50 protein-coding genes (1 of these 50 running past the window's edge) are annotated in these 57671 nt (G+C 67.2%); 41 read left to right on the top strand and 9 right to left on the bottom strand.

The window, feature by feature from the left end:
* Positions 1–139 precede the first annotated feature (139 nt).
* A complete protein-coding gene (locus MF270_RS19390; RefSeq protein WP_238367434.1) occupies positions 140–637 on the bottom strand; it encodes a MarR family winged helix-turn-helix transcriptional regulator in 498 nt (165 codons plus the stop codon).
* Between the two features lie 108 nt (positions 638–745).
* Here MF270_RS19390 and MF270_RS19395 point away from each other — a divergent pair, with 108 nt between their 5' ends.
* The 12 genes from MF270_RS19395 (at position 746) to MF270_RS19445 (ending at position 12954) form a co-directional block, all read left to right on the top strand.
* Positions 746–1696: a hypothetical protein gene (locus MF270_RS19395; protein WP_238367435.1), complete on the top strand. Its 951-nt coding sequence runs from the start codon at positions 746–748 to the stop codon at positions 1694–1696.
* The gene (locus tag MF270_RS19400) at positions 1693–2955 is read left to right on the top strand and encodes a 2-hydroxyacyl-CoA dehydratase family protein (protein WP_238367436.1); all 1263 of its coding nucleotides are present in this window, start codon (positions 1693–1695) and stop codon (positions 2953–2955) included. The genes MF270_RS19395 and MF270_RS19400 overlap by 4 nt, the downstream gene beginning before the upstream one ends.
* A gap of 59 nt (positions 2956–3014) precedes the next feature.
* Positions 3015–4163: a CaiB/BaiF CoA transferase family protein gene (locus MF270_RS19405; protein ID WP_238367437.1), complete on the top strand. Its 1149-nt coding sequence runs from the start codon at positions 3015–3017 to the stop codon at positions 4161–4163.
* A gap of 24 nt (positions 4164–4187) precedes the next feature.
* On the top strand, positions 4188–5198 hold the full coding sequence (dctP, locus tag MF270_RS19410; RefSeq protein ID WP_238367438.1) for a TRAP transporter substrate-binding protein DctP: 1011 nt from the start codon (positions 4188–4190) through the stop codon (positions 5196–5198).
* Positions 5199–5255: 57 nt separating this feature from the next.
* The gene (locus tag MF270_RS19415) at positions 5256–5771 is read left to right on the top strand and encodes a TRAP transporter small permease (RefSeq protein ID WP_238367439.1); all 516 of its coding nucleotides are present in this window, start codon (positions 5256–5258) and stop codon (positions 5769–5771) included.
* A gap of 5 nt (positions 5772–5776) precedes the next feature.
* On the top strand, positions 5777–7054 hold the full coding sequence (locus MF270_RS19420; RefSeq protein ID WP_238367440.1) for a TRAP transporter large permease: 1278 nt from the start codon (positions 5777–5779) through the stop codon (positions 7052–7054).
* On the top strand, positions 7027–8232 hold the full coding sequence (locus MF270_RS19425) for a cytochrome P450 (RefSeq protein WP_238367441.1): 1206 nt from the start codon (positions 7027–7029) through the stop codon (positions 8230–8232). The genes MF270_RS19420 and MF270_RS19425 overlap by 28 nt, the downstream gene beginning before the upstream one ends.
* The gene (locus MF270_RS19430; protein WP_238367442.1) at positions 8229–9407 is read left to right on the top strand and encodes a cytochrome P450; all 1179 of its coding nucleotides are present in this window, start codon (positions 8229–8231) and stop codon (positions 9405–9407) included. The genes MF270_RS19425 and MF270_RS19430 overlap by 4 nt, the downstream gene beginning before the upstream one ends.
* Positions 9408–9420: 13 nt before the next feature.
* On the top strand, positions 9421–11592 hold the full coding sequence (locus MF270_RS19435; protein ID WP_238367443.1) for a cytochrome P450: 2172 nt from the start codon (positions 9421–9423) through the stop codon (positions 11590–11592).
* A gap of 25 nt (positions 11593–11617) precedes the next feature.
* Complete coding sequence (locus MF270_RS28245; RefSeq protein WP_272490823.1) at positions 11618–11752, top strand: hypothetical protein; 135 nt, start codon at positions 11618–11620, stop codon at positions 11750–11752.
* Positions 11753–11916: 164 nt separating this feature from the next.
* Positions 11917–12072, top strand: coding sequence for a hypothetical protein (locus MF270_RS19440; protein ID WP_238367444.1), 156 nt, complete (start codon positions 11917–11919; stop codon positions 12070–12072).
* Between the two features lie 105 nt (positions 12073–12177).
* Positions 12178–12954: a transglutaminase-like domain-containing protein gene (locus MF270_RS19445; protein WP_238367445.1), complete on the top strand. Its 777-nt coding sequence runs from the start codon at positions 12178–12180 to the stop codon at positions 12952–12954.
* Positions 12955–12967: 13 nt separating this feature from the next.
* On the opposite strand, the gene MF270_RS19450 is transcribed toward MF270_RS19445, so the two are convergent.
* The gene (locus tag MF270_RS19450) at positions 12968–13852 is read right to left on the bottom strand and encodes a phytanoyl-CoA dioxygenase family protein (RefSeq protein ID WP_238367446.1); all 885 of its coding nucleotides are present in this window, start codon (positions 13850–13852) and stop codon (positions 12968–12970) included.
* A gap of 74 nt (positions 13853–13926) precedes the next feature.
* Between MF270_RS19450 and MF270_RS19455 the strand changes: the two genes are divergently transcribed.
* The 14 genes from MF270_RS19455 (at position 13927) to MF270_RS19520 (ending at position 34492) form a co-directional block, all read left to right on the top strand.
* Positions 13927–14499, top strand: a complete 573-nt coding sequence (locus MF270_RS19455; RefSeq protein WP_238367447.1) for a TetR/AcrR family transcriptional regulator — start codon at positions 13927–13929, stop codon at positions 14497–14499.
* A 207-nt stretch (positions 14500–14706) separates the two neighbouring features.
* Positions 14707–15117: an aldo/keto reductase gene (locus MF270_RS19460; RefSeq protein WP_238367448.1), complete on the top strand. Its 411-nt coding sequence runs from the start codon at positions 14707–14709 to the stop codon at positions 15115–15117.
* A gap of 27 nt (positions 15118–15144) precedes the next feature.
* Positions 15145–16476: a cyclophilin-like fold protein gene (locus tag MF270_RS19465; RefSeq protein ID WP_238367449.1), complete on the top strand. Its 1332-nt coding sequence runs from the start codon at positions 15145–15147 to the stop codon at positions 16474–16476.
* Positions 16477–16611: 135 nt separating this feature from the next.
* A complete protein-coding gene (locus MF270_RS19470; RefSeq protein WP_238367450.1) occupies positions 16612–18282 on the top strand; it encodes a sulfatase-like hydrolase/transferase in 1671 nt (556 codons plus the stop codon).
* 63 nt (positions 18283–18345) lie between these two features.
* A complete protein-coding gene (locus MF270_RS19475) occupies positions 18346–19401 on the top strand; it encodes a TAXI family TRAP transporter solute-binding subunit (RefSeq protein ID WP_238367451.1) in 1056 nt (351 codons plus the stop codon).
* 99 nt (positions 19402–19500) lie between these two features.
* Positions 19501–21843 carry a TRAP transporter permease gene (locus MF270_RS19480; protein ID WP_238367452.1) on the top strand — a complete coding sequence of 781 codons (2343 nt, stop codon included), beginning with the start codon at positions 19501–19503 and terminating at the stop codon, positions 21841–21843.
* A gap of 465 nt (positions 21844–22308) precedes the next feature.
* On the top strand, positions 22309–24324 hold the full coding sequence (locus MF270_RS19485) for a dynamin family protein (RefSeq protein ID WP_238367453.1): 2016 nt from the start codon (positions 22309–22311) through the stop codon (positions 24322–24324).
* Positions 24321–25412 (top strand): P-loop NTPase family protein, encoded by a 1092-nt coding sequence (locus MF270_RS19490; RefSeq protein WP_238367454.1) that lies wholly within the window; start codon positions 24321–24323, stop codon positions 25410–25412. The genes MF270_RS19485 and MF270_RS19490 overlap by 4 nt, the downstream gene beginning before the upstream one ends.
* Positions 25413–25420: 8 nt before the next feature.
* Entirely contained in the window at positions 25421–27544 is a 2124-nt protein-coding gene (locus MF270_RS19495) for a dynamin family protein (protein ID WP_238367455.1), read from the top strand.
* A 10-nt stretch (positions 27545–27554) separates the two neighbouring features.
* Positions 27555–28421 carry a dynamin family protein gene (locus MF270_RS19500; protein WP_238367456.1) on the top strand — a complete coding sequence of 289 codons (867 nt, stop codon included), beginning with the start codon at positions 27555–27557 and terminating at the stop codon, positions 28419–28421.
* Between the two features lie 140 nt (positions 28422–28561).
* The gene (locus MF270_RS19505) at positions 28562–30631 is read left to right on the top strand and encodes a dynamin family protein (RefSeq protein ID WP_238367457.1); all 2070 of its coding nucleotides are present in this window, start codon (positions 28562–28564) and stop codon (positions 30629–30631) included.
* Positions 30628–32208 (top strand): dynamin family protein, encoded by a 1581-nt coding sequence (locus MF270_RS19510; protein ID WP_238367458.1) that lies wholly within the window; start codon positions 30628–30630, stop codon positions 32206–32208. The genes MF270_RS19505 and MF270_RS19510 overlap by 4 nt, the downstream gene beginning before the upstream one ends.
* 286 nt (positions 32209–32494) lie before the next feature.
* Entirely contained in the window at positions 32495–34075 is a 1581-nt protein-coding gene (locus MF270_RS19515) for an FAD-binding oxidoreductase (protein WP_238367459.1), read from the top strand.
* A gap of 36 nt (positions 34076–34111) precedes the next feature.
* Positions 34112–34492: a hypothetical protein gene (locus MF270_RS19520; protein ID WP_238367460.1), complete on the top strand. Its 381-nt coding sequence runs from the start codon at positions 34112–34114 to the stop codon at positions 34490–34492.
* 70 nt (positions 34493–34562) lie between these two features.
* On the opposite strand, the gene MF270_RS19525 is transcribed toward MF270_RS19520, so the two are convergent.
* Complete coding sequence (locus tag MF270_RS19525) at positions 34563–35936, bottom strand: aminomethyl transferase family protein (RefSeq protein WP_238367461.1); 1374 nt, start codon at positions 35934–35936, stop codon at positions 34563–34565.
* 102 nt (positions 35937–36038) lie between these two features.
* Here MF270_RS19525 and MF270_RS19530 point away from each other — a divergent pair, with 102 nt between their 5' ends.
* Genes MF270_RS19530 through MF270_RS19540 form a run of 3 tightly spaced genes read left to right on the top strand, consistent with a single transcriptional unit; the run spans position 36039 to position 39271 of the window.
* Positions 36039–37241 carry a LysR family transcriptional regulator gene (locus MF270_RS19530; protein ID WP_238367462.1) on the top strand — a complete coding sequence of 401 codons (1203 nt, stop codon included), beginning with the start codon at positions 36039–36041 and terminating at the stop codon, positions 37239–37241.
* A gap of 36 nt (positions 37242–37277) precedes the next feature.
* On the top strand, positions 37278–37592 hold the full coding sequence (locus MF270_RS19535; protein WP_238367463.1) for a hypothetical protein: 315 nt from the start codon (positions 37278–37280) through the stop codon (positions 37590–37592).
* Entirely contained in the window at positions 37589–39271 is a 1683-nt protein-coding gene (locus tag MF270_RS19540; protein ID WP_238367464.1) for a methyl-accepting chemotaxis protein, read from the top strand. Before MF270_RS19535 ends, MF270_RS19540 begins: the two co-directional genes overlap by 4 nt.
* A 91-nt stretch (positions 39272–39362) precedes the next feature.
* On the opposite strand, the gene MF270_RS19545 is transcribed toward MF270_RS19540, so the two are convergent.
* Complete coding sequence (locus tag MF270_RS19545; RefSeq protein ID WP_238367465.1) at positions 39363–40703, bottom strand: NAD(P)H-dependent oxidoreductase; 1341 nt, start codon at positions 40701–40703, stop codon at positions 39363–39365.
* 206 nt (positions 40704–40909) lie between these two features.
* Here MF270_RS19545 and MF270_RS19550 point away from each other — a divergent pair, with 206 nt between their 5' ends.
* The 3 genes from MF270_RS19550 to MF270_RS19560 are packed head-to-tail and all read left to right on the top strand — an operon-like array spanning position 40910 to position 43538.
* On the top strand, positions 40910–41728 hold the full coding sequence (locus MF270_RS19550; RefSeq protein ID WP_238367531.1) for a transketolase: 819 nt from the start codon (positions 40910–40912) through the stop codon (positions 41726–41728).
* Positions 41725–42771, top strand: a complete 1047-nt coding sequence (locus MF270_RS19555) for a transketolase family protein (protein WP_238367466.1) — start codon at positions 41725–41727, stop codon at positions 42769–42771. The genes MF270_RS19550 and MF270_RS19555 overlap by 4 nt, the downstream gene beginning before the upstream one ends.
* A gap of 11 nt (positions 42772–42782) precedes the next feature.
* Positions 42783–43538 carry an SDR family NAD(P)-dependent oxidoreductase gene (locus tag MF270_RS19560; protein WP_238367467.1) on the top strand — a complete coding sequence of 252 codons (756 nt, stop codon included), beginning with the start codon at positions 42783–42785 and terminating at the stop codon, positions 43536–43538.
* Positions 43539–43682: 144 nt separating this feature from the next.
* Here the strand turns inward: MF270_RS19560 and MF270_RS19565 are convergent, their stop codons facing one another.
* Together MF270_RS19565 and MF270_RS19570 are read right to left on the bottom strand one after the other, a co-directional pair.
* Positions 43683–44528, bottom strand: coding sequence for a fumarylacetoacetate hydrolase family protein (locus MF270_RS19565; RefSeq protein ID WP_238367468.1), 846 nt, complete (start codon positions 44526–44528; stop codon positions 43683–43685).
* On the bottom strand, positions 44525–45214 hold the full coding sequence (locus tag MF270_RS19570; RefSeq protein WP_238367469.1) for a GntR family transcriptional regulator: 690 nt from the start codon (positions 45212–45214) through the stop codon (positions 44525–44527). Before MF270_RS19570 ends, MF270_RS19565 begins: the two co-directional genes overlap by 4 nt.
* Positions 45215–45451: 237 nt before the next feature.
* Between MF270_RS19570 and MF270_RS19575 the strand changes: the two genes are divergently transcribed.
* The 8 genes from MF270_RS19575 (at position 45452) to MF270_RS19610 (ending at position 54056) form a co-directional block, all read left to right on the top strand.
* Positions 45452–46465 (top strand): TRAP transporter substrate-binding protein, encoded by a 1014-nt coding sequence (locus MF270_RS19575; protein ID WP_238367470.1) that lies wholly within the window; start codon positions 45452–45454, stop codon positions 46463–46465.
* Between the two features lie 113 nt (positions 46466–46578).
* The gene (locus MF270_RS19580) at positions 46579–47382 is read left to right on the top strand and encodes a TRAP transporter small permease subunit (protein ID WP_238367471.1); all 804 of its coding nucleotides are present in this window, start codon (positions 46579–46581) and stop codon (positions 47380–47382) included.
* 1 nt (position 47383) lies between these two features.
* Positions 47384–49012 (top strand): TRAP transporter large permease, encoded by a 1629-nt coding sequence (locus MF270_RS19585; protein WP_238367472.1) that lies wholly within the window; start codon positions 47384–47386, stop codon positions 49010–49012.
* Positions 49013–49064: 52 nt separating this feature from the next.
* Entirely contained in the window at positions 49065–50006 is a 942-nt protein-coding gene (locus MF270_RS19590; RefSeq protein ID WP_238367473.1) for a phytanoyl-CoA dioxygenase family protein, read from the top strand.
* A gap of 8 nt (positions 50007–50014) precedes the next feature.
* On the top strand, positions 50015–51505 hold the full coding sequence (locus MF270_RS19595) for a UxaA family hydrolase (RefSeq protein ID WP_238367474.1): 1491 nt from the start codon (positions 50015–50017) through the stop codon (positions 51503–51505).
* Positions 51506–51548: 43 nt separating this feature from the next.
* The gene (locus tag MF270_RS19600; RefSeq protein WP_238367475.1) at positions 51549–52442 is read left to right on the top strand and encodes an NAD(P)-dependent oxidoreductase; all 894 of its coding nucleotides are present in this window, start codon (positions 51549–51551) and stop codon (positions 52440–52442) included.
* Positions 52439–53161: an SDR family oxidoreductase gene (locus MF270_RS19605; RefSeq protein ID WP_238367476.1), complete on the top strand. Its 723-nt coding sequence runs from the start codon at positions 52439–52441 to the stop codon at positions 53159–53161. The genes MF270_RS19600 and MF270_RS19605 overlap by 4 nt, the downstream gene beginning before the upstream one ends.
* A 4-nt stretch (positions 53162–53165) precedes the next feature.
* Complete coding sequence (locus MF270_RS19610; protein ID WP_238367477.1) at positions 53166–54056, top strand: DMT family transporter; 891 nt, start codon at positions 53166–53168, stop codon at positions 54054–54056.
* 75 nt (positions 54057–54131) lie between these two features.
* Here the strand turns inward: MF270_RS19610 and MF270_RS19615 are convergent, their stop codons facing one another.
* The 3 genes from MF270_RS19615 to MF270_RS19625 are packed head-to-tail and all read right to left on the bottom strand — an operon-like array spanning position 54132 to position 57475.
* Complete coding sequence (locus MF270_RS19615) at positions 54132–54932, bottom strand: NAD-dependent epimerase/dehydratase family protein (RefSeq protein WP_238367478.1); 801 nt, start codon at positions 54930–54932, stop codon at positions 54132–54134.
* Between the two features lie 4 nt (positions 54933–54936).
* Positions 54937–55671 (bottom strand): SDR family oxidoreductase, encoded by a 735-nt coding sequence (locus MF270_RS19620; RefSeq protein WP_238367479.1) that lies wholly within the window; start codon positions 55669–55671, stop codon positions 54937–54939.
* A 22-nt stretch (positions 55672–55693) separates the two neighbouring features.
* A complete protein-coding gene (locus MF270_RS19625) occupies positions 55694–57475 on the bottom strand; it encodes an IlvD/Edd family dehydratase (RefSeq protein WP_238367480.1) in 1782 nt (593 codons plus the stop codon).
* 123 nt (positions 57476–57598) lie between these two features.
* Here MF270_RS19625 and MF270_RS19630 point away from each other — a divergent pair, with 123 nt between their 5' ends.
* On the top strand, positions 57599–57671 hold the 5' portion of the coding sequence (locus tag MF270_RS19630; protein WP_238367481.1) for a hypothetical protein. Its footprint extends 380 nt past the window's final position; the window shows 73 of its 453 coding nt (coding positions 1–73); it begins with the start codon at positions 57599–57601; its stop codon lies off the right edge, out of view.

Below are 57671 nucleotides of genomic sequence, written 5' to 3' on the forward strand. Positions count from 1 at the left end.
GCGTCGCCGACATCGGCATCACGCGGGTGGGCGACGGCGACAGCCTGGTCACGCATCTTCACGGCACGGTGCTGTTCGAGGGGGTCGCCGACCTGGTGTTCTCCGACCTTGAGATCGTCGAGATCGCCTAGGCTGAAGGTCAGTCCAGCGCGCCGGGCGCGTGCATCGACACGCGCTCGGCCAACCCGGCATGCAGCTTGCCGAGGACGCGGAAGAACACCTCGCGCTCTTCCTCGGCGATCCCGTCCAGCAGCGCCTGGTTCAGTGGCACCGACAGCTCGCGGATCGACGCCACCATCTTGTGCCCGTCCGAGGTCAGCGTGATCGAGTTCATGCGACGGTCGCCCGACACCCGCTGGCGTTCGATCAGCCCCTGCGCCTCGAGCGATTTGACCAGCTTGGCGATGGCGGATTTCTTCATCGCCAGGTTCTCGGCCAGGTCGTTCTGCGAGATGCCGGGGTTCACCCAGACCAGGCTGAGGATGCCGATGGACCCCGATTCCAGCGACAGGGGCCCCCGGATCGCCGCCCCGAAGGACCGCAGCATCGCGTTCAGGTTCCGCACCATGAACGGCAGGTCCGACACCAGCGGACCAAGGATGATCCGGGTCTTCCCGGTCTGATGGCTGTCGGACACGTCCTTTCCTCCCCTTTCGGCCAACGTCCACCGAAACCGTGGGCGAATGCAAGCCTTGACCTGCGAATTCAGTTCACTTAGTGAACGAATGAGAGAGGGAGGACAAGCGTGCGGATAGCGATATTCGGCCACGGGGCGCCGATTGGCGTGCTCGGGGCGATCGGAGTGACGGCCCATGACGTGACGCTGTGCGAGGCGCCGGCGGGAACGGCGGCCGACCGCTACATCGAACCCTTCATGGACCCCTTCGCGACCTCGGTGCTGCGCGGGATGGCCGCGGGCGCGCTGGATGAGTTCGCCGCGATCCTGTTCCTGCGGGAAAGCCCGGGGGCGATGCACGCCTGTCTCTACGCGCATGAACTGGCGCGGCGCGGGGTCATGCCGAACGCCGCGCCCAATGCGATCATGCTGAACATCCTGCCGGCCGATGACCCGGCGGCGGGCCGCTTCAACCGGGCCGAACTGGACCGGCTGACCCGGACGCTGACCGGTCTTGGTTGGCAAGCGGGCGCGGCGCGCCCGCTGTCGCCACAGCTCGACGACCTGCTGGCGCGCCAGTCGGCAGGGCAGATAACTGGCGCCGCTGCCTTCGACGCGCGGGCGCGACTGGCCGCGGGCGGGGTGGTGGACGTGGCGGATGCACCGACGGCCGGCCCTCGGCTTGCGATTCTGGGCGCGCCGCTTGGCAATGCCGCGCTGCATGCCGCGTTGGACCGGATCGGCACGCTGGCGCTGGACCAGCAGGCGCTGGACCAGGCCCATGCGGCGCGGGGCGTGACACTGGATGCGGCCCTGTCCGCCCAGGCCGCCAACCCCTTTGCCGCGCGCCAGCCGAAGGCGGTCTTTGTCCCGGCCCTCGCCGAGGCGCTCAAGACCCACCAGATCGACCGCGTGATCTGGCAGCGCGATCCGAACGACGACCTCTGGGGCTGGCTCGCCCCGCAGGTCCGGGACCTTTGCGCCGCCAGAGGCATCGGCTGGACCGACCTTGGCGCCCTGCCACGCTGGCCAACGGCGGCGGATATCGCCGCGCTGACCCTCGGGGAGGCCGTCGCATGACCTACCAGCCGCTGCCCATCTCGGCCGAGGCGATGGCGCATCAGCGCGACTGGGCCAAGTCCCTGCGGGCGCAGATCGCCGGCGGGGCCAAGTTCGCCTTTGTCAACGCGGACACCCCGCACGAGATCTTTCACGCGATGGACATGCCCGTCGTCGTGAACCAGTGGTGGTCCTCGGTCATCGCCGCCAAGCAGCTGTCGACCTGGACGCTGGATCGCGGGGCCGAGATGGGGTTCCACGACAGCCTTGCCAAGTACTCCGCCATGGGGGTGATCTCGGCCCTCGACGGCGACCCCGGCAAGCAGCCCTGGGGCGGGCTGCCTGACCCGGCGATCTTGTGTGCGCGGCAAAGTTCCGACGACCAGCAGCGGCTGTTCCAGCTTTACGCCGACAAGGCGGGGGCGCCGCTTGCCCTGTTACATGCGCCGGCCCCGGCCGAGAACCTGCCGCGCTGGTGGGAACGGGCCCGCGACGATTGGGAGGCGCTCTACGGCACCGCCCGGCTCGACCTCATGCAGGCGCAGATCGAAGAGCTGATTGCGCAGGTCGAGGGGATCACCGGCCGTGCCTTCGACCGCGATGGCTTCGGCGCTTACATGGAGCGGATCGAACAGCAGGAGCTGATCTTCGAAGAGGCCAGCCAGATGATCGCCGCGGCCGAGCGGATGCCGGTGCGGATCGGAGAGCAGATCCCCAACGTGATGATCCCGCAATGGCACCGCGGCTCGGACTGGGCCGTCGCCCATGCGGAACGCTTCCGCGACGCGGTGGCGGACCGAATCGCCCAGGGCGGCGCGGTGGTGGAAAACGAGCGCGTGCGCATGATGTGGATTGGCGCGGGCCTGTGGTTCGACACGAAATTCTACACCGCCTTCGAGGAAGAGTTCGGCGCCGTCTTCGCCTGGTCCATGTACCTGCCCTTTGCCGCCGACGGCTACATCCGACGCAGCAAGGGCGATTACCTGCGCGCCCTCGCGGCCCGGGTCGTGACCATGAACGAACAGCTGCACCAGGCGCCCTGGGCCAACGAATGGCTGGTGAAACAGGCCCGCGACTACCGCATCGACCTGGCCGTGGTGCTGGTGCCCGAGGCCGATCGCCCCTCGGGCTACTGCACCAATTTCATCACCGAGGACCTGCGCGCGGCGGGCGTCGAGGTGGTCGAGATCCATGCCGACATGGTCGATGCGCGCAAGTGGGACGGCCCGGCCGCCAAGTCCGCCGTGACGGATGGCATCCGGAAAGTGCTGGACGCGTGACAAGCTTGTTGACAGCTCGATAATAGTTCACAAAGATACATATTAGGGAGGCACAGGACATGGCGCGCGCGCTGACAGGTTACACCGTCGTCGATTTCAGCCATGTCGTGGCCGGCCCCCTGGCGACGCATTTCCTGGCCCTGAACGGCGCGCGGGTCATCAAGGTCGAGACGCCGACCGGGGACCTGCTGCGCAATTACTCTCCGAACCGGGACGAGTGGGGCATGGCCCCGGCCTTTCGCGGCATCAACATCGGCAAGGAAAGCGTGTCGCTGGACCTCAAGTCCGACGAAGGGCTGGCCGCCGCCAAGCGCCTGATCGCCGAGGCCGACATCGTGGTCGAGAACTTCCGCCCCGGCGTGATGGACCGCCTCGGGCTGGGCTACGAGGCCGCCAGGGCGCTGAACCCGCGCATCATCTACTGCTCGGTCTCGGGCTTCGGCCAGACGGGCGAGATGCGCAACGTCGCCGCCATCGACCAGATCGTGCAAAGCATGTCCGGCCTCATGCGGCTGTCGGGCGAAGAGGGCGACCCGCCCATGCGCATCGGTTTTCCCGTCGTGGACACCTACACCGGGCTGCTGGCCGCCTTCGCGATCCAGACGGCCGTGGTGCAGAAGGAACGCGGGCTGGTCGACAGCCAGAACGTCGACGTGGCCATGCTGGACGCGACGATGGTCATGCTGTCGTCGGTCATCAACCCGCTCTTGATGGTCGGGCAAGAGCACCGGCGCACCGGCAACCGCGGGTTCAGCCGCGCGCCGACCGCCGACACGTTCGCCTGCAAGACGGGCGAGCTGACCGTCGGCGCGGTCGAGGATCACCATGTCGCAAAGATGCTGGCGGTGCTGGGTGTCAGCGCGTTGCTGGACGACCCGCGCTTTGCCACCCGCATCGACCGGCTGACCAACGCCGATGCCATGCGCGACGCACTGGCCGCCGCCTTCGCCACCCGCGATGCCGTGGAATGGGAGACCGCGTTCCGTGACGCGGGCCTGTCGGCCGCGCGGGTCATGGACATCGGCGAGGCCATCGCGATGCCGCATCTTGCCGACCGCGATCTCATCCTGGAGATCGACGGCGAGCGGGTGCTGAACGCGGGCTTCCGGCTGGAGACCGGCAGCCCCGGCACCGGTCGCGGCGCGCCGCGCCTCGGCGCCGACACGGACAGGATAACGACCGCACCCGGGATTGCAGCCCGGGGCTGACACGGACCTTCAGGGAGGAGAAACATGAAGGATTTCATCAAGACCACGGCCCTCGCGGCCCTTTTTGCGGGCGCCGCAACGGCCGCCCTTGCGATCGAATTGCGCCTGTCGGTGGAAACCCCGCCGGGCCACGTGCGCAACCTTGCCGCCGAACGCTGGGCCGAGGCGATCGAGGAAGCCTCGGGCGGGGACATCACCGTCGAGGTGTTCCCGGCCGCGCAGCTCTACAAGTCGGCCGACGCGATCCGGGCGCTCGCCTCGGGCGCGCTGGACATGTCGATCCAGGCCAACGTGACCATGAGCCAGTTCGAGCCGAACCTGTCCTTCTCGACGCTGCCGGTGTTCTTCGGCCGCTCGGCCGAAGAGGCCGACAAGATCCTGTCAAGCGAGATCGGCGAAGAGCTGGGCGCGATGCTGGCCAAGAAGGGCATCAACGTGCCCGGACCGGCCTTCCTTTTCGCCCCGTCGCATTCGGCCTTCACGGTCGACAAGCCGATCAACAGTTACGCCGACATGGCCGGGCTCAAGCTGGCCACGCCGCCGTCCCCGGTGTTGGTGACGCTGATGAAATCGATGGGCGCCGCGCCGCAGGCCGCGCGCCGGTCCGAGATCCCGCTGATGCTGTCGCAGGGGCAGCTGGACGGGCTGGCCGCCGTGACCGAGCTGACGATCACCGGCGGCAAGCTGTGGGAGCCGGGCATCAAGCACATCTACGCCGACAATTCCGGCTGGGGCTTCTACATGCCGGTCGTGTCGCAGCGCAGCATGGACAAGCTGACCGACGCGCAGCAGGCGATCATCCGTGACACCTGGGCCGAGGTCGTGGTCTGGGCCGGCGATCATGCCCATCAAGAGCTGATGGAGGCCCGTAGCGTGCTGGCCGACAACGGCGTGACCGTGGTCGATGCCGACCCGGCCGACGTGGCCGCGCAGCGCGAGGCGATGATGGCCGTCCAGGACCAGATCATCGAGGATTCCGGCGTCGATCCCGATTTCATCGCGCGCGTCTCTGCCGCGCTTGACGGCAACATGTGATGCCAGTCCCGCTGCCCCGCCGGGTCTGGCGGGGCAGCGCCACCCACAGGTCTCCCCATGATAACCCGTATCCTCTCGATATGGTCTCGCCTCGAGACCATTCTCATCGGCGTGCTCCTTCTCATCGCGCTGGCGATCTTCCTCTTTGGCGGGGCGCTGCGGCTGGTCTCGCCCACGAACGCGATCGACTGGGCCACCGAGGTCTCGATCTACTTCATCATCTGGGCCACGGTCCTTGCCGGCGCCGCCATCGTGCAGGACAACCGTCACCTGCAGACCGAGGTCTTCGTGCAGATGCTGTCGCCGGGCACGCGCAAGATCATGGCCTGGGCCATGACGATCCTGTCCATCGGGTTCTGCGCCGTGATCCTGGTCTATGGCTGGCAGGCCTATGAATTCGCCAACCTGCTCGACGAACGCTCGGGCTCGTCGCTGCGCACGCCGCAGGGCTTTGCCGTCTTTCTCGCCCTGCCGGTCGGCATGGCGCTGATCCTCATCCGCGTGACGTTGATGCTGCTGAATGGCCAGCGTCCGTTCTCGCACCAATCCGAAATCCCGGACCGGGGAGAATAACCGAAATGGACGCCTTTATCGGCCTTGCGGGGATGCTTGTCCTCATGGCGCTGGGCGCGCCGATCTTCGTCGCCCTTGGCGCCACGGCGATGATCATGATCGCCATCGAGGGCCGCCCCCTCATGGATGCCGCCGCCCATACCGTCTCGGGTCTGAACTCGCCCACCTTCCTGGCCGTGCCGTTCTTCGTGCTGGCGGCGACCTTCATGCAGAAGGGCGGGATCGCCCGCATCATCATCGACGCCGCCGAAACCTGGGTCGGTCATTTCCGCGGTGGCCTTGGCCTTGTCGCGGTGCTGGCCACGACGCTTTTTGCCGCGATCTCGGGCTCGTCGGTCGTGACCGCCATGGCGATGGGCACCTTCCTGATCCCGGCCATGGTGGCGCGCAATTACGACCGGCCCTTCGCGCTGGGCCTCGTCGGCGCCTCGGGCACCATGGGCATCCTGATCCCGCCCTCGCTGTCGATGATCCTTTACGGCCTGATCGCCGAGGAATCGGTGCCCCGCCTCTTTATCGCCGGCGTCGTGCCGGGCCTGATCCAGGCCCTGCTGCTGGGCGCCTGGGTCATGTTCTACTCGCGCCGCAAGGGCTATGCCTCGGGCACCCGCGCCACGCGCGAGGAGTTCATCGCCAAGAACCTGCGCGCCCTGCCGGCCGTGGCGATCCCGCTGTTCGTCTTCGTCGGCATCTACTCGGGCTACACCACCGTCACCGAAAGCGCGGGCGTTGCCGCCATCGCGGCCCTGCTGATCTCGGTCTTCGTCTACAAGGAGGTGCGGATGCGCGACCTGCTGTCGATGACGGCCGAGGGGATGAAGGCCGCCTCGGGCGTGTCGTTCATCGTCATGTTCGCGCTGCTCTTCGCGCACTGGATCACCGGCTCGGGCGTGCCCACGGCGCTGGTCGAGTTTGCCACCGCGGCCGATCTCAAGCCCTGGCAGTTCCTGCTGGCGCTCAACGTCATGATGCTGATCCTCGGCATGTTCCTCGATGCCATCGCGGTCATGCTGATCGTCACGCCGATCGTGCTGCCGGTCCTCGGCCCGCTCGGGATCGACCCGGTGCATTTCGGCATCGTGCTGATCGTGAACATGGAGATCGCATTCCTCACCCCGCCGATCGGGCTGAACCTGTTCGTCCTGTCGTCGATCGCCCGGGCGCCCATGTCCGAGGCCGTGCGCGGCATGATCCCCTTCGTGATCATCATGGCCTGCTTCCTCATCCTCGTCACCTACGTACCGGAGATCACCCTATGGCTGCCGAACAGATTGATGAACTGATCTCGGTCTGGGATCCCCATGACCCGCAAACCATCGACACCTACCCGGACGTCTGGCGCGACCTGCGCGAAAGCCATCCGGTGGCGTATAGCGACAAGTGGGGCGGGTTCTTTACCGTGATGCGCTACGACGACATCGTGACGGTGGAAAAGGACCCCGAGACCTTCACCGCCACCAAGCTGAGCATCGTTCCCGCCTCGCCCAAGCTGGGCCTGCCGCGCCTGCCGCTGCAAAAGGACCCGCCGGAAAGCGAGCGCTACCGCAAGGCGATGAACCCGTCGTTCAAGTCGAACAAGATCCGCACGTTTCTGCCGGGACTGCGCGCGCTGGCCAATGACCTGATCGACACCGCCAAGGCCAGGGACGCGGCGGCGGTGAACTTCCCCGAGGAGATTGGCGAGCCGATGAGCCAGGGGTCTCTGGGGGTTCTCGTGGGCTTCGACACGGCCGAGGCGCTCGAGATCGGGCGGCTTTCGGCCACCTACGTGCACGCGATCCAGACCCGCGACATGGGCACCGCCGCGCGCATGTCCAAGGGGGTCGATCAATTCGCCATCGACCTCGTCGCCAGCCGCATGGCTGACCCGCGCGACCCCGAAAGCGACATGCTGTCGTCGATCATGTCGCAGCCGCTCAAGGGCGAACCCTTCGACGAACGCGAGCTGGCGGGGATGGTGCGCCTTCTGCTGGTCGGCGGGCATATCGCCTCGCGCTGCCTGATGAATTCGCTGGCCTGGCACTTGGCCACCAACCCCGATCACGTAGCGCTGCTGCGCGATGACCCGTCGGTGCACGCGACCTTCCGCGACGAGATCCTGCGCTTTTACCCCGCGAACCAAAGCCTTGCGCGCGTGACGACAAAGGACACGGTGCTGAACGGCACCTTCATCCCCAAGGGCGTGCCGGTGGCGATGAACTACGGCGCGGCCAACCGCGATCCGCGCGTCTTCGACAATCCCGAGACCTTCGATCCGCGCCGCAGCCCGAACCGCCACATCACCTTTGGCACCGGCGCGCATATGTGCATGGGCCAGGCCATGGCCAAGATGCAGGTCGAGGTGATGACCGACGCGTTGATCGCCCAGCCGGGCCTGAAGGTCGTCGGCACCCCGACCTGGGGCCGCTGGACCGAGTTCGGCATCAACACCCTGACGCTTGACATGCGAGGCGACCGATGACCCACAAGGCCGATTTCAAAGTCCCGGAGACCGAGGATTTCGACAGCCCGCACAAGCTTTTTGCCGAGCTGCGCAGCCATTGCCCCGTCGCCTGGGCCGACGAGATGGGCGGCTTCTGGGCGGTGACGAAACATGCCGATGCCCGCGAAGTGCTCGAGAACTGGCAGATGTTCACCACCACCGTGCAGAACGTCGTGCCGCGTGTGGCGACGACCCAGCGGCGGCCCCCGCTGCACCTCGACCCGCCGCACAACACGCCCTATCGCAACGCCATCCAGCGGTTTCTGACGCCACAGCGGCTGGAGGAATGGGAGGAGCGGCTGGTGCCCATGGTGGCCCGCTTTCTCGATCCGTGGATCGCGCAGGGCGGTGGCGACATCTGCAAGGATTTCTCGTTCCTCTTGCCCATCGCGCTGCTTGCCGAGTTCTTCAACCTCTCGCCCGACAAGGCCGAGCTGATCCGCGCCGTCGGGGCCGAGTTCAACATGGCCCTGCAACGGCAGGATTTCGACCTGCTGCGCGCCAAGTCGGACGAGCTTTACGACATCGCCGCCGACCTGATCGCCGACCGCCACGCCAACCCGCGCGACCCCGACACCGACCCGACCGCCAGCCTGCTGGCCGTGCGCGTGGACGGGCAGCCGCTGGCCGATGACCTGATCCTCGGGGCGCTGCGGCAGTTCCTGCTGGTGGGGATCATCGCGCCCACGACCTTCATCGGGTCGATGGCCGTGCACCTGGCCCGCCACCCCGAACATCACGCCGAGCTGGCCGCGAACCCCGCGCTGGTGCCCGACGCGCTGGAAGAGCTTCTGCGCCTCTACACGCCTTATCGCGGCTTTGCCCGCACGGCCCGCGAGGACACCAAGATCGGCGGCTGCCCGATCTCCAAGGGCGACCCGGTGGCCATCGTCTTCACCTCGGCCAACCGTGACGCCGAGGTGTTCGAGGACCCTGACACCTACCGGCTGGACCGCAAGGCGCGCGACCTGCTGACCTTTGGCCGCGGACCGCATATGTGCCCCGGCGCGCCGCTGGCCCGGGTGCTGCTGCGCGAGACGCTGCGCCAGCTCACCGCCAAGACCACTCGGCTGACCCAGGTCGGCGAGATCGAGATGACGAACTGGCCCGAGTATGGCCCGCTCAGCGTGTCCTTCACCCTCGAAACCCCCTGACCCGGAGGCTCCCATGACCACAGAGACCCGCCCGGGGATCGACCGCACCGTCGACTGGGACCCGCTGTCGCCCGAGAACAACGCCGACCCGGTCTGTGTCCACGCCCGGCTGCGGGCCGAATGCCCGGTGGCCTACACGGATCATTTCGGCGGCTTCTGGACGCTTCTCAAGCATGACGACGTGATCGCGGCGGCCGAGGACACGGCGACCTTTGTCAGCGGCCGCAAGGTGACGATCCCCGACACTGTGGGCCCCGACCGTCCGCCGCGCCCGCCGCTCGAGACGGACCCGCCGCTGCATACGGCCTATCGCACGCTGCTCAACCGTTTCTTCACGCCGGCGCGGATCAAGCGGATCGAGCCGGCAATCCGCCGCACCGCGCGCGAACTGCTGGGCGCCTGCATCGCCGATGGCGAGGCCGAGGTGGTCAGCCGCCTGACCTTTCCAATGCCCGCGCAGGTGCTGTGCATCTTCCTGGGCATCTCGGTCGAGGATGCCGCCAATATCAAGGACATGGCGAACCGCGCCCTCAAGGCCGCCATGTCCGGCGACAAGGCGCTGCACAAGGCGGTGAACGATCAGGCCTATGCCTATGTCGACAAGGTGATCGACGCGCGGCGCAAGACGCCCTACGACCCCGATGACGTGGTCAGCGCGCTGATCCACGAAGAGGTGGGCGGACGGCGGCTGGACCACGACGAGATCGCGGCGGTGCTGCGCCTGTTCCTGCAGGCAGGCCACGGCACCACGACCAATGGCATCGGCAGTGTGATCCGCTACTTTGCCAGCCACCCCGAGGACCAGCGCCGCGTCCGCGAAAATCCCGCGCTGATTGCCCCGGCCATCGAGGAAATCCTGCGTCTCTGGACGCCCGCCCGGGCGCTGGGCCGCACCGCCTCGCGCGACGTGACCGTCAGCGGGCGCACGATCCCCGAGGGCGGCAAGCTGCTGCTGATGTGGCATTCGGCCAACCGCGACGCGGACCATTGGGACCGGCCGGACGACTGCGTCATCGACCGCCAGCCGAACCCGCATTACGCATTCGGTCACGGCATCCACACCTGTCTCGGCGCGCCCATCGCCCGGGCCGAGCTGCGCATCGCGCTCGAGGAGCTGCTGGCCCTGACCGAGGATTTCTCGCTTTGCGGCGCGGACGAGGGCGCGACCTATCCGCACCTTGGCCCGTCGAAGCTGGACGTCGCCTTCACCCCCCGCACCGCCGTCGCGCCCGACGATGTCGTGCTGGCCGAAGGCGAGCGGCTGATGAGCGTCTCGGCCGTGACACATGTGGCCGAACAGGTGGTGGAATTGTCGCTGACCCCCGTCGACGGCGCCCCGCTGCCCGACTGGCAGGCCGGTGCCCATATCGACGTGGTGATCGGCGGTTTCGCCCGGTCGTATTCCCTGGCAGGCGACCCGGCCGATCGCGATGCCTGGCGCATCGCCGTGCTGCGCGACGAGAAAAGCCGCGGCGGCTCGGTCGCGATCCATCGGCTCGAGGCTGGCGACCGTATCGTCGTCCGCGCCCCGCGCAACAACTTCCCGCTGCGCGACGCGCCCGCCTATCACTTCGTCGCCAGCGGCATCGGCATCACGCCCATGCTGCCGATGATCCGCGCGGCAAAGGTGGCGGGCCGGCCCTGGCAGCTTGACTACGTCGGGCGGCGCCGCGAGACGCTGGCCTACCTTGCGGACCTCGAGGGACAGGATAACGTCCGCGTCCATCTGACCTCGGAAACCGGCCGCCCGGACCTTGCCGCGCTGCTGGCGCAAAGCGACGGGGCCGAGGTCTATGCCTGCGGTTCGACCGATTTCCTGGCCGCGACCGAAGAGACCTGCAAGGCGCTGGGCCGACCCTTCCACACCGAATGGTTCGCGCCCAAGCCCGGCGCGCGGCAGGCGGGCGAAGGCGCGCTCGAGGCCTTCACCGTCTACCTCGCCAGGTCCGACAAGGAAATCGAGGTCGTGCCCGGCCAGTCCATCATCGACGCCTGCGCCGAGGCCGGGGTGGCCATCCCGACCTCGTGCTTCGAGGGCACCTGCGGGTCCTGCCGCTGCGAAGTGCTCGAGGGCGAGCCCGATCACCGCGATTCCGTGCTGAGCGAGGAAGAGCGCGCGCGGAACGACCAGATGATGCCCTGCGTGTCCAAGTCCAAGACCGGGCGTCTGGTGCTGAATCGCTGACCATGCCCCGACGGGAGATGTCGGAATGACCGTCCGCTTCGCGATCGGTGCGGCGTTGCTGACGGCCCTGCCGCTGACCGCATCGGCGCAGGATGCCGCCAGCCGCTTCCCGAGGACGCGCCCGGGGCATTTCCGGCCGTCCCCGTCCCCGACCCGGTGACCCCGGCCGAAAACGCGGACCTGCCTGCGTTCATCATTTTCGTCCCCGGCGCTATCGGCGGCGGGCCCTCGGACATCGCCCACCCGAACGCCGAATGCGACGCGCAGATCATCGACGGGGCGCCCTTGGTCTAGGCGAACATCCAGACCGGGCACCTGGGGACCTTGGCCCACAAAGGCGGCGGGCGCTTTGCCAACATCGCCGCCGACTGGCTGGCTTGTGCGCTGTATGACGATGCGGCGGCGGTGGCGACGTTCACGTGCCCCGATTGCGGGCTTGGCACCGATCCGGTCTGGACGGTCACGCGCAAGACCCTCTGACGGGGGCGCGCAGCAACCGGTTGAACCGCGCGGGCAGAGCCTGTACCGCGGGCAAAGACGGCGGCCCCCGTGGCCGCCGCACCCCTTTTCCCGACCGGAGTCAGGATGCGCATCCAGATCGATCTTGCCATGCAGTATGCCTTCAACCGCCCGAACACCGTGTTCCTGGCGGTCGAGGCGGCGTTTGTCCCGGGTCAGTCCATCGAATCGCAATGGATCGACCTTGGCATGGCGCAGATCACGCGGATCGCGGGCGACGACGGCGTCGGCCAGCGGATCTGGGCGCAGGTGCCGGACACCACCTTCGGCATGACCTACACCGCCACGGTCGACATCACCCGCCCGCCCGTCGCGCTGGAGCGGCTGGGCGCCGCCCCGCTGCACGCCATCCCGGCCGAGGCGGCGCCCTACCTGCGCCCCTCGCGCTACTGCCAGTCGGACAAGTTCGTGAGTTTCGTGGCCAAGCGGTTCGGCCACCTGTCGGGCGGGCCCAAGGTCGCCGCCATCCGCGACTGGATCGAGACGAACCTCAGCTACGTGCCCGGCAGCTCGGACGCGGACACCAACGTGCTGGAAACCTTCGCAGGCCGGCAGGGGGTCTGCCGCGATTATGCCCACCTGATGTGCGCCATGGTCCGCGCGGCGCAGATCCCGGCCCGCATGGTTGCCGCCTATGGCCCCGACGTGACCCCGCAGGATTTCCATGCGGTGACCGAGGTCTGGCTCGATGGCGCCTGGCATCTCGTGGACGCCACGGGCATGTGCGGCGCGGATGGCATGGCGATCATCGCCGTCGGCCGCGACGCCTATGACATCGCCTTCATGGAGAGCGAGGACATGGCCACCATGCTCTCGCTCTCGGTCAACGTGCGCCGGCTGTGACCCGGCGCAGCCGTCAGGCCGAGGCCGTCGTGCGTTCCCACATCAGCGGATAGGCCGGGTCGACCATCCGCTCGCCCTGCGCGAGCGATGGGTAGGGAAAGCGCGGGTCGTCCTTGTAACGCCTGAAGACATGGGGGCGCGTGTCGTCCCAATAGGCCTCCTCGCCCAGCCAGCGCAGCGCGATGGCCCGCCGTCGGCGATTGTTCGACGCGTTGCCGGCGGCGCCGTGCACGGTCATCGGGTGGTGGATGATGATGTCGCCCGGCGCGACCTCCCATGTGGCATAGGAATAGTTCTCGGGGTGGCGATGCACGTCCGACAGGGTCCTGAGGCCCGGCCCGTCCGGATCGTCGTAGACCGTGTTCTCGGCCTGCGCATCGGCCAGGCTGCTGCCGTTCGGGCTGCCGAAGGATTGCGCCGGAAAGAACCGGTCCCACTTGTGAGACCCGCGCACGTAGGACACGACGCCGTTGTCCGGGCCGGCCGCGTCGATCGGGATCCAGGTGGTCAGGATCTGGTCGCCCGTCACCGGCCAATAGGACCGGTCCTGGTGCCAGGGCGTGCGCGCGTCGGTGCCCGGTTCCTTGACCAGCAGCTGGTCGTAAAAGAACCGCACCGCGTTGGTCCGCATCAACTCGCCCGCGATCCCGGCCAGGCCCACGGTGTCGACGAAGTGCCGGAACTCGGGGTCGTAGGCCGAGGTGTAGACATCGCCAAAGAACCGCCCCCCGCCGGTCTTGCGGTCATGGCCCGAGGTGCCTTCGGCCATCATCCGGTCGATGGCGGTGCCCAGCCGATCCAGCAGCTCAAGGTCGACCACCCCCCGCAGGACGGTCGCGCCGTCCCGCTCGAATTCCTCGATGGCGTCGGCCAGTTGGGCGTCGTCGATGCGTGCCATTGTGGGTTCCTCCGTTCGCAATGTGTGCACCGCTCACATTGCATGCCGCGGGACCGCATGTCAAACACGCAATCATGACCGACAAGCGCCCCTTTCATCATGGCGACCTGCGCGCGGCCCTGATCTCGGCCGCCGCGACCGCCATCGAACGCGACGGGATCGAGAACCTGTCGCTGCGCGGCCTGGCGCAGGACATCGGCGTGGCCCGGTCGGCGCCCTATCGGCATTTCCCGACCAAGCAGGACCTGCTGGATGCGGTGGCGGCGGCGTCGCGGCAGGACTGCCACGCGGCCTATGCCGCCATTCCGTCCGACCTGCCGCCGCGCGTGCGGCTGAAACGGGCCGGGCAATTCTACCTCGACTACGTGCGCGCCCACCCGAACATGGTCGAGCTGATCTTTGCAGATCACGCGGCCGCGCCCGGCCAGGCGGCATCCGAGTCGCCGCTGCTGCTGTTCATCGACATGGTGCGCGATGCCATGCCCGGCGCCGAAGACGGCGAGATCGTGCGGACCGCGATGACCTGCTGGTCGGCGCTGCACGGCTTTTCGCTGCTGGCGCTGTCGGGGCGCACGGCGCGTGCGGGGCTCGTCGACGACACCGACGACGCCGTCCTGGACACCATCTTCCGGATGGTGCCGGGCTGACGCGCCTCGCTTGCGCTCGCGCAGCGTGTCCAGCACCCGTGCGACGTTCACCGCCGGGAATTGCCTGAAAACCGGCGCCAGCTTGGGTCAGAGCAGCGAGTCGATGGTGCAATCCCCCGACCTGAGGCCTGCCGTGCACGTCGAGATCATCGAGAGCCGCGCGCAGATGGGCCCACCGGGGCCCGGAAGGAAAGGCAGAGCACCACGATGCTGCAAGGCAGCTACACCCTGCCCAACGGCGCAGCGATCTCCAAGCTGGGTCTTGGCACCTGGATGATCGAGGATGACGTCGTGGCGAAAGCCGTGAAGGACTCCATCGACCTCGGCTACCGCCACATCGACACCGGGCAGGCCTACCAGAACGAACCTGGCGTGGGCGAAGGCGTCCGCACCAGCGGCGTGGCCCCCGAAGAGATCTTCGTCACCACCAAGCTGGACGCCAGCAACAAGGGTTACGACGGCGCCCAGGTGGCCATCGACGGCTCGCTCGGGCTGATGGGCCTCGACTGCAGCGACCTGATGATCATCCACTCGCCCCCGCCGTGGGGGCATTTCTCGGGCGACGACCGCTTCTTCGGCGGCACCCTCGCGGCCTGGACCGCGCTGGAAGAGCGTTAAGAGGCCGGCAGGCTGCGCGCCATCGGCGTGTCGAACGTCCTCGAGGAAGACCTCGACAACTCGCTGGAAAACGCCAAGGTCAAGCCGATGATCGACCAGGTTCCGGCCCCGCCCCCGTCGGACCGGAGGCATGCCCATGATCCGATCCACGCGCGTCGCGCTGCTGCCGACCCGCCCGACTGCCACGGGGCCGAAACGGTCGCGGACCTGGGCCGCCGGCTTGACACCACCGGGATGCCCGGCGGCTGCCAGCCCAAGGCGAGCGCCATCACCCAGTATGGCCCCCAAAGCGAGCTTGCTATTTTCCTCAAGCCCTTTGCCGCTTCGCGCGGGCTGGTGCGGCCGGGCCAGTTCGACGGCCCCTTTGACGCGCTGGCCGTCAGCGGCGATATAGAGGTGCGGATCGACCGCGCCGACCAGGGGCAGACGGGCAGGGGGGACATGCCGGACAGCCGGATCAGGATGCGCCACCTGCGCTGCTTTCGTGCCATCGCCCGCCACGGGTCGGTTACCCGCGCGGCCGAGGATCTGGGCACCGTGCAGCCGTCGGTCTCGCGCTCGCTGCGCGAACTCGAGGACCTGCTGGGCGCGGTGCTGTTCGACCGGACCCATGGCGGGTTGGTGCTGACCGAGGCAGGGCAGACCTTCCTGTCCTTCGTGTCCAACGGCATGGGCCAGATCGACCGCGGGGTCGAGGCGCTGCGCGGCCAGATGGCCGGCGACCGCGTCGTCGCCTACGTGCTGCCCAACGTGGCGCGGATGATCATGCCGGGGGCGGTGCGCCGCTTCAAGACGCTCTATCCCGAGATCGTCGTCACCTTCCTGGCCGCGCAAAGCAGCGGCTTGCAGCAATACCTCGGGCGCGGAGAGGTCGATTTCGCCTTTGGCCGTCTGCTCGCGGCCGAGCACATGTCGGGGCTGCATTTCGAACATCTCTATTCCGAGTCGCTGCAATTCTTCGTCCGGCCAAAGCATCCGCTGGTGGGGCGTGCGGACCTCACGGTCCATGACCTCGACGCCTTTCCGGTGGTGCTGCCGATCCGGGGCACGATCATCCGGGACGAGATCGACCGCTTTCTCGTCGGCCGGGGCGTCAACCAGTTCAGCAACCTGGTCGAGACGATCTCCTTCGAGTTCGCCCGCAACTACCTGCAACAAAGCGACGCCGTGGTCTGCCATCCGCAGGGCGCCATGCGGCGCGAGCTGGAGGCGGGCCAGGTCGTGCCGCTGGACCTGACCGAGGACGCGATGATGGGCGCCGTCGGCGTCACCACGCCGGCCGGCCACCCCCCGTCCGCCCCCGCGCAGCTGCTGATCGAGATGATCCGGCAGGAGGTGCGCGAGCAGGGCCTGTCATAACGTTCCGGTTATGGTTCATTTGGAAATACTATTTCCGCCGCCCGGACGCAGCCGCTACCCTTTCAGCGAGAATCAAGGGAGGAGGGGCCTCGACCCCGGGCGCAAGACCCGGCAGGCGGGCCCGACGGGGCGCGCATGGCCAAGGCAAAGAATATCCTGTTCATCATGTTCGACCAGCTGCGGTGGGATTACCTCAGCTGCTACGGCCATCCGCATCTGCACACGCCGAACATCGACAGGCTCGCCAGCAAGGGCGTCCGGTTCACCCGGTCCTACATCCAGTCGCCAATCTGCGGCTCGTCCCGGATGAGCACCTATACCGGCCGCTACGTGCATTCGCACGGCGCGACCTGGAACGGCGTGCCGCTCAAGATCGGCGAGATCACGATGGGCGACCACCTGCGCAAGCAGGGGATGGACTGCGTGCTGGTCGGCAAGACCCACATGCGCGCCGATGTCGAGGGGATGATGCGCCTTGGCGTCTCGCCCGACAGCATCATCGGCGCCCGTGTCTCGGAATGCGGGTTCGACGTGTTCGAGCGCGACGACGGGATGCTGCCCGAGGGGCCGGACGGCTCCTACGACCCGGACGGCGCCAAGGAATACAACAAGTACCTGCGCGCCAAGGGCTACGAGAGCGACAACCCCTGGCACGACTTCGCCAACTCGGGCCTCGACGCCGATGGCAACGTGCTTTCGGGCTGGTTCCTCAAGAACTCGCGCGAGGCGGCGAACATCGCCGAAGAGGACAGCGAAACGCCCTATATGACTGGCCGCGGGATGGCCTTCATGGAGCAGGCCGAGGGGCCCTGGTGCTGTCACCTGTCCTACATCAAGCCGCACTGGCCCTATATCGTGCCCGAACCCTATGCGTCGATGTACGGCCCCGAGCACGTGCTGCCGGTGGTCCGGTCGGACAGCGAAAAGCAGAACCCGCACCCGGTCTATCGCATGTTCATGGACAACAAGGTGGGCGAGGCGTTCAGCCGCGACGAGGTGCGCGCGGCGGTGATCCCGGCCTACATGGGCCTGATCAAGCAATGCGACGACCAGATGGGGCGCTTGTTCGATTGGCTCGAGGAAACGGGGCGGATGGAGGACACGATGATCGTGCTGACGTCCGACCACGGGGATTTCCTGGGCGATCACTGGATGGGGGAAAAGACCTTCTTCCACGATACGGCGACCAAGGTGCCGCTGATCATCTACGACCCTTCGCCCGAGGCGGACGCGACCCGCGGCACGGTCTGCGACGCGCTGGTCGAGGCGATCGACCTTGCGCCGACATTCGTCGAGGTGTCGGGGGCCGAGCCCGCCTACCACATCCTCGAAGGGGAAAGCCTGCGCCCGATCCTGCACGGAGAGGCCACCGAGACGACACGCGACTACGTGATCTGCGAATACGATTTCTCGGCCACGCCGATCGCGCATTTCAACGACGTGCCGGTCAAGGATGCCGCCTGTTTCATGGTGGCCGACAAGCGCTGGAAGCTGATCCATTTCGAGGGCGGCCACCGCCCCATGCTGTTCGACCTGGAAACCGACCCGCAGGAGCTGACGGACCTGGGCGACAGCGACGACCATGCCGAGGTGATCGACCGGATGTACGACCGGCTCTTTGCCTGGACCCGCCGCCAGTCGCAGCGCACGACCAAGTCCGTACAGGATCTTGTCGATATGCGCACCAAGACCGGCCGCCGCGGCATCGTGCTGGGCGTCTATGACGAAACCGAGGCCCCGCTGGACCAGACGGTGTGCTACCGTGACCGCAAGGCCGCGAACATGAAATCGGGGCCGGCGGGCTGACCGCCACCCCGTCGCCGGGTCAGGAGGAGGCCCGGCGGCACGAGACATAAAGGGAGGAGACACATGAAACACCTGACCAGGACTTTTGCCGGTGCCTGCCTGGCGGCGACGCTTGTCGCCGGCAGCGCCACCGCCCAGGCCAACCTGACCGCCGAGACCTCGAGCCCCGGCAATTCCCCGCACGTGAGCATCATCCACCTGGCCGAGGCCGCCTCGACCGCCGGTGTGGCGGCGCTGCAGGTGCAGGAAGGCCAGACGCTGACCAACTCGGCGCAGAACGTGGCCGAGGGGCGGACGGACATTTCGGCCATGCCGCTGCTGCTGGGGTTCCTGATGTCCAAGGGACGCGGGCCCTACGCCGCGCTGGGCGAGGAAAAGGGTGCCGCGCTGGCCGGGAACCTGCGCGCGCTGGTGCCCTACAATGCCGGGGCCTACGGGCTGATGGCGCTGGAAAGCGAAGGCATCACCAGCTGGGACGACCTGCGTGGCAAGAACGTCTGGAACGGCCCGCCGCGCGGCGCCGCGCTGGTCAACGCGCGGCAGGCGATCTTTCTGGCCGCCGGCCTGAAGGACGGTGAGGATTACACCGGCCACCAGGACAACTGGGGCCAACTGGCCGGGCGACTCGTCGACGGGTCCATGGATGCCTTCGTCGTTCCGCTGACCTTCCCCTCGGACCGCGTCACGACCATGCAGGCCGCTGGCGATGTTGCCATCGTCTCGACCCCCAAGGACACCTTTGAATCCGAGGCCTTCCGCAAGGTGTTCAACGCGCCGGGCAACGTGCCGATCGAACTGGACTGGTCGGAAGCGGGCTATTCCGGCGACGGGGTGCGCCTGATCTCGGACGACACCCTGTTCCGCGGCATCGGCACCGCCTTTGCCGACGTGGTCAACAAGGACATGGACTTCGATCTCGCCAAGGCGCTGGTCGCCACCTACATCGAGACGATCCCGCAGCTCAAGGAACGCACGCCCTACATGAAGAACGTCAATGTCGGGGTTCTCGACCCGGCGGCCTCGGGCTTCTGCGGGGCCAATCCGCTCAAGTACCACCCCGGCGCCGTCGCCGCCTGGGAAGAGGCCGGCTACACCGTGCCCGACTGCGCCAAGGAGTGACCCCCGGCGACTTGGCCGCCGTCCTTGCCCCGGGCGCACCCCGCGTCGCCCGGGCATTCCACCCCTGACCCTGCGTCGACGACCCCGGGAGGGGAGACCATGTCCTCCGAGCTTCTTCGGCCCCCGAGCCTGTTCAACCGGATTTCGCTGATGCTGGGCTTTGTCCTTGTCACCATCGGCCTCTTGAACACCATGCCGTCGATCCCCGGGCTTGACGCCGCGGCCGAGGGGCTGCTGGGCGACGGGGTCAAGATCCGGCGCTTTACCTTCGAATACCTGGCGCCGCTATGCTTCGTGCTGATGATGTCCGTCGTCGCGATGGACCAGTCGATGGCGCGGATGTTCCGGGACCAGGGCAAGGCGCGCCATGCCTTCGGCCTTTTCATGGACATCGCGCTGGTGGTCATGGCGGTCGTCATGGCGGCGGCGTATCTCATCGAGATCGACAGCGTCTGCCTGATCGACCAGATCACCGGCGAACGGGCGGCGCTGATCGCCCAGGCCCTGCAGGACGAGATCGCCTTTGCCGAATCCATGGGCCTGCCGCCGCCGTCCACGGTGGATGACCCGGCCTGCATCACCACGCTGGGGATGGGGATCTTCCCGCTGATGGCGGTCTCGATCGCGGTGTTCCTGGGCTACAACGTGCGGGTCTGGGGCTTTCCGCTGGTCGCCGTAGCGATCCTGATCGCCGCCTATACCCTGGCGACCGTCTACATCTGGTATGTCTTCGGCGCGGACGACATCAACAAGTACCTCGTGACCAAGCTGGGCGGAGAGCCGCGCCAGTTGCTCGACGGGCGCCCCAACGTGCGCGACATCCTGACGAACAATGCGCAGGGGCTGCTTGGCCGGTTCATGGCCATCCTGATGAGCACGGTGTTCCCCTACATCGTGCTTGGCTCGCTGTTCGGCGTCTCGGCCGGAGGGCGGTCGCTGATCAAGCTCGCCTTCCTTTGGACGCGGCGCCTGCGCGGCGGGCCGGCCCATGCGGCCATCGTCAGCTCGGCCATGTTCGGCACGATCTCGGGCGGGCCGGTGGTCAACGTGCTGTCCACCGGGGTGCTGACCATCCCGATGATGCTGAAACGCAACTTCAGCGCCCGGTTCGCTGGCGGGATCGAGGCGGCGGCGAGTTCCGGCGGGCAGATCATGCCGCCGGTGATGGGCGTCGCGGCCTTCGTGCTGTCGGCCATGACCGTCGTGCCCTACCGCGAGGTCATCATCGCCGCCACCCTGCCGGCGGCGGCGTATTTCGGCTGCCTCTTCCTCACGGTGGTCTTCCAGGCCCGCAAGCAGGGGATCGAGGCGGTCGGCGATGTCACCGACGACATGCGCCTGACACGCGAGGACAAACTGCACTTGGTGATGATCTTCCTGCCGATCCTGCTGATCCTCGTCCTGCTGCTGACCCCGAAAGAGGCGGTGGGCTGCGGCCCGCTGGCCGGGCTCTGGGGCGTCACGCAGATCATCACCGAGGGCAATTGCCGGGCCGAGAACCTGCCCTGGCTGCTCGAGCTGATCCAGAACTCGGCCGGCGACGCGGGTTCGGCCGGGTGGTGGGCGACGGCGCTGCTGGCGGTGCTGTTCTTCCTCGACCGCGAGATCCGGCGGAAACCCGGCATGATCATCGCCGCGCTGGCCGATGCGGGCCTGCTGGTGTCGCGCCTGTACCTGATGTTCCTGGCCGTGTCCGTCATCGACTTCTGCCTGAATTTCACCGGGCTTTCCAACTACATCGCCGTCGATATCGTCGGCTGGCTGCGCCATTCCGGTATGGATGCCGGGTCGAGCCCGCTGTTCATGTTCGTGGCGCTGCTGGCGACCATGGCGATGGCGATCCTGCTGGGCATGGGGATGCCGACGGTGCCCGCCTATATCAACGTGGCGCTCTTGATGGGGCCGATGCTGGTCAGCCTCGGCATCGCGACCTTCACCGCGCATATGTTCGTCTTCTACTTTGCTGTCGCCTCGGCGATCACGCCGCCGGTGGCAGTGGCGGCCTTTGCCGCGGCCTCGATCACCAAGGCCGACCCGATGCAGACCGGCTTTGCCGCCGTGCGGGCGGGGATCGTGATGTTCCTCATCCCGTTCATCTTTGCCTTCTACCCCGAGCTTCTGCTGATCGAGGCCGCCCAGCTGAACCCCGCCGGCGGGGGCGAGCCCTACTTGCCCGGCCTTGACGGGCGGGTGCATCCGCTGCTGCTGGCGGGCCTCGTGCTGCGGCTGGGCTTTGCGCTCTACCTGGTGGCCAGCGTGCTGGCCCGGTTCGAGACGCGGCGCATGGGCGGGGCCGAGATGGTGCTGCGGCTGGCGTTGGCGGTGCTGGTGATGATGAAGTCGCCCTGGCTCTTCGGCATCGGGCTTGTCGCGGGCGCGGCGCTGCTGGTCTGGCACCGCCGCAGTCCCGGCGGCGGGTCCGCGGCGCGCGCCCCGGCCTGAGCGCGGGCGGAGGAATCCCGCCTTTTCGGCGGGATTGTTTCGCCCCGCAGGGGGGATCGCGGGGGTTGCCGCAGGGGATTGTTTCCATCCCGCACACGGCCGAGTCGCGCTGCCGGCGGCGGATCGGCCTCCGCGCCGTGCAACTGCCGGTTTGGCCACATTTGTGCCAAATTCTTGTTGCTTTCCCGCACACTGCGAAAAGCCCTTGCGGGCAAGGCCACTGGCCGCCTTCGGCAGGGACAAAGCCCAAGGTTGTGCCCGCCGCGCGCGCGCCCGGCTGACCCGCGCTTCATGACTTCGGTCCGGTTTGGCCCAAGTCTTGCCCCTATTAACCAATAAACATTGTTAACCAAGTTGGATGTCGAGCCCTTCGCCCATGGCGAATTCGGTTCGGTCTTTCGCCGGAAATGTGTGTGGTTTGGTGCGACGTCAGCCGGGGCGTCGAAATTCTGAAGAGAGGCTCTCATGTCGCAAGGCAAGATCAGGCGGATGCACCGCGAGGGGTTCGAAGAGCTCAACCAGTACTGGGAAAGCCTCGACGCGCTGGAAGGCGCGGTCGAGTCGTTTGCCGAGGACGCGCTGAGTTTCGTCGATGAACCGATCGAGCGGGTGCTTGACCGGATCCGCTCCTTCGAGCCCTCGGTCAGCATCATCGGCCAGATCAAGGCGGGCAAGAGCACGCTGCTGAACGCGCTGGTCGGCGAAACCGACCTGCTGCCCTCGGACGTGAACCCCTGGACCTCGGTCATCACCGGTCTGCACCTGAACAGCCGCCACCGCCCGATGGACACCCGGGCGCTGTTCCGCTTTTTCGACAGCCACGAATGGGACCGCCTCGTCGCGACCGGCGGCCGCCTGGGCGAGATGGCCTCGCGCGCGGGGTTCGAGACCGAGGCGGACGAGGTCCGCGCCCAGGTCAGCGAGATGCGCGAGACGACCGAGGCGCGGCTGGGCGACCAGTTCGACGAGCTGCTGGGCAAAAGCCATGCCTTCCCCGATCTCGACCGGGAAACGATCAACCGCTACATCTGCTACGGCGATCCGTCCGAACTGGCGGGTGGCGCGCAGGAAGGCGTCTATGCCGACCTGACCAAGTCCGCCGATCTCTACCTCGACAACGACGACCTGCCGCGCGGCCTGCTGCTGCGCGACACGCCCGGCGTCAACGACACCTTCATGATGCGCGAACAGATCACGCTGAACGCGATCAGCGACAGCCGCGTCTGCGTGGTCGTGCTGTCGGCGCACCAGGCGCTGTCCACGATGGACGTGGCCCTGCTGCGCATCATCTGCGCCGTCGAGGCGCGCGAGGTGCTGATCTTTGTCAACCGCATCGACGAACTGCCCGACCCTGAGGGCGAGCAGGTGCGCATCCGCTCCTCGATCCAGCGGACGCTGGCGCGGCTGGGCCTGAACCAGGACATCGAGATCCTCTTCGGCAGCGGCTACTGGGCCAACTTTGCCCTGTCGGGCAAGGGGACCATGTCGCGTCGCAGCCAGCAATCGCTTGCGACCATGTTCGAAGGCGAGGATCTGTCGGATATCGACGCCCTGCGCGAGGCGGCCCTGCAGGCCTCGGGCGTGCCCGCCCTGCACCGCGCCATTGCCCGGCGCGTGGTCGAGGGGGTCGGCGCGGCCTTCCTGTCGGATCTCGAGCGCGAGATCGAGACCATCATCGAGATGAGCGAGACGGTCGAGAACGCGACCGAGGTGCTGCGCGACGGCAAGGGCGTGACCCTGACCCGGCCCGACCTCATGCTGCGCGTCGGCGACGTGCTGCAGCAGGTGACCAGCCAGTTCGACCAGGGCGCGGACGAATTGCGCGCCAGCCTGCGCGAACGGCTCGAGCGCAGCCAGGCGACCTACGTGACCTCGGCCGTGGAATCCCTGCAGGCCCATATCGCGATGTACGGCGAGACCGGCAGCTGGGACAACGACCCGATGAGCCTGCGGATGGCGATGAAGACCGCCTTCAACTCGGCCTGCAGCAAGCTGCGGCGCGAGGGCGAGGCGGGGTTCATGACCGTGCTCGACCAGATCCAGGACATCCTGCAGAACGACCTTGGCGTGTTCCGCGACGGCGACAAGATCGAGTTCCCCGAGCAGCCCGTGCACCAGGCGCCGACCGTGCTGGCGCGGACGCTGTCGCTCGACCTCGATGGCGGCTGGTGGCAAAAGATCTGGTCCGTCGCCGGCTCGCGCCGGCTGATGCGGATTGGCGCCGCCAAGAAGGTCGAAAAGAAGTACCGCACGATGATCATCGACGAGACCACGCCGCTGATCGACGACCTGATCACGCAGTTCTACGACCCGGCGGTGGACGCGACCCGCGACATCATCACGACCTTCGCGCTTGACCAGGGCAAGTTTTGCGAGGCGATGCTGGAACGCATCAGCCGCAGCGTCGAAGAGATCGAGGCCGAGTCGCGCTTTGGGGTCGACGACGATGACGCCGCGCTGATCCGGAGGATTTCCGCATGAAACGCAGCAGATGGAGCCGCCCCTCCGCCCAGCAGCAGCCCGCCGGTGGCGGAGAGCCGCGCAAGCCGCGCATTCTCGTGGCCGGTGAGTTCAGCGCCGGCAAGACCCGGCTGATCAACGGCCTCGCCGAGGCGCCCGTGCTGCCCTCGAACGTGACCGCGACCGCGCTGCCGCCGATCTGGCTGGTGGGCGAGGCGCGGGGCCTTGCGCGGGTCGATCACGCCGGCCGGCTGGAGGGCCTGTCGGGCCTGGGCGAGATCAACATCGACAGGACCAGCTATTGCTTCATGGGCCATTCGGCCTCGATCCTCGAGGATCTCGATATCATCGACACGCCCGGCAACTCGGACCCGAACATGGCGGCCGTGACCTGGCAGCGCATGCTTGACTATGCCGACGCGGTGGTCTGGTGCACCAATGGCACCCAGGCCTGGCGGCAAAGCGAAAAGGCCGTGTGGCAGGCGATGCCGCAGCGGCTGCGCAACAACGCCATGCTGATCATCACCCATGCCGACCTGATGCCCGACCAGGCCAATGCCGGGCGCGTGCTGCAACGGGTCGAGCGCGAGGCCGCGGCCTATTTCGACACCTTCCTGATGGCGTCGCTGCTGGACCCCGAGGACCTGGACGGCATCCGCGACCACATCCGCCACATCGCGTCGCGGCTCGAGCCCCTGACCGGCGCCCACAACACCCTGATGGCCGATTTCCTGGCTGGCAAGGCCGCCGTTGCCGGCCAGGCGCCGGCCCGGCCCGAGGCCGAGCGGCAGAGCAGTGCCGCGCGCGCGATGCAGATCATCCGGCCGCGCCGCGTCAAGCGCGCGGTCGAGGAAGAGCCGATCGACGATTTCAAGGTCGTGCAACTGGCCCGCGCCGCGGCCCGCGCCAACGAGACGGGCATGGCCCGCGCCCAGTGGGAAGGCCTATCGCGCGGGCTCGACACCTCGGACCCCGAGGCGATCCTGGCCGCGGTCGAGCGGCTGATCACCTTGATCGACAGCGGTCCCAAGGAAACGCCGGGGGGCGTCGATGGATATTCCGGCAAGGCACGCGGCGGAAGGGCCGTGGGTGCCGATGGCAGCGAGTGAGGGAAGTCATGAAGATTGCACCCGCCCAACGGCAGGAACTCGATTTCCTTCGCGACACGCTGGACAACCTTGAAAAGGCGGCCGGCCGTGACAAGCGCGACATCTTCCGTGGCCTGCGCAGGCGGCTGGACGGCTGGGCCGCCAAGGTCGCCGTCATCGGCCAGGTCAAGGCCGGCAAGTCGACCTTTCTCAACGCCTTCCTCTACAACCACGACTTTCTGCCCTCGGACGTGAACCCCTGGACCTCGGTCGTCACGAACATCCGCATCAACCTGCCGCAGGACCCGATCTCGGGCGGCAGCTTCGAGTTCTTCGCCGAGAGGGACTGGGATGAGATCGTGTCGGGCGAATCGAAGATCCGCAAGCTGACCGAACAGCTGCTGCCGGGCTTTGACACCAAGCTGCTGCGCAAGCAGAGCGAGGAGATGCGCATCCGCGCCGAGGAACGCCTGGGCAAGAGCTTCAAGGACCTTCTGGGCACGGCACATGATTACGACTTCGTCACCTCGGACCTGCTCAAGGCCTATGTCTGCGCCGGCCCCGGCATGAACGGCGGCAAGGTCACCGATGCGACCGGGCAGTATTCGGCCCTGACCAAGGTGGCCCATGTCTACACCCGCCTGCCGGAATTCCAGGTGCCGACGATCATCACCGATACACCCGGCGTGAACGATCCCTTCCTCGTGCGCGACGAATTCACCTGCCGCAGCCTCGACAAGTCGGACGTGTTCATCGTGGTCCTGTCGGCGCACCAGCCGCTGACCGACGTGGACATCGCGCTGATCCGCATCCTGGCCAAGCAGGACAACAAGGACGTGATGATCTTCGTCAACCGGATCGACGAGCTGGACGACTACGACACCGACGTGCCGCGCGTGCTGGACGATGTGTCGCGCCGGCTGAAAGGGGCGATCCCCGACATCGATTTCAGCATCGTGGCCGGGTCCGGCTACATGGCCGACCTGACCCTGCAGGATGGCGAAGAGGCCGAGGAACAGCGCGCCGCTCTGGATGACGCCCGCCTCGCCCGCTATCTCAAGTCGCGCTACGGCCAGGTGCCCGAGGACCGCGACGACCGCCTTCTGCTGGCCTCGGGCATCGGCGCGATCAAGTCCGAGCTGTCCAAGGTGATCGACCGTGGCATCGGCTCGAGCCAGCTGGCCACGATCAAGGGCGACATCCGGGCCGAGCTCGAGGGCGTTCTGTTCGTCAACCGGCGCGCGCGCGACACGCTGCAGACCCAGGTGAGCCACATCAACGGCGACGTGGCGGCCATGGCGATTTCCGACCTCAAGGGCGAGATCGAGACGCTCAAGGCCCTGCACGCCAAGCTCGAAGAGCAGGCCGACAGCACCGAGGTCCAGATCGAGAAGGTCGTCGGCAAGGCCTGGTCGCGGCTGGAAAAGCGCCTGCTGGGCTGCATCGAGACCTTCGTGGACAACCAGAAGACCGCGTTCGAGAGCCACCTGTTCGCAAGCAAGGTGCGCGGCGGCGGGTCGGGCAAGTCCCTGACCATCGACCTGGCACCCCTGCAGCGCGCCATGGAACGCGAGGTCGAGACCGCCTGGACCGCCTCGCGCACTGGCAACGACGTGGTGCTGAACAACTGCCTGACGGCCTGCCGGCAGATCCTCAAGGACAGCTACGGCGACGATACCGCGGCGATCACGCTGGATGACCTGCCGCACCAGGACTTCGTGTCGACCCTGACGCTGGCGCAGCCGGCGCTCAAGGTGAACCTGATCGCCAACCGGTCCTGGGCGTTCTGGAAGAAAAAGACGTTCAACGTGGAAAAGACGCTCGAGGCGCTGCGGACCATCGCCGCCGAAGAGCTGCGGCCGCCGATCGAAAAGATCCTCGCGGCCTTCAACGAGGCCCAGATCGAACGGGCCACGGCCGGCAACGACCGCATCCACGTCATGCTGCGCATGTTCGAATCCTCGTTCAACCAGCGCATGCACGGGATGAAGAAGGAAATGATCGAATACGAGAAGGTCGCGAGCGATCCGGATTTCCGCCGCGTGATCGTGCAGCGGGTCCAAAGCCAGATGGAAGTGATCGAGCGACGCCTGATCAACCTCTCGGCCATCGAAAGCTCGCTCGCCCGATCCGACCTGGCAAAAGCGGCATAGGAGACGACTGATGTTGATCCAGCGCGAACCCGGCACTACCCGAATTGTCATCTGCGGCGAGGTTTCCTCGGGGAAATCGACCGTCCTGAACTGCCTGCTGCGCGAGCGGCTGCTGCCCGACAACCTGGGCGCTCCCGTCCGGCCCTATGTGGCGGCCCGCTGGGCACCCAGCCGCCGCGTGCAGTCGGCCTTTCCCGACGGCACCATCCTGACGCCCGAGTTCGGCGACCATGAGGCGCTGCGCGGCGCCGACCGGATATTGATCCACTCCAGCGCCCGGCACGTGAAGTCCTACGAGTTCCTCGAACTGCCGCTGACCACCGCGGACGAGCTGACGGACGATCACTTTGCCCTCGTGCGCTCGGCCGACGTGCTGATCTGGGTGACCATCGCCTCGCAGGCCTGGCGCCTGACCGAGCAGCGCATCCTCGACGAGCTCGAGACCGTGATCCCCGGCCGCACCATCCTGGCCATCTCGCGCGCGGACAAGCTGCGCACCAGGCGCGACTCCGAAAAGCTGATGGCCCGGATCGAGGCCGAGACGATGGACTATTTCGACGCCGCGCATTTCGTCCATGGCACCCGCGACCTGGTCGCCACGGCCGGCAAGTCGCGCCAGGCCTGGGAAGAGACCGGCGGCGCCGCCATCATGGACCGGATCGAAGAGCTGATGGCCCGTCCGTCGGCGCGCGGCATCGGCGAAGGCGACGACTTTTCTGACGCCACGAGCGTGATGGCAAATGGCCACAATTCGCCCACAGGCGTTACCAATATTCACCATGAATCGGGTCTAGGGTCCGAGGTTGACGTCGATTGCGTCTTCCGGTCCGTGCGCGCCGGCGAGGGGGCGTCCCCCCAGGCCGAATACCCGTCGTAAGGTCCGATCCGTCGCAGAGGCCGAGCAGCCCGAACCCGACGAGACATTGTGATGAATGATCGCCTCGGCTGGTCCGGCCGGGGCGCGAGGTATGCTGCGGTATGAAACCCGCCGCGGCGTGTGCGAGTACGGAGACACACATGAGAGATATCGCTTCCTCTATCGACTACGCTCGGGCCAGGGCCGCGGGTCCGGTGAACCGCAAGCTGCTGTCGCATGGGTCCGAGGCGATCCGCCCGTTCTTCCGGACGCTCGACACGCTGCGCGAGGATGTGCAGGCCCAGGTGCGCGGCGCCGATGCCAGCGTGCAGCGCAAGCTGAACCTGCTGCTGCGCAAGATCGACAGCTTCGAGGCGTCCGTGACGCTGATCGGCCAGGTCAAGGCCGGCAAGACCGCGCTGTCGAACGTGCTGAGCGGCGACATCGGCCTGCTGCCGTCGGACGTGAATCCCTGGACCTCGGTCGTGACCTCGATCCACATGAACGCCCGCAACGCCGATCCCAAGGTGCGGGCGGCGTTCGAGTTCTTTGCCGCGGACGAATGGGACAAGCTGGTCAAGGGCGGCGGACGCATGGGCGAACTGGCCGGCCGGGCCGGTGCCGAGGACGACCTTGCCAAGCTGCGCAGCCAGATCGACGAGCTGCGCGCGACCGCGCAGGCCCGGCTGGGCACCATGTACGAGGCGCTGCTGGGCAAGACTCACACGTTCGACCATGTCGATGCCGAGTTGATGGAGCGCTACGTCTGCCTGGGCGATCCCGAAGAGATCGCGGACAATCCCGACAGCCAGCAGGGCCGCTTTTCCGACCTGATCAAGTCGGCCGACATCTGGCTGGACGTGCCCGAGATCGGCGGCCCGCTTGTGCTGCGCGACACCCCCGGCGTCAACGACACCTTCATGGTGCGCGAACAGATCACCATCCGGGCGCTGCGCGGCTCAAAGGTCTGCGTCGTGGTGCTGTCGGCCCACGAGGCGCTGAACACCACCGACCTTGCGCTGGTGCGCCTGATCTCGAACTACGAGCACCGCCAGGTGGTCCTGTTCGTCAACCGTATCGACGAGCTGCCGCAGCCGGGCACCCAGGTGCCCGAGATCCTCGGCTCGATCCGCAGCACGCTCAAGCGCTACCCCTCGCTCAAGGACGTCGAAGTCGTCTTTGGCAGCGCCCGCTGGGCCGAGATGGCGCTGAGCGGCGATTATTCCATGCTGGACGAAGAGTCCGAGGCGGCGCTCAGGGACTGGGCCCGCAACGGCGGCGTCGCAGCGGACAAGGATCGCGACACCCATGTCTGGAACCTGTCCGGCGTGCCAGCGCTGTTGCGCGCTGTGGGCGAACGCATCGTGGACGGGTCCGGCGCCGCACACCTGGAGGGTATCCGAGTGGAGTTGCAGAACATCTCGAGCGAGATCGAGGCCAAGACTGCCATCGGCAGCAGCGCAGCGGCGGCCGAGCGGCTGGCCAGCGTCGACAGCACCGAGCTGCGGACCGAGCTGAACCGCATGGCGGCCCGGGCGCAGTCCGAGTTCGACCGCACCATCGGCGGGCTGCGCGAGGGCTTCGGCCCGGCGCTGGAGAAGATCAAGGCCGACTACGTGGGCCGCGCCCGCGAGGCCCTGGTCCAGCACCTTCAGTCCAAGCCGGGCGAAGAGACCTGGACCTTCAACTCCTCGGGCCTGCGCCTTGTGCTGCGGACGGAATACGACCGCTTTGCCGCCGACGCCAAGGCCGCCGCGACCAGGATCTACGGGGAACTGGCCGCCGGCTACACCGCGGTCTATGTCGACCGCCTGGGCATCGACATCGAGGGCTTCGAGATCGTGCCGCCAAGCGTGCCCAAGATCCCGCCGCCGGTGGGCCTGGGCAAGACCATCGCCGTCGATCTGGGCGACACCTGGTGGAAGCGCTGGTGGCAGCGCCGCCGCGGGCTGAAATCCCATGCCGAGGATTATGCCGCCCTGATCGAGGCCGAGATCGAGACGATCCTGTCCGACCTGCGCGACAACCAGCTGGACGTGGTCTTCACCGACATGCGCAAGACCCTCGACCGCTTCCAGGTCGAGCAGGCGCAGACCGTCATGGGCATCATCTTCGGCGCCGCGACCCTGCGCAAGCTGGCCAGCAACAACACCTTGGCCGCGGAAAGCTTCCGCACGCTCTACGAGACCGCCGTGAGCCGCAACGCCGCCGAGGCAGGGGCCCGCAAGTGACGCGCGACAGCATGACCGAACGCCCCGTGACCGCCGCCCAGTTCGACCGCCTGGCCAAGTGGAGCATGCGCAAGCCCGTCATGGCCCTGATGGGCGAATTCAGTTCGGGCAAGTCGACGCTGCTGAACCTGTTGATGGGCCAGGACATCCTGCCCACGCAGGTCACCGCGACCCGGATGCCGCCGGTCTGGCTGAGCCACGGCGACGCGGCACCCTACCGGATGGACCACGACGGCACCCGCCACAAGGTGAGCCTGTCGAACACCGGCGCGATCCCGATCACCAAGACCAGCTACATCCGTGTCTTCTGCAAGGCCGACATCCTCAAGCGTTGCGACCTGATCGACACGCCCGGCATCTCGGACCCGAACATCAAGACCTCGTACTGGCTGCGCACGATCCGCTATGCCAATGCCGTCATGTGGTGCACCCATGCCGGCCAGGCCTGGCGCGAAAGCGAACGCGGCGCCTGGGAGGATCTGCCAAAGCGGTTGCGCGAGACCTCGATCCTGCTGGTCACCCGCAAGGACAAGATCACCTCGGACCGCGACCTGCTCAAGATCAAGCGCCGGCTGGAACGCGAGACCGAGCACCTGTTCAACGCCCGCATGTTCGTGTCGCTGACCAACGCCTTCAAGGCGCGCGAGGCTGGCAATGTGCTGGCCTGGGAAGACAGCGGCGCGGCGGAATTCGCCGACATGCTCGAGCAGATCATCGAAGGCGTCTACGTGCGGCGGAGCGACCTGCTGTCGCGCTACGTGGTCGGTTCGGGTGACAAGGCGCTCCGCCCGATGGCAGCGCCCGATGCCGGCCCGGAGACCGGAGGCATCCTCGGCTTCGTCGGGCAGGACGCAGGTGAGGCTGCGGCGGAGGAGGTTGACGCCCCCATGCTCGGTACCATGGCGGATGACGTAGGTGCCCCTGCACCGGCAGTCGGGATCGCGGCAGAGCAGGCAGATGCACCCGAAGCCGCGCCCGAGGTCACGGTGGAGAAGGCGGGCGCTCCCACTCCCTTGGCGGAGGAGGCAGAACGCCCCGAACCCGCGCCGGACGCTGCGCCCGAGGCAAAGGCCGAGGCAGCTCCCGTGCCGATCCGCGGCACCTCCTTCGTGCCGGTTCGCGTCGCCGATCCGGCCAGGAAGCGCGCGGCCCAGGCCGAACCCGCGACCAAGGTCGGGCCGATCAGTACCACGCCCGCGCCGGTCGTGGCACATGACGATGCCGAGACGCCGGGCTTCCAGTCCGCGGGGGCCGATCTCGACATCCGCAGCCACCGGCTGGCCGATCCCTCGGGCCGCGCGGACTCTGCCAAGCCCCGCGTGGATCTCGCCAGCTACCGCCTGCGCGACCCGTCGCCAGGCCGCGTGGAAACCGATGACGACCGTACGGATGTGCGGCCGGAAAGCCACGCCGAACCCGCCATGGGTGACCGCGAAGTGGACAGGATCCGGGCGCTTTGGAACGACGTCCGCCAGCAGCACGACCTGTCGCAGGTGCCCTCGCTTGTCCGCGCCGTCGAAGACCTGATCGACGACCTCGGGCAGGACCGGGACCTGCGCCAGAAGAAGTCGGCATAGGCGACCGTGTCGCAGGGTCGCGGGACACAAGACATGTCCGCGCAGAGCCATGTTGCGGCATCGGCTGCGGCGCAAGGCAGCGCGCCCGGATGGGCACGCGCCGGCGTCTGACCCGCACGCGGTGGCCCAGGCCTCCGCAGCGCGGCTTGCCTGTCCGCCCGATGCCCGCGACATCGGCTGGATCAAGGCGCAATTCGTTGCCCCGGTACCGAACACGGTCTTGTCCGGCCCCCGGCACACCAGCGTCGAACTCCCGGCACATTCGAATGGTCAAGAGATACTGATCGTGGAATACGTGGCGGAGGGGCTGGGCATGTTGTCGGGAAACTGGATCAAGTTCGCGGGCCGCAAGTACATCGTCGGCGCCGGGGAGCCTGTGCTGGACGCGATGCTGCGCCAGGGCGCGCCGGTCAGGTTCTCGTGCCGCAAGGGCACCTGCCGGACCTGCATGTTGCAGGCCGAAAGCGGCGATCCGGGCCGCGAGGCGGTCGAGCGCCTGCCGCAGGAGTATCGCGAGATGGGGATGTTCCTGCCCTGCTGCGCCACCAGGGTGACCACGGTCGAGGCCAGGCTGCCCGACCTGACGCACCGCACCCACACAGCCATGGTCGCCGAGACGGTGACGCCCGCGCCGGGCATCGTGATCCTGCGGCTGGAACCCATGACCGAGCTCGACTGGCAGCCCGGCCAGGTCATCGGGTTGATGAACCCAGCTGGCGACCTGCGCCGCTATTCCATCGTCTCGACCAAGGCCGATGACTTCCTAGAGATCCACGTGCGGATCTACGAGGGCGGCGCGGTCAGCGGTTGGGTCGCGGGCCTGTCGGCGGGGGACAAGGTCACCTTCCAGGCGCCCATGGGCGATTTCACCTACCGCCGCCAGATGCTGGACCGCCCGCTGCTGCTGATCGGCACCGGCACCGGGGGCGGCGTGCTGACCGGCATCCTGCGCGCCGCGCTGGACGCGGGCCACGCGGGGCCGATCCACCTTTATCTCGGCGGCCGGACGGGCGATGACCTTTACCTTGACGATCACGTGCATCCGCTGCCCGGGGACCGTGTGACCGTGCTCCAGGCCGCCTCGCGCGAGGCTTACGGCTGCATTCCGGCGGCGCGGGTGGGCACGCTGGCCTTCGACTGGCATCGCGACCTCGGCGAGACCGAGGTGTTCCTGTGCGGCACGTCCGACATGATCGAAAGCGCCCGCATCCGCGCCCTGCAAAACGGTGCCGCGCTGGACCGCATCCATTCGGAGTCCTTCGATACGCCAAAGCCTTACGTCACTACAAATGCCGCCAGGCTCAAGGCGAAACGGCGCGACCAGGGCCTGTGGGAGGCGCTGGAGCATGGCGCGAAACTGACCGACATCCTGATCGATTTCTATACGCATGTGTATGCCGACCAGCAGCTCGCGCCCTGCTTTCACCGTGTCACGAAAAGCCGGGCGATCGAAAAGCAGTACACCTTCCTGCAGGACCTGTTTTCCGGCACCCGGCTCCATCTCTGTGAAGAACCGTTCAACGCGCCTCAGTGGATGGTCCTCACCGACGAGCTGTTCGATCACCTCGAAAAGATGTTCCTTGACGTGGTCCGTCGGCACGGGCTGGCCGAGCCGCTGATCCATCGGTGGGCCGCGTTGCACGAGACCTTCCGCCGCGATCTCGTCAAATCGGCCACGCGCGGCATCCTGCGCAACGGGGTCGAGGTCGACCTTGATGGCTTCAGCCAAGAGATCATGGAGATTGGATCGGTCTGCGACGGTTGCCATGCCGAGATCATGGCCGGCGAGGCGGTTCTCATGCACAACCGCACGGGCGAGGCGTTCTGCCAGACCTGCGAGGGACACCAGAAGGTCGAGGCGGCCTGACGGGCACACGGGAAATGGGCCATCGGTTTGAAGGACATGGCCGAGAGCAAATGCCCCTTCGGCTTTGGCGCCGGGGCGGGTCAAGGCGAGACGGCCGAGGTGCCGGTGGGTCAGAAGCCGGGCCAGCACATGGGCATGGCGCGCAGTCTCGCGCGCGACCGACTGCCCGAACTGCTGCGTGAACCGATGGCCCTAGGGCAGGAGGGTCTGCCCACGGGCCGTTGCATCTGCGGCAAGGTCAGTTTCCAGATCAAGCGGCCCGCCCAGATGGTCTTTGCCAACCACGACGCCACCTCGCGCCGCCGCTCGGGCGGGGTTGCGCTGACGCTGAGGGTGCGCGCGACCAACGCCGCGGTCTCGGGCCGGGGCAACCAGGTGCATTACCCGCTGGCCGCGATGGTCGCGGGCCCGCGCTGAAGGTCCGGGCAGGAAAACGGGCGGGTGATGCAGCCGCATCCCCGCCCGGTCTTCGTTTCGGATCAGCCGCTTACGACTGCTTGCGGTAGCTTTCGCGCGCGGCGCTGTGGATCGGCCAGGGCTGCACCTCGGCGCCGATCAGGATCTGACGGTGCTCTTCCACATGCGGCTTGGCGGTCCCGCCGTTCGCCTCGCCCCAGAGGATCTGCACCTTGGTGCCCGGCTCGGCCAGGTCCTCGCGCACCATGGCCAGCGTGATCCAGGCGCGTTCGTTGGCGGAATAGGACGGGTAGGTCGCAAGGCCCACCATCTCTCCGTCCAGCTGCACCTGATCGTAGGGATGCGCCGCGTAGTGACCCGTCGGCAGCTCCATCAGCTTCGGCCCGGGGAACGCCTCCATCATGCCGGCGAAGATCTTGAGCACATCGTCCTTGTCCCAGACCAGCGTCACCTTCTTGCGGTGCGGCCCCTCGGCCATCTTTTCCAGCGCGTCGCGGCCGATGAAGTCATGGTCGAACTTGACGACCCGCTGGTAGTCGAGGTCCCAGGGCGTGAGGTAGTAGTCGGCCACGTCGTCGGGCTGGAAGCTGCCACCCACCGTGGCCGTGGCTTCGAACCCGTTGGCGGGCAGCCATTCGCGGTAGCCCTTCATCGCGTCGCCCGAGTAGATCGCGGGCAGCGGGGAGGGGATCCAGCCCGATTCCATCGCCGCCGTCGAATAGGCCCGCGCGCCGCACTTGCGGATGTCGTACTTGGCGCCGGCTTCCATCAGCCGCTCCATCACCGCCGGGCCATCCTCGTAGGGGCCCCAGATCTCGAGCCCCTGCGCGCCGCCCATGCCGTGGCTCAGCGTGCGCGCCTGTTTCCCCGCGATGGTGATATAGCCCATGTTGAAGAACTTGGTGGTCAGCGGGCCGCCCTCGTTCACCTCGTTCAGGATGTCGAGGGCTTTGGGTCCCTGCACCTCGTAGCGGTAAAGCTTGCGCGGCTTGTCGGGGTTCTCCAGGCTGCGAATGTCGAACTCGGTCGTGACGTCGAAATCGCCGATCTCGGCCTGGTACGCGACCCAGTTGCAGACCGGCGGGCGGCCGATCAGCAGCGCCTCGTCATCCGCGAGGCCCAGACAGATCACGTCGCCGATGACATAGCCGTCGGGGTTCACGCAGACCAGCTGCTTGGCCTTGTCCTTGCCAAAGGTCGCAAAGCTGTTGACGCCGACGTAGCCCAGCAGCTTGTTCACGTCCTTGCCACGAATATAAAGGTCGGTCATGTGGTAGGACTGGTTCATCAGCACGGCGCCGTTGCGCCAGGCGCGGACCTCTTCCATCCAGTTGGTGTACTGGGGCGCGACCGGGAACTGGTAGGCGCCGGTCTGGGCGTTCTGCAGCATGTGCGACGGGTTGCCGTGGGCGCGGATCTTGTCCTCGAGGCTTTGGGCGGTCATGGAATCTCCTCCGGATTGCTTTGGCGCATGTTGTAGCGCGGGGGCGGGCGGGGTGCATATGCGCCCTTTGAATATGGCTCTCCGATCTGCTTATATCGCGCCATGCCCGATGCGCCCCCCGACCGACTGAGTGCCAAGCAGCTGCGCGTGATCCGCGCGCTGGCGGCCGCGCGCGGGATCTCTGACACCGCCGGACGGCTGAACATGTCGCAATCGGCGGCCTCGCGCGCGCTGAGCCAGGCCGAGGCCAGCCTGGGCGTGCCGCTGTTCCAGCGCGGCTGGTCCGGCACCGACCCCACCCCGCTGGGCGAGATCGTGGTCGCCGCCAGCCAGCGCATCCTCGACGACCTTTCGGCGGTCGAGGCGGCCGATCTGGGCGGCGCGGGCCGGCTGGCGGGCGTCATCCGCTGGCACCAGCTCGAGGCGGTCGCGGCGGTGACCCGCAGCGGTAGCGCCTCGGGTGCCGCGCAGGCGCTGGGCATCCGTCAGCCCGCCGTCAGCCAGGCGCTGCGCGACCTGTCGGCGCATGTGCCGCTGCCGCTGTTCGACCGGCGCCCCGCAGGGCTGGCGCCGACGCCCGCCGCCCATGCCCTTGCCGCGCTTTGGGACCGGATCGCGGCGGAACTGGGCGCCATCCCCCGCCTGATCGACGAGGCCGCGCGCGGCGTGGTCGGGCGCGTTGCGGTCGGCATGCTGCCCTTCTCGGGCCAGGACGACGTGCTGCGCACCTTCGGAGAGCTCACCCGCGATCACCCCCACGTGCGCCTCGTCGCCGTTCCGGGCAGCTACACGGCCCTCAGCGAGGCGCTGCAGCGGCGCGAGATCGATCTGATCATCGGGATCCTGCGCGGCCCCTCCCCGGTCGCCGGGTTCACCGAGACGCCGCTGTATCACGAGACGTTTTCCATCGTTGCCCGCCACGACCACCCCTGCCACGACGGCCCCATGACGATCGAGGCGATGGCCCGTCACCGCTGGCTGGTCGGTCCGCATGGCACGCCGCCCCGGCGATATTTCGACCGGGTGCTGCGCCGCGCCGGGGCGCCGCCCCCCGCGCAATCCTGCGAGATCCACGGCTTTGCCAATGCCGAGCAGATGTTGCTGGAAAGCGACCTGCTGGGCCTGCTGTGCTATGGCCCAGCGCAGATGGCCGGGCTCCGCGCCGGTCTGCGCCGCGTGGCCCTGGACCTGCCGGGCGCGCGGGTGCCCATCGGTGTGACCCGCCCCGCCGGAGAGGCCGCGCCCACCGCCGTCGCCACCTTCCTGTCGCGGCTGGAAAAACGCGTGTCGCCCCGGGTGCATTAAATCGCGCTTAAGACGCATGGCCTAACGTCGCCAGCCATGACCCGGATCAAACATCTTTTCCTGCCCGTGGTGATGGGCCTGCTGCTGGTGCTCTCGGGACCGCTGTCGGTGATTGCCATGGCGCCTCCGCCAAAGGGCGACGGTCCGATCCTGGTGATCGGGCGAAATCCCGATGCGCTGGTCGAGGCGGCAGGCGGCATCGTCGTCACGCCGGTCCCGGCGCTTTTCGCGACCCTGGCCACGGGGGACGCGGATTTTGTCGCGAAGGCGCTGGAAATCGGTGCCTGGCGCGTGATGGACGGACAATGGATCGCCCGGATATGCGGCTATCCCGAAGGAACCCAAACATGACGAAAACCAACGTTGCAGAGAAATACCTGCTGATCTTCAGCGGCGTCTTCACGGTCATCGTGGTGCTGATGGCGCTCTGGGCCGGCAATGCGCCCTGGGTGCCGGGCGGCTTGTCACTCGCCTTCCTCGGGTGCGGGGTGGCAGGGGTGATGACCAACCACCCGCTGCGCAGGTCTTTCATCGGTCTCGCCTTCGTCGGCCAAGCCGCGGCGCTGGTCGCGGCGCTGGCGAATCATGCCTGGCAGATCGACGCCCACATGGTCTTCTTCGCGGCTCTGGCGGCCCTCGTGGCGCTCGACGATGTGAAGACGATCATCGTGGCCACGGCCCTTGTGGCCGTGCATCACCTTGGGCTGACCTTCTTCCTGCCCGTGCTGGTCTATCCCAGCACCGACCTGATCGTGAACCTCGAACGTACCGTGTTCCACGCGCTGGTGGTGCTGATCGAATCGGCGGTGCTGATGTGGATCATCACCCGCCAACACGCCATGCGGGACGAGATTTCGGCCAGCGCGGACGAAATGGCCATCGCCCGGAGGGAGGCGGAAGAGGCGCGCGATACTGCCCTTGCCGCGCAACGCGACGCCGTGAACCTTCAGCGCGAGGCGGAGGCCGCCCGCGCCAAGGCAGAAGAAGCGGTCGCAGACCTCGCGGCCGAGCAGGCGCAGTCCAACGCCGCGAATGCCCGCGCCCTTGCCGCCGAAGAGGCGGAGCGGCGCGCCGCAGAGGAGCAGCGCAAGGCGCAGGAGGGGGTGGTGAACGAGTTGGGCCGCGGGCTCAAGGCGCTGTCGCGCCGCGACCTGACCCTGCGCCTGACCCAACCCTTTGCCGAGGAATACGAGGACTTGCGCCGCGACTTCAACGCGGCCATGGACGCCGTGGCCGCCGCCATCCGCGAGGTCGCGGGCCATGCCGAGATGATGCTGGGCGACAGCCGCGATATCAGCCGGGCCGCGATGGAGCTGTCCGCCCGAACCGAACAGCAGGCCGCCAAGCTCGAGAACACCGCCGCCGCGATGGAGGAGGTGACGATCCTTGTCCAGAACACGGCCGAAAGTGCCTCGCAGGCTGCGGTCTCGGCCGCCGGCGCCAAGCGCAGCGCCGAGAACAGCGACAAGGTGGTGGAACGCGCCTCGACCGCGATGTCGGCCATCGACGAATCGGCGGGCGAGATCAGCAAGATCATCGATGTCATCGACCAGATCGCCTTCCAGACCAACCTGCTGGCCCTGAACGCCGGGGTCGAGGCGGCGCGCGCTGGCGATGCTGGCCGTGGCTTTGCCGTGGTCGCGTCGGAAGTCCGGGCGCTGGCGCAGCGATCCTCCGAAGCGGCCAAGGACATCGGAGAGCTGATCGCCAAGAGCCAGCACCAGGTCAGCGACGGCGTCCGCCACGTGAGCGAGACGGTGGATGCGTTGAAGAACGTGATCGAGGCGGTCGTCGATATCACCCAGCGGGTGGACCAGATCGCCGTCTCGGCCCGCGAACAGGCGACGGGACTGGGAGAGATCAATTCCGCCGTCACCGACCTTGATGCCATCACCCAACAGAACGCCGCCGTCTTCGAGGAAACCGCCGCCGCCTCGGGCACGCTGACGCAAAGCGCCGAAGAGATGAAGCGCCTGACGGACGGGTTCAAGCACGCGATGGCGGCCATGGCCGCCGACCGCGCGGCCTGACGGCCGTAGTCGGTTGCAGAACGACGGACTTCGCCAGATGCCTGAGCGTTCGGTCTGTTCCGGAGCCGGTTTGGCGGTTCTCTTCGCCCGGTCAGCCCTCCAGCAGGCGCAATTGGTCCCGCCGCAACGACAGGATGTCGGCTTCACCGTCGAGGTCGACATCGTCCAGCGTCACCACCTGGTCCTTGCGGATCGCCCGCTTGAGCCGCACGTTGTGGGCCAGCCCGATGGGCAAGGCGTCGATGTCCGCCGCGATGCGCGCGGGGATCGCCTTGGCCCAGACCTTGAAGCCGCCTTCGCCGTCCAGCACGTCGCCCGCCGCGAAATCGCCCTTGGCCGTAGCGACGGCATCGGCCCGGTAGCGGGTCGAACTGCCGGTCGGCTCGCCGCGCAGCACCGCCGACAGGACCGACACGCTGGTCTCGAGCCCGATCAGGTGGAACGGCCGCCACATGGAGCCGTACCAACCGCTGTCGTCCGTCAGCAGACCGTATTGCTGGAAACAGTCGCGGGTATAGGCGTCGGGCGCGCGGAAGGTCACGAACATGCCGTATTGGATGTTGTTCAGCACCACGCGCCCGTCCGGTTCGCGGCTGGCCGCGATGTCGACAAGGCCGGGCTTTGCCAGCCGCCCGCCTTCGGCCTCGGGTCGGAAGACGCGGGCCAGGTCCTGCAGCCCGGCCGGGTGGAAGCCCAGCCCGTCGTCCGGGCAATCGAGCCCGGTGGCATTGGCGACCGCCGCCATTTCGATCGCCGCCTTGGTGCCGTCGGTAAAGGAGTTATACATCTTCGGATTGAAGTCGCCTGCCGCCACCTCTTCGTCGGTCCAGCCGAAGTAGCTCCAGACCGTGTCGGGCGTGGAATAGCGATAGGGCGGCGCGAAGTTCATGCCCTTGCCCGCCGCGACCAGTTCGAACCCGCAGGCATGGACCCAGTCCACCAACTCGCAAATCGCGGCGGGCTGGTCGCCGTAGGCCATGGAATAGACCACGCCGGCGGCCCGGGCCCGTTCGGCCAGGATCGCGCCGCAGAGCACGTCGGCCTCGACATTGACCATGATCACGTGCTTGCCCGCGTCGATGGCGGCAAGCGCGTGGCGGATGCCGGCAATGGGGTGGCCCGTTGCCTCGATCACGCAATCGAGTCCGTCGAAGGCGCATAGCGCAGCGGCATCGTCCATCACATGGGTCGTCCCCGCGTCCAGCGCGGCCGACAGTGACGGTGCGGCGTATTGCGCGCTGTCCCAGCCGACCCGGGCCAGCGATTGCCGCGCCTTGCCGACGTCGAGGTCGGCGATCCCGACCACGTGGTAGCCCGCGATGAACCGCGCCTGCGCCAGGATCATCGACCCGAACTTGCCCGCGCCGATCACGCCCACGCGCACAGGTCGGCCGCCATCGGCCCGCTCGGCCAGCAGTTTCGACAGGTTCATGGCATCCTCCCTCGTGCGCCCTGTGGTCAGACTAGGCCGCACCACGGCCATCTGACCATCAACAAAACCGCAGCCTTTATTTAGCTCAGCTTAAAGACGGTTTAAGAAATCAAGTTTGTTCCGAGGGGGGCTTTCGTGGTCCCCTGAGCCTCACGCCAGGTGGGGAGAGACCGGTGACCAACCAGACGCAGACGACGGGCGCGAACATGAGCCTGGCCCAGCGGGCCTGGTCGATCCGCCGTCACGCGCTGCGGATGGGCGAGGTGCAGGGCCAGGGCTACATCGGCCAGGCGCTGGGCGTGGCCGACCTGCTGGCGGCCAGCTATTTCCACGCGCTGCGCTATCGCCCCGGCGACCCCGAATGGGAGGGGCGCGACCGCTTCTACCTCTCCATCGGCCATTACGCGATCGCACTTTACGCCGCGCTGATCGAGGCCGGGGTGCTGCCCGAGGACGAGATCGGCACCTATGGCATGGACGACAGCCGCATGCCCATGTCGGGCATGGCCAGCTACACCCCGGGGATGGAGATCACCGGCGGCTCGCTGGGCCACGGCCTGGGCATCGCGGTCGGCGCGGCGCTGGGGCTTAGGCGCAAAGGCGGGGACCAGCGCGTTTACAACCTGCTGAGCGATGGCGAGCTGGGCGAGGGATCGACCTGGGAGGCGGTGATGTCCGCCGTGCAATGGAAGCTCGACAACCTCATCGCGTTGGTGGATTTCAACGACCAGCAGGCGGATGGCAAGACGACCGACGCGCTGGCCCGGGGCCCCGAGGCGCCCAAATGGGCCGCCATGGGATGGTTCGCGCAGGAGGTGGACGGCAATGACCTTTCCGCCGTCGTGGCGGCGCTGGATGCGGCCCGCGACCATCCCGAGCCGCAGCCGCGGGTGATCATCTGCCGGACGAAGATGTGCAAGGGCGTGCCCTTTCTCGAGCATCGCGAGATCACCCATTTCGTGCGGGTCGAGGCCGATGAATGGGCGCGCGCGCTGGCCCATCTGGATGCGGAGCGCCCCCTATGACCGTCGAGCCGCCGTTCGGCGCACAGTCGCGCCGCAAGTCGCAGTTCACCCCCCGGCAGGCGCCGCAGGGCGGGGGCAAGACCAGCGCCATGATCGCCTCGCTCGATGCCGAGGGGCGGCAGACGGTGTCGGCCCCGTTCGGCCATGCGCTGACGGATCTGGCCAAGACCCGCGACGACATCGTCGGCCTCTCGGCGGACCTGTCGAAATATACCGACCTGCATGTCTTTGCGCAGGCGCACCCGGACCGCTTCTACCAGATGGGCATGGCCGAGCAGGTGATGGTCAGCGCCGCCGCCGGACTGGCGCGCGAGGGCTTCACGCCCTTTGCCACGACCTATGCGGTCTTTGCCTCGCGCCGGGCCTATGACTTCATCTGCATGGCCATCGCCGAGGAGAACCTGCCCGTCAAGATCGTCTGCGCCCTGCCGGGCCTGACCACGGGCTATGGCCCCAGCCACCAGGCGACCGAGGACTTGGCGATTTTTCGCGGGATGCCGAACCTGACGATCATCGATCCCTGCGACGCGACCGAGGTGGCACAGGCCACCCGCGCCATCGCCGATATCCCCGGCCCGGTCTACATGCGCCTGCTGCGGGGCCAGGTGCCGGACGTGCTGGGCGAATTCGGCTACCAGTTCCAGCCGGGCCGCGCGCAGCTGATCCATGACGGCAGCGACGTGCTCTTCGTCTCGACCGGCCTGATGACCATGCGCTGCATCGACGCCGCGCGCCGGCTGAAAGCCGACAAGATCGACTGCGCCGTGCTGCATGTGCCGACGATCAAGCCGCTCGACATCGCGACGATCACGGCCGAGGCCGCCCGCAAGGGCCGGCTGGTGGTGGTGGCCGAGAACCACTCGGTCATCGGCGGGCTTGGCGAAGCGGTGGGCGCGGCGCTGATGCGCGAGGGGGTACATGTGCCCTTCCGCCAGATCGGGTTGCCCGACGAATTCCTCGACGCGGGCGCGCTGCCCACGTTGCACGATCAATACGGCCTTTCGGTGGACGCGGTGGCGACCCGCGTCAAGGCGTGGCTATGAAGGAGACGACCATGGGACTTTTGGGCGGCAAGACGGCCATCATCACCGGCGCGGCCAGCCCGCGCGGCCTTGGCAAGGCGACGGCGATGCTGTTCGCCGAACATGGCGCACGGGTCGCGATCCTGGATCTGGGCGCGGCGGCGGCCGAGGCGGCGGCGGCCGATCTGCCGGGCCAGGGGCATATCGGCCTGGCCTGCGACGTGACCGACCGGGTGGCCTGCAAGGTGGCGTCTCAGGCAGTGCTCGAGGCCTTCGGCCAGGTCGATATCCTTGTGAACAACGCAGGCATCACCCAGCCGCTCAAGTTCATGGAGATCGAGCCCGCGAACTACGACGCCGTACTCGACGTGAACCTGCGCGGCACGCTTTACATGAGCCAGGCGCTGCTGCCGCATATGCGCGGGCGCAAGTCCGGCTCGATCGTGAACATGTCGTCCGTGTCCGCGCAGCGGGGCGGCGGGATCTTTGGCGGGCCGCATTACTCGGCCGCCAAGGCGGGCATCCTGGGCCTGACCAAGGCGATGGCCCGCGAATATGCGCCGGACGGCGTGCGGTCGAACGCCATCTGCCCGGGCTTCATCGCCACCGACATCACCGCAGGCAAGCTGACCGACGAGATGCGCGCGCAGGTGCTGGCGGGCATCCCGATGGGCCGCGCGGGCGAGGCGTCGGACGTCGCGGGTTGCGCATTGTTCCTTGCCTCGGACCTGTCGGCCTATTGCACGGGGACCGAGGTCGACGTGAACGGCGGCTCGCTGATCCACTAGGGTGACTTGGGGGCTGGCCGGGTCGCACGGGCCGCCGGGTGTGGGGACGTCCCCGGCAAGGCCCCGGACAGAAACGCGACCTGGCCAGCAGCAACGCAAAAGGGCCGCCCGGTGGGGCGGCCCTTGGTGCATTCGGGCGGCGGATCAGACCGGCGCGACCACTTTCTGCTTTTGCGAGCCAAGCCCCTCGACATGCACTTCCATGACGTCGCCGGGCTTGAGGAACCGGGGCGGGTTCATCCCCAGGCCAACGCCCGACGGCGTGCCGGTGGCGATGATGTCGCCCGGCAGAAGTTTCATGAACCGGCTCATGTAGCTGACGATCTCGCGCACCGAAAAGATCATGTCCGAGGTGTTGCTGTCCTGCACGGTCTCGCCGTTCAGGTCGAGCGAGACGCGCAGCACCTGCGGATCGGGGATCTCGTCCGCCGTCACCAGCCAGGGGCCGGCGGGGCCGAAGGTCGGGCCCGACTTGCCCTTGACCCACTGGCCCAGGTGATCCATCTGGAATTCGCGTTCCGACACGTCGTTCACCGTGCAATAGCCCGCGACGTAATCCAGCGCCTCTTCTTCCGACACGTAATGCGCCGCGCGGCCGATCACGACGCCCAGCTCGACCTCCCAGTCGCCGCGCTCTGAGTCGCGCAGCAGGACGACGTCGTCATTCGGGCCCGACAGCGCCGAGGTCGCCTTGTTGAACAGGATCGGCTCGGCCGGGATCGGCATCCCGCTTTCCTCGGCATGCTTGGTGTAGTTCAGCCCGACGCAGTGGAAGTTCGGCACCCAGGCGAGACAGGCGCCGATGCGGCCGGGCTCGCTGACGACGGGCAGGGTGCCCAGGTCGATCTCGCGGATCCGGTCCAGTGCCTCGAGCGACACGGTCGCGCCGCCGAAATCGGGCACCATGCCCGACAGGTCCCGGACCTTGCCAGCTGCGTCGAGGATGCCCGGCTTTTCCTGCCCGGCCGGCCCGTATCTGAGTAGTTTCATGTCTGTCCTCCGTTTGCCGATTCCGGCGATTGCGTCTCTTTGTTCTCTGCCGCGATGACCGAACGGATGTCCTCTGCCATGTTGCGCAGGTGGATGTCGATGGCGGCGACGGCGGCCCTTGGGTCGCGCGCGCGCAGGGCATCGACGATCTGGCCGTGCTGGGTCACCACCCGTTCGCGGTTGCGTCGCTGCACCGCCGACAGGTAGCGCGCGCGCCACAGCCGCTGCATGAACGAGGTATGCGTCTCGGCCAGCGCATCATTGTGCGAGGCCCGGGCGATGGCGGCGTGAAAGGACATGTCCACCTCGAACATGTCGAGCGGGTCCATCGTGTCGAAATGCTTTTCCATCCGGGCCAGGATGCGGCTGATGCCGTCGATGTCGGCGCGGGTGGCATGGATGCAGGCCAGTTCCGCCGACAGCTTTTCCAGCGCGACCAGCACCTGCGTCTGGTCCTGCACCTCCTTGAAGTCGAGCTGCGCGACGATCGGGCTGCGCGACGGGCGCAGCCGCACCAGCCCTTCGGTTGCCAGCAGACGGATCGCTTCGCGCATGGGCGTCCGGCTGACGCCAAGCTCGGCCGCGTTGTCGCGTTCCTTGACCGAAGCGCCCGGCGCCAGCTTGCCGCGCAGGATGTCGCGGCGCAACTGGGCGGCGATCTGCTGGGCAAGAACGGGTTCCTTCATAAGGTCGAATCCATAAAGGGCGCCCCTTGGGCGCGGTGCTGTCCGGTACGGTCTTCTAACCGGAAAGAAAAAGGCGGGAAACCGTGCCTTTTTCCGGTTTGGTATACCAAAAAACGTTGATTGTCGACACGGCATTCGCTAGCGTTTCAGGCAGATGGTATACCATCTGGGTGCGCGTAGGAGGTCGCGTATCCACGAGGAGGAGGCCCGAAAGAACGGCCACCAAGGGAGGAAATTATGAACGTCAAAACCATGCTGCTTTCGGCGGCAGCGACGGCCCTCGTGGCCGCGTCCGCCACGGCTGATCCGATCACGCTGCGGATCCAGACCCACTACGCCACCGAACATCCGACCGGCAAGATGCTGGCCATCTGGATCGACGATGTGCAGACCATGTCGGGCGGCGACATCACGATCGAGATGTTCTACAGCTCGTCCGTCGTGGCCACGACCGAGACCTTCGACGCCGCGATCAACGGCATCGTGGATTGCGACGCCACGGGCGGCGCCTACCAGACCGGCAAGAACCCCGCGTTCCAGTTTGTCGGTGACATCATGGGCGGCTATGACACGCCCTGGCAGCAGTATTCGTGGCTCTATTACGGGGACGGCTATGCCGCCGCGCAAGAGCTTTACAACGCCCAGGGCATGCAGCTGATCGGCTGGTCGATCTACGGCCAGGAATCGCTGTCCTCGTCCAAGCCGCTGGCCGGTTTCGCCGATCTCGAAGGCTGGAAGTTCCGTTCGCCTCCGGGCATGGAAACCGAGATTTTCCAGGAACTTGGCGCATCGCCCATCGTGATGGACTTTACCGAGATCTTCACCGCGCTGGAAACCGGGATCATCGACGGGGCGGATGCCTCGGGTCTCGCCAACAACGTCGGTCTTGGCCTTTACGACATCGTCAAGCACGCGACCTACCCGGGGTTCCACTCGATGCCGTCGGACCACCTGGCGTGCAACAAGGACGTCTGGGACGGCATGACCGAGCAGCAGCGCCGGATCATCGATACCGCCTGGCAGAAGCTGTCGTTCCAGATCGCCCTGTCGAATGAAAAGGCGAATGCCGAAGCCGCGGCCAAGCTGCAGGCCGAAGGCGTGACCCTCTACGACTGGTCGGCCGAGGATCGCGCCGAGTTCCGCCGCGGCGCCCAGGTCGCCTGGGAGGATTGGGGGTCCCGGTCGCCCGAGGCCGGCAAGATCCTGGAAAGCCACAAGACCTACCTGCGCGCGCTGGGCCTGATCCAGTAAGCGCCGTCACCTGCCGGTGACGAATTGAACGGTCGGCGAGCCCCCTGTCACGGGGCTCGTCGCCTCCTTGTCCTGTGCTTGCGCGGGACCTTGACCAATGGCGAGGGGCGGTTATGGAACAGGAAAGTGTCTGGCTTGGCCGGATGCGCGGTCCCGTCAGGACCATTGCGCTGGGCTTCGGGGCCGTCGTGGCGCTGCTATTCATCTGGCTGGTGCTGAACCGGATGGTCTCGGCCGAGGCGATCGGCATGCACGAGATGATCCGCCCAGAGGGCCGGCCCCTCGTGTCGCTCATGCTTTATGCGCTGCTGGGCACGCTTTTCTTCACCTCGGTCTACCTGTCGGATTTCGTCGGCATGATCGAACAGAAGCCCGAGGGTTTCTTCGACATCGTCTCGCTGGTCTGCTCGCGCGCGGCGATGATCATGGTCGCCCTCGTGGTGATCGTGATGTTCTACGAGGTCGTGTCGCGCTACGTCTTCTCGCGCCCGACGCTCTGGGCGAACGAGCTCAGCCTCTGGATCGCGGCCTTCGTGTTCCTGTTCGCCGGGCAATACGCGATGCAGCAGCGCAGCCATATCCGCATCTACGTGATCTACGACATGATGCCCCGCTGGATGCAAAAGACGGCGGACCTCATCTCGCTCGGCCTGCTGCTGCTGTTCACCTTCGCGCTGGTCTGGGGCGGCTATGCCGATGCCAAGACCCGGTTCCTGCGGATGGAGACCTTCGGCACCGCCTGGGACCCGCCGATTCCCGGAATCGTCAAGCCGGCGATCCTGCTGATCATCTGCCTGGTCGCGATCCAGGCGATTTCCAACCTGATCGCCGACTGGAACAAGGCGCCCGAACATCACGGCCACGACGATATCGACGAGATCGAGATCGAGAACATCCGCAAGACGTTGGAGGACTGAAATGGAGTTTCTCGAACTCTTCTCGTGGATGAAGGTCGGCGACATCGGCACGCTGTCGCTGTTCCTGCTGATCGGCATGTTCATCCTGCTGGCCCTCGGCATGCCGCTGGGGTTCGCCTCGGCCTTCCTGGCCGTTGCCGTGCTGACCATGAAATTCGGGCCGGAACTGCTGTTCCGCAATTTCGGCAAGGGGCCGATGTCGGTGCTGGGCCAGGCCGTCTACCGACAGATGACGAATTACGTGCTGATATCGGTGCCGCTCTTCATCTTCATGGCGGCGCTGCTGGAACGCTCGGGCATCGCGCGCGACATGTATTCGTCGCTGAACCGCTGGATGTCGGGGCTGCGCGGCGGCATTGCCATCGTCACCTCGATCATGGCCGTCATCATGGCCGCCATGTCCGGCATCATCGGCGGCGAAGTCGTGCTCCTGGGCCTCATCGCCTTGCCGCAGATGCTGCGGCTCAAGTATGACCAGAACCTCGCCATCGGCACGATCTGCGCCAGCGGCTCGCTTGGCACCATGATCCCGCCGTCCATCGTGCTGATCTTCTACGGACTGGTGACGGAAACCTCGATCAAGGCGCTGTTCACCGCGTCCTTCCTGCCCGGCTTCATGCTGGCGTCCTTCTTCATCATCTACATCGTGGTGCGCACGCAGCTGAACCCCGCACTGGCGCCGCTGCCCGCGATCGACCCGTCCGAACCGCAGGGCCGCGAGAAATTCATGCGCTTCCTCGGCTTCCTGTCGAAATTTGCCATGTGGATCACCGGCGTGCTGTTCCTGCGCGCACTGTTCTTCACCCTCACGGGCGAGAACGTGGTGACCGAGGGGGTGGACCCCATCGCGCTGGGCATGGTGGCGGACATCCCCTGGATCATCGGCGCCTTCGTGCTGTCGTTCCTCATCATGCACTTCGTCGTCGGCAAGGAACGCACCGACGAGGGCTGGGAGATGGGCAAGGGCCTGATCGCGCCCACCATCGTGATCGGCGTCGTCCTAGGGTCGATCTACATGGGCATCACCGGCATAACCGAGGCTGCGGGCATGGGCGTCGTCGCCGTCTTCGTCATCGGGCTGATCCGGCGCGAGATGACCTTCGAGATCGTCTGGGACAGCCTGATGCGCACGCTCAAGTCCACCGGCACCATCATCTGGGTGACCATCGGCGCCGCCGCCCTGGCCGCCGCCTACACGCTGGCGGGCGGGCCGACCTATGTCGCCAACCTGATCGTCGCCGCGGACCTGCCGACCATGGGCATCATCCTAGTGATGATGGTGATCTTCCTCATCATGGGGATGTTCATGGACTGGGTCGGCATCGTGCTGCTGATCATGCCGGTCTTCCTGCCCATCGTGCTGAAGCTGCCGGTCGAGGAAATCGGCGTCTTCGGAGAGCTCGAGCCGCGGCACGTGGCGATCTGGTTCGGCGTTGTGTTCTGCATGAACATGCAGGTCAGCTTCCTGTCGCCGCCCTTCGGCCCTGCCGCCTTCTACCTCAAGTCGGTGGCCCCGCCGCATATCACGCTGACGGCGATCTTCCGCGGCTTCCTGCCCTTCATCGGGCTGCAGCTGTTGGCCCTGTCGGTGCTGCTGATCTGGCCGAACATCGTGACGGTCTTCCTCTGACCCGATCCTTGCCGGGGCGATGCGCGCCCCGGCCCTTGCCCCCGAGGATGCCATGCTCTCGCAAGACCAGATCGACACATTCCACCGCGACGGCGTCATCGTCGTTCCGGACGTGCTGCCCGCCGATGTGCTCACGGCCGTCAAGGCCGAGTACACGGACCTGATGGACCGGCTCTACGACCGCTGGCACGCCGAAGGACGCGTGCCCCCGCCCGGCGACATGGATTTCTGGCAGAAACTGCTGGTCAGCTATGACGCCGGCTGCGACTGGTTCCAGCCCATGGATATTTCCCTGCCGGGCGGAGAGATCGCGCCGGGCACGCCGTTTCATTTCGGCCCGGCGGTGTTCGACATGCTGACCTGCGACCGGCTTCTGGACATGGTCGAGGACCTGATCGGGCCCGAGCTGACCTCGAACCCGATCCAGCATGTCCGGTTGAAACCGCCCGCGCGACACCTCGATGGCGGTGAAAACCGCGCGCATATCATGGCGACCGACTGGCACCAGGACCGCGCCGTCGCGCATGAGGAAGGCGACCAGACGCAGATGGTCACCGTCTGGCTGGCGATCAGCGATGCAACGGTGGAAAACGGCTGCCTGCAGGTCATCCCCGGCAAGCCGCAGATGTACCCCCACTGCCCGAAACGGCAGACCGGCATCGCGGACGGGTTCCTGGATGAGTCCAAGGCGCGGCCCCTGCCGGTCAAGGCCGGCGGCGCGGTCATCTTTCATCCGCTGACCCCGCATGGTTCGCTCGACAACGTCAGCGACCAGTTCCGCTGGTCCTTCGACATCCGCTACAACGTGACCGGCCAGCCCACCGGCCGCGCGCACTTCCCCGATTTCGTCGCCCGGTCCCGCGCCAACCCGCAGACCGAGCTGCGCGACTGGCGCGTCTGGGCCGACATGTGGCTGGCGGCCCGCGCGCGCCTGTCGGGCCAGCCCCATATCCCGATCCACCGTTGGAGCAGTGACAGCCCCGTCTGCGCCTGAGGTCCCCCATGAAAACCGTCCGCCTGTCCGACGCCGACAACGTCGTCACCGCCATCACGTCGCTCGTCGTCGGTGACGAAGGCGCCACCCAGCTGATCCCACGGGGTCACAAGCTTGCAACCCGGGCAATCCGCGCGGGCGAGCCTGTCGTGAAATACGCCCAGACCATCGGCTATGCGGCCGAGGACATCCCGCAGGGCGCCCATGTCCACACCCACAACCTCGCATTCCGCAACGTGGACATGGACTACGAGTTCTCGACCAACCTGCGCCCCGTGGCCCCGGCTTCGACCCCCGACACCTTCATGGGTTATCGCCGCCCCTCGGGCCGGGTCGGGACGCGCAATTACATCGCTGTGCTTACCTCGGTTAACTGCTCGGCCACCGCCGCGCGGATGATTGCCAACCACTTCACGCCCGACCGCCTCGCCGACTACCCCAACGTGGACGGAGTCGTCGCCTTCGTCCACGGCACCGGCTGCGGCATGGCCGGCAGCGGCGACGGGTTCGAGGCGCTGCAGCGCGTCATGTGGGGCTATGCCCGCAACCCCAACGTCGCCGCCGTGCTGATGGCCGGGCTGGGCTGCGAGATGAACCAGATCGACTGGCTGATCGAAGCCTACGGCCTCACCCCCGGCCCGCTGTTCCAGGCTATGAACATCCAGGACGTCGGCGGGCTGCGGAAAACCGTCGAGCTGGGCATCCAGAAGATCGAGGCGATGCTGCCCCTCGTCAACGAAGCGCAGCGCGAGGAATGCCCGGCGTCAGAGCTGATGGTCGCCCTGCAATGCGGCGGCTCGGACGCCTGGTCGGGCATCACCGCCAACCCCGCCGTCGGATATGCCTGCGACCTGCTGGTGGCCCAGGGCGGCACCGGCGTCCTGGCCGAAACGCCCGAGATCTACGGCGCCGAACACCTGCTGACCGCCCGCGCCGTGGATCGCGCCGTCGGTGACAAGCTGATCGGCCTGATCCGCTGGTGGGAGGATTACACCGCCCGCAACCTCGGCAGCATGGACAACAACCCCAGCCCCGGCAACAAGAAGGGCGGCTTGACCACGATCCTCGAAAAATCGCTTGGCGCGGCGGCCAAGGGCGGCACCACGCCGCTGACCGGCGTCTACAAGTATGCCGAGCCGGTGACCGCCAAGGGCTTCACCTTCATGGACAGCCCCGGCTACGATCCCGCCAGCGTCACGGGCCAGATCGCCTCGGGCTGCACGCTTGTCTGCTTCACCACCGGGCGCGGCTCGGCCTTCGGGGCCAAGCCCAGCCCCTCGATGAAGGTCGCGACCAACACCGAGATGTACAACCGCATGACCGAGGACATGGACATCAACGCCGGCACCATCCTGACCGAAGGTCGGTCGGTCGAGGAGGTCGGCCGCGAGATCTACGACATGTGGCTGCGCATGGCGAGCGGCGCGGCCAGCAAGTCCGAGGCGCAGGGCCTTGGCGATTACGAATTCGTGCCCTGGCAGATCGGGGCGGTGATGTGACACCGCCCCCGGCAGCCACGCACCGGCCCGCAAGGAGGCACCCATGACCCACCCCACCATCGGCTTCATCGGCCTCGGCCTCATGGGCCGCGCCATGGTCGGCTGCCTGCAACGGGCAGGCTATGCCGTCACAGTCCTCGGCCACCGCGACCGCACGGGGATCGAGGAAGCCCTTTCGCGCGGCGGCACCGAGGCGACCAGCGCCCGTGACCTCGCCCGCGCGACCGACATCGTCATGCTCTGCGTCGGCACGTCCGAGCAGGTCGAAAGCCGCATCTTCGGCGCGGACGGCGTGCTCGCCGGCACCCGCGACGGGCAGGTGGTGATCGACTTCGGCACATCGCTGCCCGCCTCGACGCTCAGGATCGGCGCGGCGCTGGCCGAGCAGGGCGCGATCTACCTCGACGCGCCGCTGGGCCGCACCCCGGCCCATGCCGAAAAGGGCGACCTCAACATCATGTGCGCGGGTGACAAGGTGGCCTTCGACAACATCCGACCGGTGCTGGATGTGCTGGGCGAGAACGTCTTTCACCTGGGCAAGCTGGGCAACGGCCACACGATCAAGCTGATCAACAACTATTTCGCCATGACGACGGCCTGCGCCATGTCCGAAGCCTTTGCCCTGGCCGATGCCGCCGGGATCGACCGCGGGGCGCTGTATGGCGTCATGGCCGCCGGGCCGAACCATTCGGGCATGATGGACTTCATCCGCAACTACGCGGTGGACGGGCAGATCGACCTTGCCTTCTCGGTCGCGAACGGGTCCAAGGATGTGGGGTATTACCGCCAGATGGCGCAGGACCTCGGCCTTCACAGCCGCATGTCCACCGCGGCCGACGCGACCCTGCGCGAGGCCATCGCCTCGGGAAGCGGCGGGATCATGGTTCCCGAGATGGTCGACTGGATGGCCCGCAACCTGGGGAGGGAGACGACATGAGACTGCAAGGAAAGACCGCCTTCGTCACCGCCGCCGGCGCCGGCATCGGCCGCGCCTCGGCCGAGACGCTGGCCCGCGAAGGCGCCCGTGTCATCGCCACCGACCTGCGCGGCGACCTGCTCGAGGGCCTCGAGGTCGACCAGCACTTCGCGCTCGACGTGATGGACAGCGCGGCCCTTGCGGCGGCGGTCGAGGCCGCCCAGCCCGACGTGCTGGTGAACTGCTCGGGCATCGTCCACAACGGCACAATCATGGATACGGACGATGCCGATTTCGACCTGGCCATGAACCTCAACGTCCGGGCGCATTTCCACGCGATCAAGGCCGCGCTGCCGGGGATGCTGGGGCGCGGTGGCGGCGCCATCGTCAACATCGCCTCGGTCTGCTCGTCCCTGCGCGGGCTGCCGAACCGGTTCATCTACGGCACGTCCAAGGCGGCGCTGATCGGCCTGACCAAGCAGGTCGCGGCCGATTACATCACGCAGGGCATCCGCTGCAACGCCATCGCGCCCGGCACAGTCGACAGCCCGTCGCTGCAGGGCCGGCTGCGCGATACCGGTGATTACGAGGCGGCGATGAAGGCCTTCGTCGCGCGCCAGCCCATGGGACGGCTGGGCGAGGCGCAGGAGATTGCCGACCTGGTGCTCTACCTTTCCAGCGACGAAAGCCGCTACATGACCGGCCAATGCGTGGCCATCGATGGCGGCATGACGATGTGATGGCATGAGTCAGGCGCGTCCCCGCGAAGAGCGCACCGGCGCCGGCATCCTGACCATGGCGCTGGCGGTGGTGTTCTTCACCTGCATCGACACCTCGGCCAAGTGGCTCACGCTGGCGGGCCTGCCGGTGATCCAGGTCGTCTTCTGCCGCTACCTCGGCCACCTGGTCTACGCGCTGGCGCTCTACGGGCCCCAGGAGGGGCGCGACATCTTCCGCTCGAACGCGCCGGTGCGGCAGGTGCTGCGGTCGGTCTTCCTGTTCGGCAGCACGATCTGCAACTTCATGGCGCTGAAGTACCTGCCGATCACCGTCACCACGACCATTGCCTTTGCCCAGCCGATCCTGATCACCCTGCTGGCCATCCCGATCCTCGGCGAAAAGGTCGGCCTGCGCCGGTTCCTCGCGGTCTGCACCGGGTTCCTGGGCGTGCTGGTGGTGGTCCAGCCCTGGCGCGCGGAATTCCACCCGGCCATGTTCTTCAGCCTCGCCGCGCTGACCATCGCCTCGCTCTACTTCATCATGACACGGATGCTGGCGGGGATCGAAACGCAGGCGACGCAGCAATTGTGGTCGACCGCGCTGGCCACCATCGTCCTGCTGCCCTTTGCTCTGAACGTCTGGACCTGGCCCGAGACCGGCCTGCAATGGCTGATCCTCTGCGCCATCGGCGGCTTCGGCGCGGCGGGTCACATCGCGGCAAACCTCGCCCACCGCTGGGCCGATGCCTCGATCCTGGCGCCGATGATCTACAGCCAGATCTTCCTCGCTGCCGTGGCCGGCATCCTGGTCTTCGACACCTGGCCGACGGTCTGGACCCTCGGAGGCGGCCTCATCATCATCGCCTCCGGCCTCTACATCTGGCAACGCGAACGCAGCCTGGCCAAAAGGCCCTGATCCCTCTTCATCTTGCCAATAAACTCTCGGGGGTGTGGGGGCAGACAGCCCCCACGCAGGCTGGCCACACGCGGTTCAATCCTCGTAATGCCCCGCCTTGGCAAACCCGCCCCCCTGGTAGATCACCGCCGGGTCATTGGGGTCCTCCTGCGCGGCATCGTCGAAGAGATGCGCGAACTGGCGCGACGAATCCCGCGGCACCCAGCCAAGAAAGGCCGCTTCGCGGTTGTCCCACCATTGCTCGTCGTTGTCCGACACGCCGTAGACGATGGGACAGCCCAGCCGGGGCGCGTCCAGCATCCGCCCGATCAGCCGCAGGAAGTCGGCAGCCGACAGCCAGGTCGCCATCATCCGCCGGTCCTTGGGCTGCGGGAAACACGACCCGATCCGCACGATCAGCGTCTCGATCCCGTACTTGTCCCAGTAAAGGCTCGCCAGCCCCTCGCCATAGACCTTGCTGACCCCGTAGTTCGAATCCGGCCGCACCGGCGAAGACCCCACCAGCCGATCCTCGCGCTTGTGAAAGCCGATGGCGTGGTTGGACGAGGCGAAGAGCATCCGCTTGACGCCTTCCTTCCGCGCGGCCTCGTAAAGGTGATAGGTCCCCTCGATATTGACCTTGTGAATCAACTCCGCCGTGTTCTCGGTCGAGACGCCGCCGAAATGCAGCACCGCGTCGCAGCCGCGCACGAGCTCGCGCAGCCGGTCGGTGTCGGTCAGGTCGCAGGGCACGATCTCCTCGTGCGGCGCCGCCTCCCCCAGGTCGGCCACGTCCGACAGCCGCACGTGATGCGCCAACTCGCCAAGGCCCGGCCGCAGCTGCGCCCCGACGATCCCCGCCGCGCCGGTCATCAAAAGGCGGTTCACCTTGCGCATCGGCTCAGCCCCGCCCGATATAGGGCATGGTGGTCGCCATCACGGTCATGAACTGCACATTCGCTTCCAAGGGCAGGGACGCCATGTGCAGCACCGATTTCGCGACGTTACCGACATCCATCACCGCCTCGACCTGGATCGACCCATCGGCCTGCGGCATGCCCGTCGTCATCTTGCGCGCCATCTCGGTCAGGGCGTTGCCCACGTCGATCTGCCCGCAGGCGATGTTGAACGGCCGACCGTCCAGGCTGATCGACCGCGTCAATCCGGTGATCGCGTGTTTCGAGGTCGTATAGGCCGCCGAGCCCCAGCGCGGCACATAGGCCGAGATCGAGCCGTTGTTGATGATGCGCCCGCCCTGCGGGTCCTGCGCGCGCATCCGCTTGAAGGCCTCGCGCGCAGTGATGAAGGACCCGGTGACGTTGACGTCGATCAGCCCGCGCCAGTCGGCGACCGACAGCTCGTCGATGGTCTTGCCCTGGATCGACACGCCCGCGTTGTTGAACACCGCGTCAAGGTGCCCCCAGGCATCAATGGCGGTGCCGAAGGCCGCCTCGACCGCGGCTTCGTCGGTCACGTCGCAGGGCAGGACCAATGCGTCGGCATGGCCGCCTGCGGTGTCTTCCAGTGCTTCGGCGCGCCGGCCGATCAGCCCGACTTTCCAGCCTGCGTCCAGGAAAGCGCGGGCGGTCGATTGGCCGATGCCGCTGCCGGCGCCCGAGATGATGATGGTGCTCATGTCCGTCTCCGTCCGTGCCGGGTCAATGGTTGTCGCGCGGCAGGTCCTGCCCGACCTTGTGATAGGCGGTCGCGAGCTCGAGGCAGCCGCCATCGGCCAGCTGGCCCACATGGGTGCGGTAGATTTCCTGCCAGGGGGTCTGGTGGCGCAGCTCGGGCGCGACCCAGGCGTCGATGCGGGCCTGCCATTCGGCCGGATCGACCAGCGCGTCCATGGTCGAGGCGTTCAGGTCCAGCCGCACCTTGTCGCCGTCCCTGAGGTAGGCAAGCCCCCCGCCCACCACCGATTCCGGCGAGGCGTTGAGGATCGACGGGCTTTCAGAGGTGCCCGATTGGCGGCCGTCGCCCACCGTGGGCAGGTGGTTGATCCCCGCCTTGATGACCGCGTCCGGCGGCTGCATGTTCACCACCTCGGCGCTGCCGGGATAGCCGACGCAGCCCACCCCGCGGATGAACAGGATCGTCTTCTCGTCGATCCCCAGGGCCGGGTCGTTGATCCGGTCGTGGTAATCCTCGGGCCCCTCGAACACCACCGCCTTGGCCTCGAACACGCCTTCCGAGCCCGGCTCGGACAGGAAGCGCTTGCGGAAATCGTCCGAGATCACGCTGGTCTTCATCAGCGCGGAATCGAACAGGTTGCCCGACAGCACCTTGAATCCGGCGTTCTTGCGCAGCGGCGCGTCATAGGTGGTGATGACGTCGTGATCGACGCTTTCCCAGCCCGTCAGGTTCTCGCCCATGGTCTGGCCGGTGGCGGTCATGGCGCCGGTGCGGATGCGCCCGGCCTTCATCAGCTCTCCCATCACCGCAGGCACGCCGCCGGCACGGAAGAAGGATTCGCCCAGATACTCTCCCGCCGGCTGCATGTTCAGCATCAGCGGCACGTCGTAGCCGATGCGTTCCCAGTCCTTGACGTTCAGCTCGACCCCCATGTGGCGGGCGACGGCCTGCAAATGCGGCGGGGCGTTGGTGCTGCCGCCGATGGCCGCGTTCACGACGATGGCGTTCTCGAAGGCCTCGCGGGTCATGATGTCCGACGGTTTCAGGTCATCCAGCACCATCTGCACGATGCGCTTGCCGGTCTCGTAGGCCATGCCCATCCGCTCGCGGAAGGGCGCGGGGATCGCCGAGTTGCCGGTCAGCGACATGCCCAGCGCCTCGGCCATGGCGTTCATGGTCGAGGCCGTACCCATCGTGTTGCAATGGCCAAGGCTGGGGGCCGAGGAACAGACCCGCCCCATGAACTCCTCGTAGTCGATCTTGCCCTCGGCCAGCAGACGGCGCGATTCCCAGATGATCGAGCCCGAGCCGGCGCGCTTGCCCTTCCACCAGCCGTCAAGCATCGGCCCGCCGTTGAGCGCGATGGCCGGGATGTCGACGGTGGCCGCGCCCATCAGCATGGCGGGCGTGGTCTTGTCGCAGCCGGTGGTCAGCACGACCCCGTCGATCGGGTAGCCATGCAGCACCTCGACCAGCCCAAGATACGACAGGTTCCGGTCCAGCGCGGCGGTCGGGCGCTTGCCGGTTTCCTGGATCGGGTGGACCGGGAATTCCATCGGGATGCCGCCCGCCTCGCGGATGCCGGCCTTGATCCGGTCCATCAGGAAGACGTGGATCTTGTTGCAGGGTGCCAGGTCGCTGCCGGTCTGGGCGATGCCGATGATCGGCCGTTCCGATTGCAGCTCGCCCCGCGTGAATCCCTGGTTCTGGTAGCGTTCGACGTAGATCGCGGTCATGCCGGGGTTATTCGGATTGTCGAACCATTCCTGCGATCTGAACCGCTTGCGTGCGCGTGTGTCTGACATGTGGCCCTCCCCGGGATGTGGTCGCCTGCGGCATCCGATAGGTCGTTCGGGGCGCGGGCCTTGCCGTAGCAAACCCATTTGGTATACCAAATGCAAGCAGATTTGCGGAGGGGGAGATCACGGATGCGGCTGTTACCGGCCCTGGCCATCGGGCTTGCCATGCTGCCCCGTATGGGCGCGACCGAGGCTGTCGATG

Origin of the sequence: Mesobacterium pallidum, from assembly GCF_019966535.1 — a bacterium.
In the GTDB taxonomy this organism is placed as follows: Bacteria; Pseudomonadota; Alphaproteobacteria; order Rhodobacterales; family Rhodobacteraceae; genus Mesobacterium; species Mesobacterium pallidum.

Coding starts and splice junctions, on each gene's coding strand:
- MF270_RS19400 (WP_238367436.1), top strand. CDS start 1,693: ATGACCTACCAGCCGCTGCCCATCTCGGCCGAGGCGATGGCGCATCAG.
- MF270_RS19405 (WP_238367437.1), top strand. CDS start 3,015: ATGGCGCGCGCGCTGACAGGTTACACCGTCGTCGATTTCAGCCATGTC.
- dctP (WP_238367438.1), top strand. CDS start 4,188: ATGAAGGATTTCATCAAGACCACGGCCCTCGCGGCCCTTTTTGCGGGC.
- MF270_RS19415 (WP_238367439.1), top strand. CDS start 5,256: ATGATAACCCGTATCCTCTCGATATGGTCTCGCCTCGAGACCATTCTC.
- MF270_RS19420 (WP_238367440.1), top strand. CDS start 5,777: ATGGACGCCTTTATCGGCCTTGCGGGGATGCTTGTCCTCATGGCGCTG.
- MF270_RS19425 (WP_238367441.1), top strand. CDS start 7,027: ATGGCTGCCGAACAGATTGATGAACTGATCTCGGTCTGGGATCCCCAT.
- MF270_RS19430 (WP_238367442.1), top strand. CDS start 8,229: ATGACCCACAAGGCCGATTTCAAAGTCCCGGAGACCGAGGATTTCGAC.
- MF270_RS19435 (WP_238367443.1), top strand. CDS start 9,421: ATGACCACAGAGACCCGCCCGGGGATCGACCGCACCGTCGACTGGGAC.
- MF270_RS28245 (WP_272490823.1), top strand. CDS start 11,618: ATGACCGTCCGCTTCGCGATCGGTGCGGCGTTGCTGACGGCCCTGCCG.
- MF270_RS19445 (WP_238367445.1), top strand. CDS start 12,178: ATGCGCATCCAGATCGATCTTGCCATGCAGTATGCCTTCAACCGCCCG.
- MF270_RS19450 (WP_238367446.1), bottom strand. CDS start 13,852: ATGGCACGCATCGACGACGCCCAACTGGCCGACGCCATCGAGGAATTC.
- MF270_RS19455 (WP_238367447.1), top strand. CDS start 13,927: ATGACCGACAAGCGCCCCTTTCATCATGGCGACCTGCGCGCGGCCCTG.
- MF270_RS19460 (WP_238367448.1), top strand. CDS start 14,707: ATGCTGCAAGGCAGCTACACCCTGCCCAACGGCGCAGCGATCTCCAAG.
- MF270_RS19470 (WP_238367450.1), top strand. CDS start 16,612: ATGGCCAAGGCAAAGAATATCCTGTTCATCATGTTCGACCAGCTGCGG.
- MF270_RS19475 (WP_238367451.1), top strand. CDS start 18,346: ATGAAACACCTGACCAGGACTTTTGCCGGTGCCTGCCTGGCGGCGACG.
- MF270_RS19480 (WP_238367452.1), top strand. CDS start 19,501: ATGTCCTCCGAGCTTCTTCGGCCCCCGAGCCTGTTCAACCGGATTTCG.
- MF270_RS19485 (WP_238367453.1), top strand. CDS start 22,309: ATGTCGCAAGGCAAGATCAGGCGGATGCACCGCGAGGGGTTCGAAGAG.
- MF270_RS19490 (WP_238367454.1), top strand. CDS start 24,321: ATGAAACGCAGCAGATGGAGCCGCCCCTCCGCCCAGCAGCAGCCCGCC.
- MF270_RS19495 (WP_238367455.1), top strand. CDS start 25,421: ATGAAGATTGCACCCGCCCAACGGCAGGAACTCGATTTCCTTCGCGAC.
- MF270_RS19500 (WP_238367456.1), top strand. CDS start 27,555: ATGTTGATCCAGCGCGAACCCGGCACTACCCGAATTGTCATCTGCGGC.
- MF270_RS19505 (WP_238367457.1), top strand. CDS start 28,562: ATGAGAGATATCGCTTCCTCTATCGACTACGCTCGGGCCAGGGCCGCG.
- MF270_RS19520 (WP_238367460.1), top strand. CDS start 34,112: ATGGCCGAGAGCAAATGCCCCTTCGGCTTTGGCGCCGGGGCGGGTCAA.
- MF270_RS19525 (WP_238367461.1), bottom strand. CDS start 35,936: ATGACCGCCCAAAGCCTCGAGGACAAGATCCGCGCCCACGGCAACCCG.
- MF270_RS19530 (WP_238367462.1), top strand. CDS start 36,039: ATGCCCGATGCGCCCCCCGACCGACTGAGTGCCAAGCAGCTGCGCGTG.
- MF270_RS19535 (WP_238367463.1), top strand. CDS start 37,278: ATGACCCGGATCAAACATCTTTTCCTGCCCGTGGTGATGGGCCTGCTG.
- MF270_RS19540 (WP_238367464.1), top strand. CDS start 37,589: ATGACGAAAACCAACGTTGCAGAGAAATACCTGCTGATCTTCAGCGGC.
- MF270_RS19545 (WP_238367465.1), bottom strand. CDS start 40,703: ATGAACCTGTCGAAACTGCTGGCCGAGCGGGCCGATGGCGGCCGACCT.
- MF270_RS19550 (WP_238367531.1), top strand. CDS start 40,910: ATGAGCCTGGCCCAGCGGGCCTGGTCGATCCGCCGTCACGCGCTGCGG.
- MF270_RS19555 (WP_238367466.1), top strand. CDS start 41,725: ATGACCGTCGAGCCGCCGTTCGGCGCACAGTCGCGCCGCAAGTCGCAG.
- MF270_RS19560 (WP_238367467.1), top strand. CDS start 42,783: ATGGGACTTTTGGGCGGCAAGACGGCCATCATCACCGGCGCGGCCAGC.
- MF270_RS19565 (WP_238367468.1), bottom strand. CDS start 44,528: ATGAAACTACTCAGATACGGGCCGGCCGGGCAGGAAAAGCCGGGCATC.
- MF270_RS19570 (WP_238367469.1), bottom strand. CDS start 45,214: ATGAAGGAACCCGTTCTTGCCCAGCAGATCGCCGCCCAGTTGCGCCGC.
- MF270_RS19575 (WP_238367470.1), top strand. CDS start 45,452: ATGAACGTCAAAACCATGCTGCTTTCGGCGGCAGCGACGGCCCTCGTG.
- MF270_RS19580 (WP_238367471.1), top strand. CDS start 46,579: ATGGAACAGGAAAGTGTCTGGCTTGGCCGGATGCGCGGTCCCGTCAGG.
- MF270_RS19585 (WP_238367472.1), top strand. CDS start 47,384: ATGGAGTTTCTCGAACTCTTCTCGTGGATGAAGGTCGGCGACATCGGC.
- MF270_RS19590 (WP_238367473.1), top strand. CDS start 49,065: ATGCTCTCGCAAGACCAGATCGACACATTCCACCGCGACGGCGTCATC.
- MF270_RS19595 (WP_238367474.1), top strand. CDS start 50,015: ATGAAAACCGTCCGCCTGTCCGACGCCGACAACGTCGTCACCGCCATC.
- MF270_RS19600 (WP_238367475.1), top strand. CDS start 51,549: ATGACCCACCCCACCATCGGCTTCATCGGCCTCGGCCTCATGGGCCGC.
- MF270_RS19605 (WP_238367476.1), top strand. CDS start 52,439: ATGAGACTGCAAGGAAAGACCGCCTTCGTCACCGCCGCCGGCGCCGGC.
- MF270_RS19610 (WP_238367477.1), top strand. CDS start 53,166: ATGAGTCAGGCGCGTCCCCGCGAAGAGCGCACCGGCGCCGGCATCCTG.
- MF270_RS19615 (WP_238367478.1), bottom strand. CDS start 54,932: ATGCGCAAGGTGAACCGCCTTTTGATGACCGGCGCGGCGGGGATCGTC.
- MF270_RS19620 (WP_238367479.1), bottom strand. CDS start 55,671: ATGAGCACCATCATCATCTCGGGCGCCGGCAGCGGCATCGGCCAATCG.
- MF270_RS19625 (WP_238367480.1), bottom strand. CDS start 57,475: ATGTCAGACACACGCGCACGCAAGCGGTTCAGATCGCAGGAATGGTTC.